50 protein-coding genes (2 of these 50 cut by a window edge) are annotated in these 57,671 nt (G+C 68.2%); 17 read left to right on the top strand and 33 right to left on the bottom strand.

All coding sequences use genetic code 11. From position 1 onward, the window contains the following. Positions 1-3,067 carry the 3' portion of a glycoside hydrolase family 9 protein gene (locus tag ACQPYM_RS15745; protein WP_433021263.1) on the top strand. 17 nt of this gene lie to the left of the window's left edge, so only the last 3,067 of its 3,084 coding nucleotides appear in the window; its start codon lies off the left edge, out of view; it ends in the stop codon at positions 3,065-3,067. Between the two features lie 9 nt (positions 3,068-3,076). Here ACQPYM_RS15745 and ACQPYM_RS15740 read toward each other — a convergent pair whose 3' ends face one another. From ACQPYM_RS15740 to ACQPYM_RS15730, 3 genes are all read right to left on the bottom strand, one after another. Beyond that, positions 3,077-4,030: a VWA domain-containing protein gene (locus tag ACQPYM_RS15740; RefSeq protein ID WP_433021261.1), complete on the bottom strand. Its 954-nt coding sequence runs from the start codon at positions 4,028-4,030 to the stop codon at positions 3,077-3,079. Next, on the bottom strand, positions 4,030-4,989 hold the full coding sequence (locus ACQPYM_RS15735) for a DUF58 domain-containing protein (RefSeq protein ID WP_433021259.1): 960 nt from the start codon (positions 4,987-4,989) through the stop codon (positions 4,030-4,032). The genes ACQPYM_RS15740 and ACQPYM_RS15735 overlap by 1 nt, the downstream gene beginning before the upstream one ends. A gap of 197 nt (positions 4,990-5,186) precedes the next feature. Next, positions 5,187-6,221 (bottom strand): AAA family ATPase, encoded by a 1,035-nt coding sequence (locus tag ACQPYM_RS15730; RefSeq protein WP_360282483.1) that lies wholly within the window; start codon positions 6,219-6,221, stop codon positions 5,187-5,189. A gap of 203 nt (positions 6,222-6,424) precedes the next feature. On the opposite strand from ACQPYM_RS15730, the gene ACQPYM_RS15725 reads away from it, so the two are divergent. Continuing rightward, positions 6,425-7,288, top strand: coding sequence for a hypothetical protein (locus ACQPYM_RS15725; protein WP_433021257.1), 864 nt, complete (start codon positions 6,425-6,427; stop codon positions 7,286-7,288). A gap of 40 nt (positions 7,289-7,328) precedes the next feature. Here the strand turns inward: ACQPYM_RS15725 and ACQPYM_RS15720 are convergent, their stop codons facing one another. The 5 genes from ACQPYM_RS15720 to ACQPYM_RS15700 all read right to left on the bottom strand — a co-directional run bounded on the left by ACQPYM_RS15720 (position 7,329) and on the right by ACQPYM_RS15700 (position 14,179). Continuing rightward, complete coding sequence (locus ACQPYM_RS15720; protein ID WP_433021255.1) at positions 7,329-9,608, bottom strand: right-handed parallel beta-helix repeat-containing protein; 2,280 nt, start codon at positions 9,606-9,608, stop codon at positions 7,329-7,331. Positions 9,609-9,673: 65 nt separating this feature from the next. Beyond that, positions 9,674-10,567, bottom strand: coding sequence for an aldo/keto reductase (locus ACQPYM_RS15715; RefSeq protein ID WP_433021253.1), 894 nt, complete (start codon positions 10,565-10,567; stop codon positions 9,674-9,676). Between the two features lie 76 nt (positions 10,568-10,643). Continuing rightward, positions 10,644-11,741: a lactonase family protein gene (locus tag ACQPYM_RS15710; RefSeq protein WP_433021251.1), complete on the bottom strand. Its 1,098-nt coding sequence runs from the start codon at positions 11,739-11,741 to the stop codon at positions 10,644-10,646. After that, positions 11,738-12,655 carry an oxidoreductase gene (locus ACQPYM_RS15705; protein ID WP_433021249.1) on the bottom strand — a complete coding sequence of 306 codons (918 nt, stop codon included), beginning with the start codon at positions 12,653-12,655 and terminating at the stop codon, positions 11,738-11,740. Before ACQPYM_RS15705 ends, ACQPYM_RS15710 begins: the two co-directional genes overlap by 4 nt. A gap of 39 nt (positions 12,656-12,694) precedes the next feature. Beyond that, a complete protein-coding gene (locus tag ACQPYM_RS15700; RefSeq protein ID WP_433021247.1) occupies positions 12,695-14,179 on the bottom strand; it encodes a M4 family metallopeptidase in 1,485 nt (494 codons plus the stop codon). 240 nt (positions 14,180-14,419) lie between these two features. On the opposite strand from ACQPYM_RS15700, the gene ACQPYM_RS15695 reads away from it, so the two are divergent. After that, positions 14,420-15,505: a winged helix DNA-binding domain-containing protein gene (locus ACQPYM_RS15695; RefSeq protein ID WP_433021245.1), complete on the top strand. Its 1,086-nt coding sequence runs from the start codon at positions 14,420-14,422 to the stop codon at positions 15,503-15,505. A gap of 18 nt (positions 15,506-15,523) precedes the next feature. Here the strand turns inward: ACQPYM_RS15695 and ACQPYM_RS15690 are convergent, their stop codons facing one another. The 8 genes from ACQPYM_RS15690 to ACQPYM_RS15655 form a co-directional block, all read right to left on the bottom strand. Beyond that, entirely contained in the window at positions 15,524-16,003 is a 480-nt protein-coding gene (locus tag ACQPYM_RS15690) for a hypothetical protein (protein ID WP_433021243.1), read from the bottom strand. A gap of 588 nt (positions 16,004-16,591) precedes the next feature. After that, positions 16,592-17,749, bottom strand: coding sequence for a hypothetical protein (locus ACQPYM_RS15685; RefSeq protein WP_433021241.1), 1,158 nt, complete (start codon positions 17,747-17,749; stop codon positions 16,592-16,594). Positions 17,750-17,762: 13 nt separating this feature from the next. Further along, entirely contained in the window at positions 17,763-18,155 is a 393-nt protein-coding gene (locus tag ACQPYM_RS15680) for a hypothetical protein (protein ID WP_433021239.1), read from the bottom strand. A gap of 510 nt (positions 18,156-18,665) precedes the next feature. After that, complete coding sequence (locus ACQPYM_RS15675; protein ID WP_433021237.1) at positions 18,666-20,474, bottom strand: hypothetical protein; 1,809 nt, start codon at positions 20,472-20,474, stop codon at positions 18,666-18,668. Positions 20,475-20,662: 188 nt separating this feature from the next. After that, a complete protein-coding gene (locus tag ACQPYM_RS15670; protein WP_433021235.1) occupies positions 20,663-23,569 on the bottom strand; it encodes an ATP-binding protein in 2,907 nt (968 codons plus the stop codon). After that, a complete protein-coding gene (locus ACQPYM_RS15665) occupies positions 23,566-24,147 on the bottom strand; it encodes a hypothetical protein (protein WP_433021233.1) in 582 nt (193 codons plus the stop codon). Before ACQPYM_RS15665 ends, ACQPYM_RS15670 begins: the two co-directional genes overlap by 4 nt. Then, the gene (locus ACQPYM_RS15660) at positions 24,147-24,431 is read right to left on the bottom strand and encodes a hypothetical protein (RefSeq protein WP_433021231.1); all 285 of its coding nucleotides are present in this window, start codon (positions 24,429-24,431) and stop codon (positions 24,147-24,149) included. Before ACQPYM_RS15660 ends, ACQPYM_RS15665 begins: the two co-directional genes overlap by 1 nt. Positions 24,432-24,483: 52 nt before the next feature. Beyond that, the gene (locus ACQPYM_RS15655) at positions 24,484-25,398 is read right to left on the bottom strand and encodes a conjugal transfer protein (protein ID WP_433021229.1); all 915 of its coding nucleotides are present in this window, start codon (positions 25,396-25,398) and stop codon (positions 24,484-24,486) included. A 791-nt stretch (positions 25,399-26,189) separates the two neighbouring features. On the opposite strand from ACQPYM_RS15655, the gene ACQPYM_RS15650 reads away from it, so the two are divergent. Together ACQPYM_RS15650 and trxA are read left to right on the top strand one after the other, a co-directional pair. After that, positions 26,190-27,065: an aldo/keto reductase gene (locus ACQPYM_RS15650; RefSeq protein WP_433021227.1), complete on the top strand. Its 876-nt coding sequence runs from the start codon at positions 26,190-26,192 to the stop codon at positions 27,063-27,065. Positions 27,066-27,154: 89 nt separating this feature from the next. Continuing rightward, positions 27,155-27,544 carry a thioredoxin gene (trxA, locus tag ACQPYM_RS15645; protein ID WP_360282449.1) on the top strand — a complete coding sequence of 130 codons (390 nt, stop codon included), beginning with the start codon at positions 27,155-27,157 and terminating at the stop codon, positions 27,542-27,544. Between the two features lie 992 nt (positions 27,545-28,536). Here the strand turns inward: trxA and ACQPYM_RS15640 are convergent. Then, the gene (locus ACQPYM_RS15640; RefSeq protein WP_433021225.1) at positions 28,537-29,805 is read right to left on the bottom strand and encodes an NAD(P)/FAD-dependent oxidoreductase; all 1,269 of its coding nucleotides are present in this window, start codon (positions 29,803-29,805) and stop codon (positions 28,537-28,539) included. Between the two features lie 90 nt (positions 29,806-29,895). On the opposite strand from ACQPYM_RS15640, the gene ACQPYM_RS15635 reads away from it, so the two are divergent. Further along, complete coding sequence (locus ACQPYM_RS15635; protein ID WP_433021223.1) at positions 29,896-31,449, top strand: PucR family transcriptional regulator; 1,554 nt, start codon at positions 29,896-29,898, stop codon at positions 31,447-31,449. A gap of 249 nt (positions 31,450-31,698) precedes the next feature. Here the strand turns inward: ACQPYM_RS15635 and ACQPYM_RS15630 are convergent, their stop codons facing one another. From ACQPYM_RS15630 to ACQPYM_RS15620, 3 genes are read right to left on the bottom strand one after another with little or no spacing between them, the layout of a single operon-like run. Further along, the gene (locus ACQPYM_RS15630) at positions 31,699-32,715 is read right to left on the bottom strand and encodes an NAD(P)/FAD-dependent oxidoreductase (protein ID WP_433021221.1); all 1,017 of its coding nucleotides are present in this window, start codon (positions 32,713-32,715) and stop codon (positions 31,699-31,701) included. After that, positions 32,712-33,239 carry an isoprenylcysteine carboxyl methyltransferase family protein gene (locus ACQPYM_RS15625; protein ID WP_433021219.1) on the bottom strand — a complete coding sequence of 176 codons (528 nt, stop codon included), beginning with the start codon at positions 33,237-33,239 and terminating at the stop codon, positions 32,712-32,714. The genes ACQPYM_RS15630 and ACQPYM_RS15625 overlap by 4 nt, the downstream gene beginning before the upstream one ends. Further along, the gene (locus tag ACQPYM_RS15620; protein ID WP_433021217.1) at positions 33,239-34,285 is read right to left on the bottom strand and encodes a type III polyketide synthase; all 1,047 of its coding nucleotides are present in this window, start codon (positions 34,283-34,285) and stop codon (positions 33,239-33,241) included. The genes ACQPYM_RS15625 and ACQPYM_RS15620 overlap by 1 nt, the downstream gene beginning before the upstream one ends. A gap of 18 nt (positions 34,286-34,303) precedes the next feature. On the opposite strand from ACQPYM_RS15620, the gene ACQPYM_RS15615 reads away from it, so the two are divergent. Beyond that, complete coding sequence (locus ACQPYM_RS15615) at positions 34,304-35,119, top strand: UbiA family prenyltransferase (protein WP_433021215.1); 816 nt, start codon at positions 34,304-34,306, stop codon at positions 35,117-35,119. Positions 35,120-35,123: 4 nt separating this feature from the next. On the opposite strand, the gene ACQPYM_RS15610 is transcribed toward ACQPYM_RS15615, so the two are convergent. Then, positions 35,124-35,996 (bottom strand): LysR substrate-binding domain-containing protein, encoded by an 873-nt coding sequence (locus ACQPYM_RS15610; RefSeq protein ID WP_433021213.1) that lies wholly within the window; start codon positions 35,994-35,996, stop codon positions 35,124-35,126. 136 nt (positions 35,997-36,132) lie between these two features. Between ACQPYM_RS15610 and ACQPYM_RS15605 the strand changes: the two genes are divergently transcribed. Further along, positions 36,133-37,650: an MFS transporter gene (locus ACQPYM_RS15605; protein WP_433021211.1), complete on the top strand. Its 1,518-nt coding sequence runs from the start codon at positions 36,133-36,135 to the stop codon at positions 37,648-37,650. On the opposite strand, the gene ACQPYM_RS15600 is transcribed toward ACQPYM_RS15605, so the two are convergent. Beyond that, entirely contained in the window at positions 37,644-38,345 is a 702-nt protein-coding gene (locus ACQPYM_RS15600; protein WP_433021209.1) for an SRPBCC family protein, read from the bottom strand. The genes ACQPYM_RS15605 and ACQPYM_RS15600 overlap by 7 nt on opposite strands. 70 nt (positions 38,346-38,415) lie before the next feature. Between ACQPYM_RS15600 and ACQPYM_RS15595 the strand changes: the two genes are divergently transcribed. Beyond that, the gene (locus tag ACQPYM_RS15595; protein ID WP_433021207.1) at positions 38,416-39,033 is read left to right on the top strand and encodes a GNAT family N-acetyltransferase; all 618 of its coding nucleotides are present in this window, start codon (positions 38,416-38,418) and stop codon (positions 39,031-39,033) included. Between the two features lie 69 nt (positions 39,034-39,102). Here the strand turns inward: ACQPYM_RS15595 and ACQPYM_RS15590 are convergent, their stop codons facing one another. Both ACQPYM_RS15590 and ACQPYM_RS15585 read right to left on the bottom strand, forming a co-directional pair. Continuing rightward, positions 39,103-39,564, bottom strand: coding sequence for a lysyl oxidase family protein (locus ACQPYM_RS15590; protein WP_433023290.1), 462 nt, complete (start codon positions 39,562-39,564; stop codon positions 39,103-39,105). Between the two features lie 79 nt (positions 39,565-39,643). Then, positions 39,644-40,417, bottom strand: coding sequence for an SDR family NAD(P)-dependent oxidoreductase (locus ACQPYM_RS15585; RefSeq protein WP_433021205.1), 774 nt, complete (start codon positions 40,415-40,417; stop codon positions 39,644-39,646). A gap of 149 nt (positions 40,418-40,566) precedes the next feature. On the opposite strand from ACQPYM_RS15585, the gene ACQPYM_RS15580 reads away from it, so the two are divergent. Then, positions 40,567-42,765 (top strand): bifunctional SulP family inorganic anion transporter/carbonic anhydrase, encoded by a 2,199-nt coding sequence (locus ACQPYM_RS15580; protein ID WP_433021203.1) that lies wholly within the window; start codon positions 40,567-40,569, stop codon positions 42,763-42,765. Here the strand turns inward: ACQPYM_RS15580 and ACQPYM_RS15575 are convergent. Then, positions 42,726-43,538 (bottom strand): phosphatase PAP2 family protein, encoded by an 813-nt coding sequence (locus ACQPYM_RS15575; RefSeq protein WP_433021201.1) that lies wholly within the window; start codon positions 43,536-43,538, stop codon positions 42,726-42,728. The two genes, ACQPYM_RS15580 and ACQPYM_RS15575, sit on opposite strands and share 40 nt — an antisense overlap. Before the next feature lie 135 nt (positions 43,539-43,673). Beyond that, complete coding sequence (locus ACQPYM_RS15570; RefSeq protein WP_433021199.1) at positions 43,674-45,617, bottom strand: S41 family peptidase; 1,944 nt, start codon at positions 45,615-45,617, stop codon at positions 43,674-43,676. A 126-nt stretch (positions 45,618-45,743) separates the two neighbouring features. Here ACQPYM_RS15570 and ACQPYM_RS15565 point away from each other — a divergent pair, with 126 nt between their 5' ends. Continuing rightward, positions 45,744-46,922 (top strand): hypothetical protein, encoded by a 1,179-nt coding sequence (locus ACQPYM_RS15565; RefSeq protein ID WP_433021197.1) that lies wholly within the window; start codon positions 45,744-45,746, stop codon positions 46,920-46,922. Here the strand turns inward: ACQPYM_RS15565 and ACQPYM_RS15560 are convergent. After that, entirely contained in the window at positions 46,919-47,674 is a 756-nt protein-coding gene (locus ACQPYM_RS15560; protein ID WP_433021195.1) for an SDR family oxidoreductase, read from the bottom strand. The genes ACQPYM_RS15565 and ACQPYM_RS15560 overlap by 4 nt on opposite strands. 64 nt (positions 47,675-47,738) lie before the next feature. Between ACQPYM_RS15560 and ACQPYM_RS15555 the strand changes: the two genes are divergently transcribed. Continuing rightward, complete coding sequence (locus ACQPYM_RS15555) at positions 47,739-48,347, top strand: TetR/AcrR family transcriptional regulator (RefSeq protein WP_433021193.1); 609 nt, start codon at positions 47,739-47,741, stop codon at positions 48,345-48,347. A gap of 24 nt (positions 48,348-48,371) precedes the next feature. Further along, entirely contained in the window at positions 48,372-49,076 is a 705-nt protein-coding gene (locus ACQPYM_RS15550; protein ID WP_433021191.1) for a M50 family metallopeptidase, read from the top strand. On the opposite strand, the gene ACQPYM_RS15545 is transcribed toward ACQPYM_RS15550, so the two are convergent. Then, positions 49,073-50,104 carry an aldo/keto reductase gene (locus tag ACQPYM_RS15545; protein WP_433021189.1) on the bottom strand — a complete coding sequence of 344 codons (1,032 nt, stop codon included), beginning with the start codon at positions 50,102-50,104 and terminating at the stop codon, positions 49,073-49,075. The genes ACQPYM_RS15550 and ACQPYM_RS15545 overlap by 4 nt on opposite strands. A 111-nt stretch (positions 50,105-50,215) precedes the next feature. Here ACQPYM_RS15545 and ACQPYM_RS15540 point away from each other — a divergent pair, with 111 nt between their 5' ends. Continuing rightward, positions 50,216-50,716, top strand: a complete 501-nt coding sequence (locus ACQPYM_RS15540; protein WP_433021187.1) for a mycothiol transferase — start codon at positions 50,216-50,218, stop codon at positions 50,714-50,716. Here ACQPYM_RS15540 and ACQPYM_RS15535 read toward each other — a convergent pair. Further along, a complete protein-coding gene (locus ACQPYM_RS15535) occupies positions 50,709-51,845 on the bottom strand; it encodes a hypothetical protein (protein ID WP_433021185.1) in 1,137 nt (378 codons plus the stop codon). The two genes, ACQPYM_RS15540 and ACQPYM_RS15535, sit on opposite strands and share 8 nt — an antisense overlap. Further along, positions 51,845-52,711, bottom strand: a complete 867-nt coding sequence (locus tag ACQPYM_RS15530) for an exodeoxyribonuclease III (RefSeq protein WP_433021184.1) — start codon at positions 52,709-52,711, stop codon at positions 51,845-51,847. The genes ACQPYM_RS15535 and ACQPYM_RS15530 overlap by 1 nt, the downstream gene beginning before the upstream one ends. Positions 52,712-52,757: 46 nt before the next feature. Here ACQPYM_RS15530 and ACQPYM_RS15525 point away from each other — a divergent pair, with 46 nt between their 5' ends. After that, positions 52,758-53,906: a winged helix DNA-binding domain-containing protein gene (locus ACQPYM_RS15525; protein ID WP_433021182.1), complete on the top strand. Its 1,149-nt coding sequence runs from the start codon at positions 52,758-52,760 to the stop codon at positions 53,904-53,906. On the opposite strand, the gene ACQPYM_RS15520 is transcribed toward ACQPYM_RS15525, so the two are convergent. Further along, complete coding sequence (locus ACQPYM_RS15520) at positions 53,903-54,256, bottom strand: VOC family protein (protein WP_433021180.1); 354 nt, start codon at positions 54,254-54,256, stop codon at positions 53,903-53,905. The two genes, ACQPYM_RS15525 and ACQPYM_RS15520, sit on opposite strands and share 4 nt — an antisense overlap. 206 nt (positions 54,257-54,462) lie before the next feature. Here ACQPYM_RS15520 and ACQPYM_RS15515 point away from each other — a divergent pair, with 206 nt between their 5' ends. Next, positions 54,463-54,945 carry a hypothetical protein gene (locus ACQPYM_RS15515; protein WP_433021178.1) on the top strand — a complete coding sequence of 161 codons (483 nt, stop codon included), beginning with the start codon at positions 54,463-54,465 and terminating at the stop codon, positions 54,943-54,945. 3 nt (positions 54,946-54,948) lie between these two features. Here the strand turns inward: ACQPYM_RS15515 and ACQPYM_RS15510 are convergent, their stop codons facing one another. Beyond that, entirely contained in the window at positions 54,949-55,317 is a 369-nt protein-coding gene (locus ACQPYM_RS15510) for an alpha/beta fold hydrolase (protein ID WP_433021176.1), read from the bottom strand. Between the two features lie 21 nt (positions 55,318-55,338). On the opposite strand from ACQPYM_RS15510, the gene ACQPYM_RS15505 reads away from it, so the two are divergent. Further along, the gene (locus ACQPYM_RS15505; protein ID WP_433021174.1) at positions 55,339-55,836 is read left to right on the top strand and encodes a pyridoxamine 5'-phosphate oxidase family protein; all 498 of its coding nucleotides are present in this window, start codon (positions 55,339-55,341) and stop codon (positions 55,834-55,836) included. A gap of 56 nt (positions 55,837-55,892) precedes the next feature. Here ACQPYM_RS15505 and ACQPYM_RS15500 read toward each other — a convergent pair whose 3' ends face one another. Further along, positions 55,893-57,671, bottom strand: the 3' portion of a protein-coding gene (locus ACQPYM_RS15500; RefSeq protein WP_433021172.1) for a glycoside hydrolase family 3 C-terminal domain-containing protein. It continues 1,173 nt past the right edge of the window; 1,779 of the gene's 2,952 nt are visible here — the last part of the coding sequence; its start codon lies off the right edge, out of view; the stop codon is at positions 55,893-55,895.

Here is a 57,671-nt window from a genome sequence, read left to right as displayed (position 1 = left end):
GCATCCGGCGATCGGCCTGATCGTCCTCCTCCTGATCCCCGCGACCGGCACTGTTCCAGCGGCGGCCGACGGCCCGCAGTACGAGCGGGTGCTGAACGGGACCTTCGACAGCGGCAGCAAGAGCCCGTGGTGGTCCAGTGGGAACACGCCCTCGACCGTTGTCGACGGCCGGCTGTGCGCGCAGATCCCGGGCGGCACGGTCAACGTCTGGGACGCGATGATCGGCCAGGACGACGTGCCGGTGGAGAACGGTCAGCCGTACACACTGCGGTTCGACGCTTCGGCCAGCCGGGCCGCCGATTTCCGGGCGGTCGTCCAGACGGCGTCGCTGCCACGAGCGACGGTCCTCAACAAGGGCGTCGCGGTCACCACGACCGCGCAGACCTTCGAGTTCACCGCCACCTCGCCGACGACCTCGGAGCACACCCAGATCACTTTCCAGGCCGGCGGCAGCGCGGAGCCGTTCACGCTCTGCCTGGACAACATCTCGTTCGTCGGCGGTGTCGTGCCACCTGGTGGGGTACGGGACTTCGGGTCGCCGGTGCGGGTGAACCAGCTCGGCTACCTGCAGGCCGGGCCGAAGCGGGCGACCTACGTCACCGACGAGACGACAGCGCAGCTCTGGCGCCTGCTCGACGCCCAGAACGAGGTTGTCGCTGAAGGCAACACAAAGCCGTTCGGCGCCGACGCGATCTCGGGTTCCAAGGTCCAGCTGGTCGACTTCGCGCAGTACCGCGGCGCGGGTGAGGGCTATCGGCTGGCGGTCGGTGCCCGGCTCAGCGAGCCCTTTGCCATCAGCAACGACCTGTACCAGTCGCTGCGTCAGGACGCGCTCGCCTACTTCTACCACAACCGCAGCGGCATCCCGATCGAGGCCGGGTACGTCGGCGCGGAGCGGGCGCGGGCCGCGGGACATCTCGGGGTCGCGCCGAACCAGGGTGACACGTCGGTCCCCTGCCTGCCTGGCACGTGCACGTACAGCCTCGACGTACGGGGTGGCTGGTACGACGCCGGCGACCACGGCAAGTACGTCGTCAACGGGGCACTGGCTGCCTGGCAGCTGCTCGACCTGTTCGAGCAGACCGGCGACCAGCCGTTGCGGATCCCGGAAGCGGGGAACAAGATTCCCGACGTCCTGGACGAGGCGAAGTGGCAGCTCGACTTCCTGCTCCGGATGCAGGCGCCGTCGGGGCTGGTCCATCACAAGATCCACGACCTGAGGTGGACCGGCCTGCCGCTCGAGCCTGCCGACGATCCGCAGCCGCGATACCTCCATCCCCCGTCGACCGCCGCCACCCTCAACGTCGCCGCGGTCGGTGCCCGGTGTGCGCGGGTCTATGCGCGCTGGGACAAGACGCTGGCCGGTCGTTGTCTCACGGCGGCGGACAGGGCCTGGAAGGCAGCGCTGCGAAACCCGGCGATCTTCGCACCCGACGGCGGCGAGGGCGGCGGCGCCTACGAGGACGGCAAGGTGACCGACGAGTTCTCCTGGGCGGCGGCCGAGCTTTTCGCGACCACCGGCAAGCACGCCTACAAGAAGGCCGTCACGACCCAGTTGAAGGCGGCTGACGGCTTCTCCTGGCAGGAGACCGGCGGCCTGGCGGACCTCGCGCTCGCCCGGGTTCCGCGACGCCTGCCGCTGCTCGAGCAGTGGAAGCTGACCCAGCGAATCAGCAAGGTCGCCGACCAGTACGTGGCCAACCAGCGATCGCAGGGCTACGCCAATCCGTATCTCCCGGCGGACGGCAAGTACGTCTGGGGATCCAACAGCGCCGTCGCGAACAACTCGATGATCATCGCAACGGCTTTCCACCTGACCCGCCACCGCAAGTACCGCGACGCGGCGCTGGAGTCGCTCGACTACCTGCTCGGCCGGAACGCGATCAACCAGTCCTACGTGACCGGTTACGGCGAGCGGGACAGCCATCATCAGCACCACCGCTTCTGGGCGAAGGCCCTCGACCCAGCCCTCCCCTCGCCCGCGCCCGGATCACTGGCGGGCGGACCGAACTCCGGCCTGCAGGACCCCGTTGCCCAACGCAAGCTCCAGGGTTGCGCACCGGCCACCTGCTACGTCGACGACATCGGCTCCTACTCCACCAACGAAGTCGCCGTGAACTGGAACTCAGCCCTCGCCTGGCTGACCGCCTTCGCGGATACGTCGGTTCCCAGGCAACCCAAGACCCTCGCCGGCCCGATCAACCTGACCACCGGCTTCTACGTCGATCCGAACTCCACCCCCAGGACGTGGGTGAACAGCCACAGCGGCGACTCCCGCGCGGCGACCATCAACGCCAATATCGCGACCAAACCGATGGCCCGCTGGTTCGGCAACCCCCCGGCCGGTACGACGATCGGCGCGCAGGTCGGCGCCTTCGTGGGAGCCGCCGACAACGCGGACAAACTGCCGGTCCTGGTCGCCTACAACCTGCCCGGCCGGGACGCGTGTGGCGGTCACTCGGGTGGCGGAGCCGGGTCGCCGGCGGCGTACCGGTCCTGGGTCGCGGCGTTCGCGGACTCGATCGGCACCCGCCCGGCCGTGGTGGTGATCGAGCCGGACGCGCTCGGTGACTTCGAGTGCATGACGTCGGCACAGATTGCCGAGCGCAACGGAATGCTGTCCTTCGCCACCCAGCAGTTCAAGGACCGGGCACCGAACACCTGGGCCTACCTCGACGCGGGCAACGCCGGCTGGGTGCCGGCGGCAACGATGGCGCAGCGTCTGCAGGGCGCGGGGATCGCCAACGCGCACGGCTTCGCGGTGAACGTCTCGAACTACTACACGACCAGCGCCTCGGTCACCTATGCCACCAACGTGCGCAGCGGTCTCGGCACGGCCAAACCGTTCGTGATCGACACCAGCCGCAACGGCAACGGGTCCAACGGCCAGTGGTGCAACCCGGCCGGCCGCAGGCTCGGCAGCACAGCGCAACAAGGCGGCGGGGCCGAGATGCTGCTCTGGATCAAGGTCCCCGGCAACTCCGACGGCCCGTGCGGAATCGCGCCGACCATCCCCGCGGGTCAGTTCAGCCCCGACCTCGCCGTACGGCTGATCAATGGCACCTGAGCCAGTGGGTTACGGGAAGCGGGAGGCCAGCGCGATGCAGGCGCCGGCCGTGGCGAGGGTCAGGAGCATCGCGATCCCGGCGAAGCGGGAGGTGACTTCCTTGTCGACCTGGTCGTAGCCGACCGAGGAACCGATGTCCTTGTAGACGCCTTCGAGCTCGCCGGCGGACTCGGCCGTGTAGGCCTCGCCGTCGGTGATCTCGGCGACGCTGCGCAGCTCGGCGCGGTCCGGGGGGACGCGCTGGCGGATGCCGTCCATCTCGATGAAGCCCGAGTCGGTACCGAAGGTGATCGTGTAGACGGGCGTGTTCTTCGCCTTGGCCGCCTGCGCGCCCTCCTGGGCGGTCCGGCCGACCGTGCGCTTACCGTCCGACAGCAGCACGATGCGCGCCGGGGCCGGGTCGTTCGGGTGATCCGGGTCCGGCGGGACCTGGGTCAGTGCCTGCAGGGAGGTGAAGATGCCCTCGCCGGTCGCGGTGGACTCGGCCAGCTCGAGGCCGTCGATCGACCGCTGCACGGTGGCCCGGTCAGTGGTCGGCGGCACGATGATGGAGGCCGTACCTGCGAAGTTGACCAGCGCCACGTTGAACTTGGCCGGCAGCTGGTTGACGAAGTTCTTCGCCGACTTCTTCGCCGCCTCCAGCCGGTTCGGGTCGACGTCGGTGGCCATCATCGACAGCGAGACGTCGATCGCGACCACGATGGTGGCCCGCTCCCGCGGCACCTTCACCTCGTCCTTGGGCTGCGCGAAGGCGATGATGCACGACGCCACGGCGAACAGCGCCAGCACGACGGCCAGGTGCCGGCGCCACTGCGGACGGCGCGGCGCGACCCGGTCGAGCAGCGCGATGTTGGTGAAGCGCAGCGCGTACTGCGCGCGCCGGTGCTGCAGGATCACGTAGGCGGCCACGACGACCGGGATGATCAGCAGGAACCACAGTCTGGCCGGAGACAGGAACTCCATCAGCGAGCCACTCCCTTCGGCGGTTGGTGCAGGCGGGGCGCCATCCGCCGGTAGGCGAGGACGAACCGGACGGTGTCGGCGACCCAGTCGCGGTCGGTCCGCAGGACCAGATGTCCGGCGCCTACCCTCCGCAGGGCGATCCTGGTGCGTTCCCGCTGCGCCAGCGCGGCCGCGGTGTACTGCTCACGGACCCGGCGCTTGCGGGTGTCGATCTCCCGGATCGCTCCGGTCTCCGGGTCGCCGATCATCACGACGCCGATGTTGGGCAGTTCCAGTTCGCGCGGGTCGATGATCTCGACCGCGAGCACCTGGTGCTGAGCGGTCAGCTTGCGCATCGCGCGCTCCCAGGACGGCTCCATCCGGCTGTCGGTCTCGCCGTCCTCGGGGGTCAGGAAGTCGGACACGATCACCCGCAGACCGCGCTTGCGCTGGGTCCTGGCCATCGAGTCCAGCGCACCGGCCAGGTCGCTGCGGGCCTGGTGCTCGCCGTGGTCGGTCTCGGCCAGCAACGCCCGGAGCAGACCGTAGAGCGCCAGCCGCCCGGACCTGGCCGGCCAGCGGCGCAGCGACGAGTCACGGAGCATCAGGCCGCCGAAGCGGTCACCGAGCCGGTGGGTCAGGAAGCCGACGGTGGCGACCGCCGCGACGGCCAGTTCGCGCTTCTCGAGCTGGGAGGTGCCGAAGTCCATCGAGGCGGACAGGTCGACCAGCGCCCACGTCTCCAGCTCCCGGTCCGCGATCAGGTCGCGGACGTGCGGGACCGTAGTACGGGCTGTGACGGCCCAGTCCATCCGGCGGACGTCGTCACCGACCTGGTACTCGCGGGCCTCGGCCAGCTCGGTGCCCGGGCCGGGCAGCAGGCCGAGGTGCTCCCCGTGCAGCATGCCCTCCAGCCGGCGGACGACCGTCAGCTCCAGCCGCCGCAGGGCACGCTCGGGAGCGAGCTGCGAGATCGTCATCGCAACTCGCGGGTCTGGTCGGTTGGCCATAGGTCAGTGTCCCCCGTCGGGGGATGCTTGAGTGATTGCGGCGTCCAGGTGCGTGCATCGCGGTGCTGGACGAGCGTCCTCGATGCGGAGCATCGTGGACGGTCGGCTAGTGCCGTGAGGTGCGTGCCTGGGCGTCGCAAGCGCCAAGCATCCTCCGACGGGGGGCACTAGACGAATTCCGGTCGGCCGGAGCCGTCGGTGCCGTCGCGCCAGACGGGCTGCGGCGGCGGGACGGTGGCCAGGATCCGCTCGACCACGGCGCGCGGGTCGATGTTGTCGGCAACGGCGTCGAAGGTCAGCCCGAGCCGGTGACCCATCACGTCGAGGGCGACCGTCTGGACGTCGCTCGGCAGCAGGTAGTCGCGGCCGTGGATCAGCGCCAGCGCGCGGCCGGCCGCCACCAGGCCGAGGGTGGCCCGCGGGCTGACCCCGAGCTCGATGATCGGCTCCAGGTCGGGCAGGTGGAAGTCGGACGGGGTCCGGGTCGCCATCACCAAGCGGACCGCGTACTCCGCGACGAGGTTGTGCACGAAGACCTGCTCGGCCGAGCGCTGCAGCTCCATGATCGTCTCGGGCTTCAGCACCTGGCGCGGCTGCGGCGGGTCGACGCTCATCCGGCGGAGGATCTCGAACTCCTCGTGACCGCGCGGATGCGGTACGTCGATCTTGACCAGGAACCGGTCCCGCTGGGCCTCGGGCAACGGGTAGACGCCCTCGGACTCGATCGGGTTCTGGGTGGCGATCACGATGAACGGCTTGGGCATCGGGAAGGTCTGGCCGCCGATCGACACCTGCCGCTCGGCCATCAGCTCCAGCATCGCCGACTGCACCTTGGCCGGCGCCCGGTTCACCTCGTCGGCCAGCACGAAGTTCACGAAGGTCGGCCCGAGCTCGATGTCGAACGCCTCGCGGGTCTGCCGGTAGATCCGGGTGCCGACGATGTCGGAGGGCACCAGGTCGGGGGTGAACTGGATCCGGGCGAACGAACCACCGACCACCGACGCGAAGGTCCGCACCGCCAGCGTCTTGGCGACGCCGGGCACCCCTTCGAGCAGGCAGTGTCCCTTGGCCAGCAGCGACACCATCAGCGTCTCGACCATGTGCTCCTGGCCGACGATCACCCGCTTGACCTCGCTGATCGCCTCGCTGACCAGATGGGACTGCTGGGCCACTGACCCTGCCGGCACAGTGGTTTCGGTCATGCCTGTCCTTCCGGGGTCCAGTTCGGACCTTGTCTGCGCTCGGGAACTGCCGCCATTCCATCAGATGGCCGGGCCCGCGCACGAGCGCGCCCCACCCGGTTCCCCTCCTATCCTCCCCACCCGCCCAAATCCGAACACTCCGGTACGGCGTACGGGGCGGGCTGGGCGACACTGCTACCAGGGATGTGGTGGGATTGGTACTGATGACCGCGACCGACTCCCACACCGAAACGGCGGCGCCGTCGGAGCCCAAGGCTCCGGCCGAGGCGCCCGCACCGGTGCTGCCGGACGCATTGCCGCTGCTGCCGGAGGACCCGCCGCGGGTCGGTGACTTCTGGCTGCGAGCCCGGCTCGGCGCGAATGCGGCCGGTTACCTGTACGCGGCCAGTGACGAGACCGGCCGCGACGCCGTGGTCGCGCTGATGACCGAGGGCGCGGCCGACGACGCGGCGGCCCGGGACCGGTTCGTCACCGCGGTCGACGAGCTGCCGTCCGGAGTCGTGCTGGCGCACAACGACGCGGACGACGACGACCTGGCGCTCTGGGTGGCGCTCGGGCCGATCCGGACCGATGACGGGTCGAGTGCCGCCGCCGACGAGCGGGAGATCGCCGAGCGGCGTGGCGAGGACGTGCTCTCGGCGGTCCTGATGGACCGGATCCCGCCGATGGGCGGCCGCGTCCGCGGGCCGGACTTCCGGCACTACTGGGAGCACCGTCGCCGCCCGGGCCTGTTCCGGATCTGGCCGTTGCCGTGGCCGTCGGCGCTGCGGCCGGCCTCCTGGTTCGCGATCACGATGTCGCTGATCGCGATGGCGATCATCATGGTGCTGGCGATCCTGATCGCCTGGCTGCTGTTCCGCAACGCCCCCGAGGTGGAGCCGGAACCGGTGATCCCGTCACCGAGCGACACCATCACGATCACCGTCACCCCGACGAGCCCGCCGCCCAGCAGCGAAGGCCCGGGAACGCCGCAGCCCTCACCAACCGTCACCACCGGCCCCCGCCCAACCGGCGGCACCCCAGGCACAGGCAGCCCCGGCACCCCGGACCCCAGCGACCGCTTCTAACCACGCGGCCGACCCTCCGAGGAGGGCCGGCCGGTGATGGTTACAGGGAGTTTCTGATCGCCGTTGCCTTCGCCACCAACTGAGTAGCGGCGGCGGCCGGGATCTTCTTGCCCGACTGCGACTTCACCTCGAGGATGAAGGCGTTCAGCAGCACCTTCGCGGCAGGCTTCTGGTTCGCCTTGAGCGCGACCCGGGCCAGTTCGAGCTTGAGCACCAGCGACTTCTCGAGCGGCTTGTACAGGTGCAGCGCCTTGAGCTCGGCGATCAGGGCCTTCAACGCCTGGTCCGGGTTGGCCGGCGCGACCGTCTCGACGAACTCGACCGACCCGGCGTCACAGTTCGCGCCGAGCGGCCGGGCCTGCAGCCGCTGGTCGTCCACCGCCGTGCAGTTCGCCACCGGTACCCGGCCACCGAGCGGACTGGTTGCTGCGGGCAACCGTCCGGACGGGTAGCCGTTCGTCAACGGACCGAGCTGCGGATCGGCAGCTGTCACCAGGTCCGAGGCGATCGTGCCGCAGGTGGCGTCCCGTAGTACGGAGAAACCACCCGAGACGGAGTTGAACGCGCCGCCCACGCCCGCGCACGCGGTACCGGTGATCGGCAGGACCAGGGCGCTGCGGTTGAGGTGGACCGTGGCCGCCGGGACCGCGGCGATGTGCGCGCCGGTGGTGGCGGTGTCATCGGCCATCGTCACGTGGGTCAGCGTGACGTGGATGGCCCCGGTGATGTTGAGGCCACCGCCGACCGCGGCGGTGTTGCCGTTGATGGTGGAGTTCAAGAAGCTGGCCCCGAGCCCCGAGATGCGCGCGCCGCCACCGGTACCAGTGGCCGGTACGACGGTGTTGGCGTTGATCGTCGACTTGTCGAAGGTGATCGATTCGGCCGCCAGGTCCAGCCCGGCGCCGTTGGCCGCCTTGTTGTCGTAGATCTTGGCACCCTCGAAGTCGGCTTGGTAAGCGAAGCCGACCTTGACGCCGCCACCGTTCCCGGTCGCGGTGTTGCCCGCGATGATCGGCTGGAAGCCGCTGAGCGCGCCCTGGCTGCTGCTGAAGATCCCACCACCGTCGGTGCCGGCGGTGTTGTTCAGGATCTCGGTCGTGTCCACCGCCACCGAGGTGGGCGGACCGGGCGTGACGTACGCCAGACCGCCGCCACGCTGGGCCGCCGTGTTGCCGATCAGGCTGCCCTTGTACATGGTGAGGTTGCCGACCCCGACCGAAACGCCACCGCCGTCACCGGCCGAGATGTTGTTGTCGATCGTGGTCCGGTCCAGGTACGTCGTCGCGGTGTTGCCGCCGTCCTCGACCAGGACCGGCGGGACGTTCAGGCCACCACCGGTCGTGGTGGTCTTGTTGCCGCTGATCGTGGACAGGCCGATGTTGATCGACGACGCCGGCGTCCCGTTGCGCTGCGACATCGAGAAGGAGATGCCCCCGAGCGCGTCGGCCGCGGTCAGTCCGTTGCCGTTGACGCCACTGGAGTACATGGTCAGCCCGCCGCAGTTGCCGCAGCGGATCCCGACCCGGCCGTTGTCCTGGATCTGGGTGAAGTTCACCGACATCTTGTTGGCCGGGAAGCCCTGGCCGGTGTTGCTGATCCCGGCGCGGGTGTTGCGCGAGATGGTCGAGTTGTCGATCTGCAGCGGGTAGCCGTCGACCAGCGAGATGCCGGAGCCGGTGTTGTCCGAGATCGTGGTGCCGTCCAGCTTCGCCGAGCAGTTGTCACAGCTGACGATGCTGCCGGTGTTGTGGTGCAGGTTGCTGCCGTTCAGCGTCAGCCGGTACGGCGTGGTGCCGTGGTCGAAGCTGGACCAGACGACCGAACCGCCCGGCGACAGCACGTTGCGGACCTCGACGTTTGCCATCAGCAACTCGCTGTCCGAGCGAACGGCGGCGCCTTCCAGCGCGGTCGCCGCGGTGTTCGGACCGCCGTCGATGATCAGGTCCTGCAGCTCCAGCCGGCCGGCGTGGTCGGTGCTGTCGATGATGCCGACCGCGTCGCAGCCCTGGTCGATCGTCGAACCGTTGCCCTGGACAACGAGTTCGTGGCCCTCGGCATGGGTGAGCGGACCGGTGCAGGTGGTCAGCGGGTAGATCTGTGCGGCGCCGAGCCCGATCACGTCGTCGACGCCGTTCGAGCCGGCGGCCGCGAACGCCTCCCGCAGCGAGGTCTGCCCATCGCCTCCATCGACTGTGTCGGCCGTCGTGGTGACGGTGATGGTGGCGGCTGAAGCGGCCGGCGCGACGACCGCGACCAGGCCGGAGCCGAGCAGCCCGGCCAGCGCGGCGGCGCGCAGGCAGGACGCAGTGATTCTGGACATGTATCCCCCCACAGGAATCGAAGGCCCCAGAATCGCGCAGCGCTGCGCCGGCTGACAAGAGGTGACTAGGCCAGAAGTCTGAGGAGTTCTTCATCACGCCACAGCTCGGCGGGAACCGATTGCCGGACCAGTGCCGCGTCGGCCCGGATCTCGGCCCGGCTGGCCGCGCCGATCAGCACCGATGCGACCGCGGAATGCCTGCCAGGAAAGGCCAATGCGGCCTGCGGCAGCGATACGCCGTACCGTTCGCAGACGGCCAAGAGTCGCCGGGCCAGGATCACGCCGGGGTCAGTCGTTTGTTTGGATCGATCGGTCCCCAGCACCTGTTTGGTCAGTACTCCGGACGCGATCGCGCGCACTCCCCTGGCCTGGCACCGATCGAGCAGTGGGGTCGCGGACCGGTCGAGCAGTGAGTACTGCCCGGCGAGCAGCACCGCATCGAGCTCGGTGTCACGAACCAGCCGATCAAGCAGTCGCCAGTCAGCGGCGGCCGCGCCGATCGCGGCCACGACTCGCTCCTCGCGCAGCTCATGGAGAGCGGGGTAAGCCTCCTCGATGACCTGTTGCCAATGCTCGTTTCCGGGGTCGTGCAGCATGACCAGATCCACTGTGAGCCCGAGGCGCTTGCGACTCTCGGCCAATGATCTGCGAATGCCGTCGGCGGAGAAGTCAGCGCTGCCGTCCACCGCTCGGCCGACCTTGGTTGACAGCAGGAACTCCTCCCGCGGCCAGCGCGCGAGCGCAGTACCGAAGCGTTGCTCGGACCGTCCGCCGCCGTAGCTGGGCGCCGTGTCGAAGTACCGAATGCCGGCCTGGTACGCCGCGTCGATGGTGGCCGTCGCGATCGCGGCGCCGTCCGCGTCGGGCAGTTCGCCGATCGGAGACCCGCCGAGCCCGAACCGGGGCAGCCGGAACCTGAGCGCGGTCAATGGACTGAGAACGTGGCTGGGAGCGGTCATCGCAGTGGTCCTCCCTGTCGGCACCACTACCAAGCATGGGTGCAATGTGGGCGCCTCGCACCTCGAAACGTCCAGGTCAGCCCGGCAGGACGCAGACCGGGCTCGGTGTGGAGAAGGAGGTTCTGGCCGTCAGCCCGCCGGTTTGCGGGTCGACCTGGAAGGTGGCGATGCTGTTCGATCGCTGGTTCGCCACGAACATCAGCCGGCCGGTGGGGTCCAGCGTCAGATGGCGAGGCCAGTCGCCGCCGCAGGACGGCGTACCGATCAGGCGCAGGGACGCTCCGCCCCCGTCGACGGCGAAGATCGCGATGCTGTTGTGCCCGCGATTGGTGACGTAGACGAACCGGCCGTCCGGCGACACGATCACCTCGGCGGGATAGTTGGCCGGCGAACCGGGCGGGACCGTGCTCTGGGTTGCGCCCGGCGTGACCTTGCCGGTCGTTGCGTCGTACCGGCAGACGGTGATCGTGCTGTCCAGTTCGCCGGCGACGTAGGCGTAGCGGCCGTTCGGGTGGAACGTGAGGTGGCGCGGGCCGGCGCCGGTCTTCAGCTTCGCCTGGCTTCTGAGCGTGAGCTTGCCTTGGGCAATCGTGTAGGTGTAGATCGAGTCTGTGCCCAGGTCAACGGCCAGGACGTAGTTCCCGGTGGGATCCTGCAGGACTTGGTGGGCATGCGGTTCTGTACCGGCATGCTTGACGAGGTCGGTTCGTTGCCCAAGGCTTCCATTGTGGTTGACCGGATGGACGGAGAGGTCGCCGGAGCTGTAGTTGGCGCTGACAAGGTACTTGCTGTTGGCAACCAGAGCCAGATGGCAGGGTGCGGATCCACCGTTGGGTTGACGATTGAGGATGCGCAGCTTGCCAGGTGAGTCCACGGCGATCGCGGTGACGCCGCCCGAGGACTGCTCGTTGACGGCGTACAGGTTGCGGCCCGAGGGCGACATGATCAGGAACGACGGGTCTTGCACTCCGGTGAGTACGCCGGTCGAGGTGAGCTTGCCGGCCGCGTCGTACGAGGCAATCCCGATGCCGGGGCCTCCGCTTGAGGTGTAGGTGCCGAGGTAGAGGGTTGAGCCGGCTGCTGCGCTTGCTGGGTTGGTGACTCCTACCGTGGCGCTGCCGAGGGCGGCTGCGGTGAGTCCGAGGAAACGGCGGCGGCTCGTACCCCTGGTCACAACGCGTCCACTGCGGTTGCCTCGGCCGACCAGGTCCAGAGGCGTTTGGCGAGCTCTGGGTCCTGGGCTGCCTTGCTCGGGTGGACCAGCTTGGGCTTTCCGCGGTACTCGAAGAACGACGGGCCGACGTACGAGCCGGGACGCACGTCGGGCAGCGTCGCGGCGTACAGGCTCGGCCAGGCGCCGGCGGCTGCGGACTGGGCGACGATTTTGGTGCCGAAGCCCATGATCCGTGCCTCGAGGCTGACACCGCCCAACTGCGGACCCGACGTCTGCAAGTGGGTGCGTGCGTAGCCGGGATGCGCGCCGACGCTCAGCAGCGACGTACCGGCTGCTCGGCCGCGGCGGTCCAGCTCGAGCATGAAGAGCAGATTGGCGAGTTTGGATTTGCCGTACGCGTCCCATTTCGCGTAGCCGTTCTCGGCGCGGAAGTCGCTCTGGTCGATGCTTTTGACCGTCTTGTGCATGAAGGAGGAGACGGTCACCACGCGCGGGCTGGCGGCGTTGAGGAGCAGCGGCAGAAGCCGGGCGGTGAGCGCGAAGTGGCCGAGGTGATTGGTGCCGACCTGCAGCTCGAACCCGTCGACGGTCTGCCGGTACGGCGTCGCCATCACGCCGGCGTTGTTGATCAGCAGGTCGAGGCTGTCGTGGGTCTTGGCGAACCGCTCGGCGGCGGCCGCGACACCGTTGAGGTCGGCCAGGTCGAGCTCGAGGATCTCGGGTTGGCGTCCTGCGCTCGCTTGCAGGCTGGCCGCGGCCTGCTCGGACTTCTCCGGGTTGCGCGCCGCGATGGTCACGTCCGCGCCATGCCGGAGGAGCTCGAGGGCGGTCTCGTAGCCGAGTCCGCTGGTCGCGCCGGTGACGAGGGCGGTGCTGCCGGTCAGGTCAGGGATGTCCTTGGTGCTCCAGCTCATGCGCCCACAGTAGTCGTGGGCGCACGAGCCGGCGGGTTGCTAGAGGATCTTGCGCGCCTTGAAAGCGGCAGTCACCTGCTCGGCGGCCGCCTTGCCGTAGAGCAGGCGTGCCGACTGCACGGTGACCCGGGCGGCGTCGGCGAACGAGGTGTCCGGCGCGTAGAAGAACGTGCCCTGCAGGATCACCTTGTTGGCCTTGTTCCGGCCGAGCGCTTTGTGAATGTCCCACAGCGCGTGCGACCAGATCTCACCATCGGCGTGCACCTGGCCGACCATGTCGTCGGTGGTCTTGCCCGTGTCGGTCCGCCGCAGGCAGTGCTTCGGGCCCGGCGTGTACGACACCGCGTCCCAGTCCATCACGCACGGCAGGTCGTAGTTCTTGCTGACCGGGACCGACATGGTGACGGCCCAGTAGTCGCCGAAGCCCTCACCCATTGCGCCGGCCTCGGCCGACTCGCCGTACCCGGGAACGATGTCGTCCTGGATCGCGTGACCGTACTCGTGCCAGATCACCTCGGCGTCCTCGGCGTCGTCGACCCCACCCTCGCCCATCGTGATCATGTCGATCGACGGGTCGTAGAACGAGTTGTCGCCCTCGAAGGTGTTGATCGAGAAGTCCTGCGACTCGTTGTTCACCTCGGTGAAGCCGAGCGAGTGGATGTACTCCTGGGTCTGGTTGACCTGGTAGTACGCCATCACCTGCTCGAACTTGTCGTTCGCCCGCTGGAACACGAAGCTGTTGTTCTTGTTGTAGGCGACGCCGCCCTTGGCTTCCTTGATGTTGACGTACGGGCCGCGCAGGTAGCCCGAACCGTCCAGGTTGCGCAGGATGACGTTCTTCTGGGCCAGGAACAACTCGTTGGAGTTCTTGTCGTTGTTGTCGAGCAGGTCCTCGTTCTTCAGCGTCACGACCGGGCTGGGGTCGAACACCGCACCGCGGCCGTCAGCGTGGTCGCTGAGCACCTCGGACTTGACCAGCTTGCCGTCCTTGGCGTCGACCAGCGAGCGGGTGACGCCCTCGTTCGAACGCGACGTGACGTTCCAGACCAGCCGCGCGTCCGGCCCGCCGACGACCACGAGCTGGGCCGCTCCCTGGGTCGCGGTCGGCGTCGGCACGACACCCTTCCCGCCGGTACTACGGCTCCGCGCGGCGCGGTTCGCGACCGCGGCGTTGGCCGACTTGGTGGCGGTTGCCGACGGCACCTTCGCACTCACGTCCAGGTTCGCCGGTACGGCGTCGCGGCCGTCGGAGACCTGGACGACCTTGCCCGACTTGTCGACGTGCTTCGCGTAGTACCCGTTGAGCACAGGCAAGCCCTTGAAGGTCTGCTGGTACCAGTAGTGCTTGCCGAGCAGTGAGGTCTTGGTCTTGATCAACTTCAGGTTGCCCGGCACCGCACTGGCGGCCGAAGCGTCCGTCGGCGCTGCCCCCGCGGCGCTGGTGAACGACAACCCGAGTGCCAGCACCGCACCTGCAGCGGTGACGGCGGCGATCGCCTTCCGGCGACGCACGTGCTTGGTCATACTTTCCCTCCCAGGTAGACGACCACAGTGGACGACCGTGGTGGTACGACTACGATCCGTCGCGACCCTAGTTCGCCCGGCACCACCGTGGGAAGCAAAACTTTGCGTGACCACGGTTCGGCAAGGGAAATCATCTGGTCGTTGGCTGGGGTTTGAGCTCCATCGAAGCTTCGTCGAAGCGGACAGGAACTGGCCTCTTCCGCTCGTAGGGTTTTTCCCGAACCCAGGAGAGGATCAGCCATGACGAAGTTGAGTCTGCAAGCCCAGAACCGCGCCACCCTCGAACGCCAGTGGCTGCTCGAACGCCGGCCCGCCACCGCCCTCGAAGCGATCGAGCACCTGGTCGGCATGCAGGCCCAGGTCCCCCTCGCGCCGTACGTCGGCCTGTGGGCCCGGCTCGTCGACTTCGACCCCCAGGAACTGGCCGGCCTGCTGGAGAACCGGCAGGCCGTCCGCGGTTCCTTGATGCGGGCAACGATCCACCTGATGTCGAGCCGCGACTTCCTCGCGATCCGCGGCCTGATCCAGCCCCGGCTCGAACGCGAGGTCTACTCCAACACGACGTACGGCGGCAAGCGCCTGCACGGCCTCGACATGGATGCCGTACTCCAAGCCGGCATCGACCGCTTCACCACCTCGCCGGCCACAGCGGTACAACTCCGCGAACACCTAGGCCCGATGTGGCCCGACCGCGACGCTCCATCCCTGGCCCACGCGGTCCGCTGCCTACTCCCCACCATCCAGATCCCACCCCGAGGCATCTGGGGCAAGGGCGGCAACCCCACCATGACCACCGCCGACCTCTGGCTAGGCTCCCCCATCAACCCCGACCCAGACATCGACCAACTAGTACTCCGCTACCTGGCGGCGTACGGCCCCGCCACCGTCGCCGACGCCCAATCCTGGTCCGGCTTGACCCGCCTCTCAGAGGTCTTCACCCGCCTAGACCTCCGCACCTACACAGACGCAGAAACCGGCAACACCCTCTACGACCTCCCCCACATCACCCTCCCTGACGAGGACACCCCAGCCCCCGTCCGCTTCCTCCCGGAATTCGACAACCTCCTCCTCTCCCACGCCAACCGCACCCGCTTCTACCCCCACCCCACCCCACCAGAAGCCCTAAGCCGAGGCGCAATCCTCCACAACGGCCACCTAACCGCCCTCTGGAAACGCCCCAAACCCCCCAAATCAACAGCAACCCTAGAAATCGAACCCCTAGGACCACTCTCGCCCACCACCCGCAAGGCCATAGAAGCCGAAGCCCAAGCCCTGCTGAGGTTCGCAGCGGACGCGCAAACGGCAGAGGTCACATTTGTCGAATGACCGATGCGTGGCGATGCATCAGCGCGACTGGAGGTAGACCTCGAGGCTGCGAATCCGCTCGGCTATCGAGGGCTGACCGGCGAGCCAATCCGGTTGGGCCAATCCCAGTCGGCGCGACGACTCTTGGTGCTGCGCTTGCCACCCATAGAAGACCTCCAGCAGTTTGCGACCATAGCCGAGGTCGGCCACAGCCCGGTCCGCCATTCGCTCAAGCAACTTTGCCTGCCCGATGAAGAGCAGAGGCGCGAACAGAGGGGCGAGGAAAAGCAGAGAGTCAAGGAGGCTGTCGTAGAAAATCAGCGACATGAGAATGAATCCGAAATATGACACCATCAGAAACCCGACGACCGTACATCCCACCGCCGGCACGGTGCGACTCAGCTTGAGGAGTTGACGGACCAACAGTGCAACGATGCGCGTCGGCACCGAATACCACAGGGCAAGCCGACTCACCCAGCCGTGTCCATGCAGATGAGTCGCCAGATCATGTGCCATCACCGCTTGAAGATGACTGGGCGGCAAGGTGTATATCGCCCAACCTGTGACGCTTACAGCGCACCCTCCCGCGGCCGCCCCCGTTGGGCCCTCCGCGCTCTGGATCCAAAGGGAGTAGCGGTTGGCTCCTACTCGCGCTCTGTCAGCTACGGCCATCCAATTGGGGGCAAGGCGCTGCGCCTCCACCATCGTCGGACGCCGAAGACCGAGGAGATAGCGGGCCACAAGTCCGTCTGATCCCGGCCATAGCACAATCAATCCGGAGAGAAGCCAGATGGCCACCAAAACCCACGTGCGCTCTTCGAGTTCGAACCCCTGGCATAGCCAGTAGATGATTATGAAACTGACGCCTGCCCAAAGTATGGCGTTGAGGATCTCCGCCAGCAGCAGGCCGCCGCCACCTGGCGCACCTCCACCAGGCGGACTTTTGGGCACATGAACAGGCTCGTCCGGTCGACGTGGCGGCAATGAGGACGGAGGGGGACTACCTGACTGCTGACCTTGCGAAGGACCGAGCGGTCCCGCTGCGGATGGATCCGTGTGCGGGCGATCGGCTGGTTCCTCTTGGTTGCTCATTCATCACCTCTGTGGTCAGTACATAGACACATGGAGATGATCGAAGTGACCACCTGTCGCATCGTTCGGATTGTAAACTCCGCCTCCGTTGTAGGGCTTCCAACTTCCGGTGCGCGAGGTCCAGATTTTGCCATACCAGATCACGTACCTGACGCCCGTCGTCCCGGCGGTCTCGATGGTCCAATTCGCCATCTGGTCACCCTTGGCCCGTAGCGGAGCGGATCTGCGCGCGTCGCCCCCGACCATCACATCGCAAGCCTTGCCCTTTGGGTGATCGCTGGTTGGATTCCATGCGTGGCGATCCCAGCAACTCATCGGCGGATTGGCCAGGGCGGCTCGTGCCTGACTGACCCAGAGAGCGGTCCGGGGCGTCACCATGCCGCCAGTGCCGGTGGGATCCGTCACTGTCTGCTGTTGGGGGGGCCACACACCATGGACCGGCTGCCCGGCGACTAGCCCCTGACCTTCATCACACTCATCTAGGGCGAGGTCGCTGCCACCGGGACCTGCCGGGGGTGTGGGCCCAGCACGACCGGCGTACGGATCACCAGCTCGGTCAAGATCGATGCCAACCTCCGCTGCGATGGCTCGCGCCGTCCGCTCATGACGTGCATACGCATTGGGGAACGCCGAAACTTGCACCGCCTGTGCGGCCTCCGTGTATGACATCGACGGCCATCCCTCGATATCCACCAGGCCCGGTGGACTCGGCGGATTGACGCCACCGAAGAACGCCTCAGCCGCATACGTAGGATCGAGGATTTCCTTCACCGTGCCCCAGCCGGCCGACGGCCTCTGCTGAAACAACCCGACAGAGTCGCGGTCACCGTAGTTGATGTTCTGCAACTGCGACTCTTGCAACGCAGTCATCAACGCCACGAGCGTGGCTCGCCCTGGCAGGCCGCGAGCGACAGCGACATTGTCGATGATCCGGGCGAAATCCTGCTGCCGCACCCGGAATGCCTCGTCCGCGCCCGGCGGATCGTTGGCCCGACCGTCATCTCCTGCAGGGCATCCGGCAACGAATCGATCGCCGCCGGCGCCGAAGGGCACCAGGACTGCCAGACCGAGCATTCCCGCGATCGCCATCAAGCCGACCGCCTTCATCACCATCGATTTGCCCAGCACCGCACCCAATACGCCGTCGGCCGCTGATCCCGTCAGCATGAGCAACCCACCCACTCCGTCACGGACCCGACCCGCCATTCACATCGCTCACGACCCAGACCAGACCTTCGGGCACCAACGTAATCACCAATGGCAAAACAATCCGGTCAGGAGACTTGCCAGTGATGTCAATTGTGAGGGTTATCAACCGACTTATCCGCGTTGGCGTGTCGACGGGTGCCGAGTCAGGCCGCGGGGCTGCCACAGCGACCGATACCACGGTCGACTTGCCGCCATCACGTTTGAGCGCGTCGTAGGTTGTATCCCCAGCAGCCATCAGGCTGTCCGCTACCTCGCCACTGATGAATGGACCGGTTCGTGTTACCAGGTCGCGATAACTCTCTCTGGCAGGGTCACGGGTGTAAAAAGTCCGAGCCCACCTGGTGGCCACATCCACCGCATCCTTGGCCACCAGTGCGGAAGGTCGCTCGGTGAGGATGGGCGGCGTGGAAACCGCGGAGCTCGGCGATAGCGGCGAAGGGGGTGTCGTCGGCGTCTGCTCTGGTTGGCTCGGTCGCTCGGGTGGCAAGGATGGCGTGAGCAGGCCGACCTCCTTGCCTGCAGGCTCATCGCGGCCGAGTAGTCGAGGTAGACCTCCACCAAGTCCGAGCACGACTACAGCCAAGATGAGGACAGCGACAATCACTGTGACGGGGCCGGTCGGCTCCGCTTGTCTCTGTTGCCGAAGCCATGCCATCCGTTCCGCGTGGTCATCGCGACGCCATGACCGTTTGGCTCGACGACGCTCTCTGCGACGAAGATCGTCGATCTCCTCGGGATAGGAATAATCCGGGCGCACAATGTCACGCCAGTTCTCTGGCGAGCCTGGTCGCGCTCGGTCGATGCCACCGGCTGCTTCATCGGCGTCAGTCGGGCGCCTGCGCCCGCGTTTCTGATCCCCTTCCCGTCTACTCACTCAGGCTCACCTGCGGGTCGGCACCATGACGGTCACCCCGTCCTTGGTCACCCTGGAGTACTCACGGAAGCGGCGTGCACTACCGGTGGCCGGGCGCCTTCTCTCCCGTGCCTTGGGAGGGCCGTCTCGCAGACTGGCTGAGTGGCCGTGCACGCGCGGTTCGAAGCGGCTGCCTCCCTGCGGTTGATTGGTGTCTCTGGCATGACGCGGGCGCTTCGACTCAGTCGAACCGCCACCAGATGTAGACGCCGAGGATGACGACGTCACACCGCTGCTGGAGCTATAGCCGACGGAGATCTTCTTCCGCCGCGACGCTCCACCGCTTTCGCCACTTGTAGCCACACCGGGAGCAGTCGTCTGAACATGCTTCCCTTGGTCCTTCGCCATGCTCGAACTACCGGTGAGCCGACCGAAAGAGCCGGCGCCTTGGGAACTACCGGACGCCTCGATGGCGCGTCGATCGCGGCCCGCTGCCAACGCATGCGCCGGCCGTTGCGGTACTCCGATCGTGCCTCTGGCTCCGCCAAGTACCGGTGCCTGCCTGAAAATTCGTACAGATGCCGCCCTCTCGACGCTGGCCTCCCGGGCGCCTCCCTTACCGGTCGGCCGTTCACCAACTGTCGGGCTCGCAGCGCGGCTGCCGACAGCACCCATGAGCCGACGGACGGCGGTCATCGCACCGCGTCGGGCCAACCCGCCCATCAGCAGACTGCCCGCACCCGGACGCATCATCGAACTCATGCTCTCGAACAGGCGGCGGAGCCTGAAGCCCGCAATGAGTACTGCGATCGCGAGACCGCTGACCGGCAACCAGCCGAGGGTGTCCGTCAGACCGAAGACCGCGGTCACCAGGGCCAAGGTTGTCGAGAAGACAAGCAGAGCGAGGATGGACTGCAGCACCAGTCCGAGGAGAGCCTCGAACCAGTTCATCCCCCATTGCCTGCTCCGGCCCGGTATTGCCCACAGGCAAGCGAAAAGCACGCCGACCACCAGCAACAGCATGCATCCGACGAATGCCATCAATGCGGTGAACGCGAGCGAGATCGTCAGGAATGCGAACAGGGTCGCTGCGATAGCGCCCAAAGTCAGAACGCCGACTCGGCCGAAGGGGTTCTCACCCTTCGCCCACTTGACGGTCGCGGCGTCTCCGCCACCTTCGGCTTTGCTCACCTCATTGTCGATGTAGTCCCTGCGGGCATCACCGTCAGTCCCTTTGTCCAGCAGAGCCTTGCCATAACGCTCACAGGCGGCAAGCGAGCCGAACTCCGCCACACACCATGGAGTTGCGGCGAACGCCCGCCAGGTCGCATCGCCTGACTTCCGAAGCAAAGTGTCGCGCGAGGAGCCGGAAAAACTGGGCTCCGGCATCGTGATCGGCACCTTGACGGTATCGCCGAGTACTTGTGACGAGGTACCGACAACTGCGTCTGAACCGATCTGACGCGCCCCATCGACACCAGTGAGCCAGGTCGATGGCGCCATTGCGAAACTGGTCGCCAACAGCCCTGCCGCGAATACCCACACGAGCTGCCCCAGCGCACTTCCGCTCGCCCGCTTCTGGGCATAGGCGGCGATGGCGCCGAAAGCCAGCGCCGACGGCAACAGCCAGCCGACGAACTCCGTGTTCACCGTGCCGATCGCCGCCGAGGCGGTCTCGGTCAGAGGCTTGATGTCGGTGAACGAGAAGAGCCACCACCCGACCGAGATCGCGGCGCGCGTGATCGCCACGATGTACATCATCACCATGTGCGCATAGCCGTTGAACACTGCCTGGATGGGGTCCCTGAAGCTGGTCTCGAAGTCGAGTCCGTACACGGTCGGGCTGTACTGCTCGAAGAGAGTCCGGGTGTCGCCGCCGGTGAGGTCCGGGGTGGGTAGCAGGTCACCGAAGCCCGTGGGATTGGTCGGGCCGGTGTCCGGGTCGGCGGCCAGGGCGGTTTGGCAGAAGATGACTGTAGTTATCGCCAGGGTGGTCAGCGCCGTGCGGAGACGGCGGGACCATCTCATGCGACGTGCTCCTTTTTGCCTGAGCCGTTGCCGTTTGTCGGCGTTGGGTCGGCGGGGTACATGGCTTCGTTGTAGGCGGCTTCGTCTGCTTCTTGGTCGTAGACCTCGTCAGGGCCGATGGGCTCGTCGTAGCGAGCCGGGTGGTGGTGATCCTGGCCGTTCGGCTGGGCCGCTGCGGGGGGTGGGGGCGCGGCGTGGGTCGGCTCGGGGTGGGTCGGCGCGGCGTGGGTCGGTGCAGGTGGGGGTGGTGGGGTGTGGTGGGTGGCGGTTTCTACTACTGGGACTGAGGGGAGGGGCTCGTCTTTGACGGGTTCCTGGGTGTGGGCCTCGGCTTGGGCGTGGGCTGCGGCGGCTGGTTCGAGGCGGTCGTCCAGGTCTTCTTCGTCGTCGGCGAACGGGTCCGGGTCCTCGTAGGGGGCGAGGATCGGCTGGGTGGGTTCGAGGTCGTGTTCGGACTCCGGGGTGGTGCGGAGGAGTTCGGCGACGCGTTGGCTGGGGATGTCGATCTGGACGGTGGCGACCTCGTCCCAGCGGTCTCGCATGATGCAGTGGCCGTGGCGGATGCTCTTGCCGTTGGCCGCGGTGTTGATGCCGCGGACGAGGGTCTGGTACGGCGCGGTCTGTGGCCGGCCCAGGAGCTCGAGCAGGGAGTCGACCTGTTCGCGCGACCGCAGGCTGAAGGCGAACAGGGTGGTGATCTGCTCGACCAGGCCGGGCAGCTTCAGGATGCTGGCCGGGTCCTGGGTATCCAGCACCAGGGAGGCGCCGAGAGCACGGCCGACCCGGGCGATGTAGTCGAGGAAGGAGGCGCCGTCGGGCGTCTTGGTGAGCAGGTGGACCTCGGGCACGATGACGACCTTGGAGCGGCCGCGGAACTCGCGCCGGCCCGTCGTACGGACCATCCACGCGAGGCAGCCGCGCAGGCAGGCCATGCCGACGCGTTCGATCGGGGACCACGATTCGGGCGCGGACTCCGGCGAAGGCAGGGTGAGGCCGGGCATCTGAACGACCCACAAGCCTGGGTTCGTCGTCAGCGACGACAGACCCGACGGCGGGCCGGCGACGACCGAGCCGAGGCCTGTCTCAACGAGGTCGCGCAGGGCGAAGCCGACCGTCCGAGTGGTCTCGGACTCAGCCGCGCAAAGCCGCTGGATCACGCCCCACGACGACGGGTCGGGCGACTGGATCTCCGCACGTGTCGCCGCCATCACAGGGGCTTCCGCGGCGCCACGCAGGTGGGGAGGAAGCAGCAACATCAGCTGTGACGGCGCTTGCAGCAACGCGTCATCCACAGGCAGGACGCGCAGCAGGTCGGCAGCACCCGAGAACTGGGCCGTGATCTCGATGACAGCCGTCGGTACGCCGTACTCCGCGGCTACCGCCGATACCCCCGCAGCGTCACCCTTCAAATCCAAAAGTGGAACCCAAGCACCGGCGAACGCCGAGTCAAGACCACCCAGCATCGCAGCGGTCGTCTTGCCTCGACCCGATCGGCCGAGGAAAAGCGTGGTCGTCGCGTCGCCCAGGGCCGAACCCGCGGCGGCGTCGAAGCGCACCAGGCCAGGTGTCGACCCGGTCAGATAGCCGATGGCGGGACCGGTCGCGTCACCGATCGACGCGCCACCCCAGAACCACGAGCCGAAGAACGCGGTCGACTCGCGGACGTGGCCGAGATCGGGCACCCGGAGCTGGTCACCCGGCAGCGATTCCAGCCAAAGGTCCCGCTGCTCGTCCGCACCCGCGGCCACGGTGATACCGCGGTCGGCGTAGTGCGCGATGACGGCGTCGACGTACGCCTCCAGGTCCTCGCGGCTGTCCGCGCTGACCAGCAGGCGTGGGTGGTCCTCGACCAGCGTGAGGCCGCTGCGGTTGATGTCCCGCTTGACCTCGCGCATGATCCGCTCGGTCTCGACGATCTCGTCGGCGGTCTCCTCGGCGGTGCCCTTCGCGGCGGAGCGGCGCTGTTCCTTGGCGCTCTTGCGGGTCTCGTCGACGAGGTGGCGGGCGGTCTTCTTGGTCAGCACCCGGAACCGCACCGACGCCTCGACGGTGACGTCGATCTCGTCACCGTCGTCGTCGATCGCCTTGATCTCGGACAGGGTCCGCAGCCACTCCCCCGCGCCCGGCGTCTCGAGCTCTTCGGGGAAGTCCGTCATCGCCAGCACCGACGTGTACGCCGCGATCTGGCCGCGGGTGTCGTAGATGCGCAGGTGGTCGGTGTACGGGACGACTCGACCGGCCGTGAGGCGGGCCAGCGAGGCGCCGGTGATCAGGCCGCGGCGGGGAGCCGCGACGGCACCGCGGTGCATCTCGCGGCTGATCAGCCAGGAGATCACCTCGGCGGGAGCGGTGTGCGCGCGCCAGACGGTCGAGCCGAGCTGACGGGCCAGTTTGCGAACCCGCTCGTCCAGGTGCGCCAGCTCGCGCGCGCTGACCCGCCAGGACGTCGTACCGAGTGCGTCGCTGATCGAGCCGCGGACTTGTGCCGTCGCGCGGGGATCGCGGTCGCTGAGGTGGACGCCGAGGGCGACGTAGCGCTCCGGCATCCGCATCTCGTCGATCCGGTCGGCGCGGGTCTGGGCCCAGGCCTCGTGATCGCCGAGCCGGTAGTGGCCGGCGACGCTGTCGATGTAGTCCTGGCCGGTCGAACGGCCCCAGACCACCTTCAGATGGCTGAGCCGGTCGCCGAGGATCGTCGCGGCCGCGCTGACCGCGGCGTCGAGTGCGGCGTCCTGCTCGCCCTCGGTCGCCAGGTCGGTGTTCGCCACCGAGATCAGGAACCACGCCTCGGCGCTGCGCTCGGTCACCAGCAGACCGTCGGCGATGGCGACCAGGCGGGGCGGCGGGAGACCGCGTTCGCGGCCGATACCGACCAGGTTCAGGAGCTTGTCAGCGATCTTCATTCGTGCCCCTTATTATCCAGTCGGCTGAGCCCTGACGACGTTCTGCGACTGACCTTCTGCACGTGGTCCGCGCCGAGCAGGCGGGCCCGTTGGTTCACGGTGATGTCCGCGCCGGCGCGGACCTGCGGGTCGAGCTCCACCACGTCCTCGCGGTCCCATTCCGGCGTCACCCGGGCGCGCGCCAGGTTGGCCATCTTCTGGGTCGCGACGCGCTCCCGCCAGGGCAGGTACTCCGTCTTGTCGGCGGCCCGGGCACCGAGTCCGATGATCGGGCGGTGCGACCGCAACGCGTAGCGGACGGCCAGCGCCCACTCGGTCACCCGGCGACGACGCTCGTGGTGCTTGCCTGCCCGCCAGCCGAACGCGGTGATCACGAACGGCGGTACGACGTACAGGCTGACGGTTGGCTTCTGGGGTACGCCGATGAACGGTACGAGCAGGGCGATCCAGACGAGGATGATCACCGCACCAAAGATGATCATCCGTCGGCGGGCGCCTTCTCCGAGGTCGATGCCGAGCAGGTCGTACTGCCGGGTCTCGATCTCGAAGTGGTGGGTCAGGGTCCGGCCGACGCGCATCAGCTACCCCCGGCCAGCAATCCCCAGAACCCCTTGAGCACGTTGATGGTCTGGTTGTTGGCATAGATCAGCCCACCGACCAGGATTCCGGCCGCGATGTGGCCGAACAGCTCGCCCCACTCGCGCTTGAAGTAGTGCCCGATCGCCCGGAGGACGAGGATCGCGATGAAGATGTTGCCCGCGATGACCAGGACCCAGTCCTTGAAATCCGCGCCGGTCGGGACATTGGGGCCGGCGAGCGGCGCGGTGAGCTCCACCACGCTCGCGACTAGTGGGTGCGTCATCATTGCGGTATCTCCCTTGGTGCTCTGGTTATCCGATGGCTGTCTGCTGTGGTCATCCGACGGCAGCTACTTGCCATCGCTGTGCTCCGTCCGCGGCGACAGTACGCCGCAGAGTGAGCGAATAGGTCTGGTCGAGAGTGGTATCCCCCGCACCGTCCCAGGTAACGGCGGCCGTGGCGCGGCGCTCGTTATCGTCTCCCGCGTAGACCTGCCAGGACTTCAGGTCGCCCAGTTTGACGACACCGTTGAGGCTGTGGATCGCGGCGCCTGGCGCCGCCACCGCCTCCACCTTGGCGTCGGACTCGGCGAAGGCACTGAAGAACGCCTCGGCGTCCTTCAGGGTCGCAGCGGTCAGGTCGTCGTCCGGCACCCGCGCTTCGGGCATGTTCTCGGGCAGCGCTGCCCGCTCGTCGGCGACGTAGGTGGGCGGGCCGCTGGCGACGACACGCGAAGCCGTCCGCGCCACCGGCACGGACACGCGTTGCCAGGTGTACGGACCGGGCACGAAGGTGCGGCCCGACCTGGTGAACGCCCGGACCTGCACCCGGACGTCGACGACCGCGACCACGCCACCGGAGTCGATCTTGACCTCACCCGGGTACGCCTTGTCGGCGGTCTGCTTGCCGCGACCGTTCCAGCCGGCGCGGGCATCCAGGCCGGCGGCCAGGTCGAGGCCGATCTGGGCCGGCCGCGCCTCGGGGTTGGTCTCGTCCCAGTTCAGGTAGGACACCGCGTACCGCGTCGCGACCGCGCGGGCCTCGTCGGTCGGGAAGCCCGTCTGCGCGGTCTGGCCGGCGGTCGTGCCCGCGTTGTTCGGCCGGATCCAGGACCGTACGCCGCTGATCGCGGCGAGCAGCAGGACGGCCACCACCAGGCCGCGGAAGAACCGCCGCGCCCAGGTGGAGAAGGAGGACTCGGGCTCGGTCGACCAGGGGGTCTGGCCGGGCTCGAGGATCGGTTCGCGCACCGGGCCGGGGGCGGCGTGGGCACCGTGCGGTGACCGTTGCCGGAGTCGCTCGGGCGGCCTCGTCCCGCCCGCCGGCGGCTGACCCTTAGTACGGGCTGCTGGGGGTTGGCCTGGAGGTGCTTGGCCGGGGGGCGGCTGGGTGCCGGGCGGCTGGGGGCGACGGGGCGGTGCCATCACGCCACCGGTCGGTGGCAATTGGGGTTGGCTGTACTGCGCCGCAACCCCCTGCGCCTGGCGAGGCGTGGGTGACACCGGTCCATCGGGGTGTGACCACCACTCCGGTGGGGTGCTCTGTGGACGTTGCCGCCCGGGCTTCTTCGTTCGCCGCTGGTCCGCCCAGTGCTCACCTTTTGGCGGCAGATTCAGCAACGTTCGCCACCAACTCATCGCTACCCGCCCCTCAGACAGCAGTTACGCGGACAGTAGCCGGGAGAATACGGCAAGCAATTGCCCACCGGGAGACCCCAGAGGGGAATCCGGCTGCATCATCGCTCCCCGCAGCCATACTGTTACCCGCTTCCGTGCTCCCTGCACATCCGCGGGTGAAGCGTGACACCTTCGGTACCGTCGCCATAACTCCTCTCCCATGCCCGACCACGTCGATCAGGCAGCGCACACCATGCCACACGGAACCGACGTTCGAATATCCGTGCGAAGACCATGGTAAGCAGAACGATCCAACTGATCACAGATAGTAACCGATCCCGCGGGACGCCCTGTGGAAAACTCTCCCGTGGCGCGGGGTCAAAGTACTAGGGTTTGTCCTACTCGCGGACTTTGAGAGGACAAGCATGGAGACTCGTCGGCTCGGACGGCTCGAGCACCGCAGTTCGGTCCTGATCTACGGCGCCGCATCGCTGGGTGCGGTCGACCAGGATCGGGCCGACGCCTCGATCCAGGAGGCCCTCGACGCCGGGATCAACCACTTCGACGTGGCGGCCGACTACGGTGACGCCGAGTTGCGGCTCGGCCCGCGGATGCCCGAGATCCGCGACCGGATCTTTCTCGCCACCAAGACCGGGCGACGGACATACGACGAGGCGTGGTCGGAGATCAATCGTTCGCTGGAGCGACTGCGGACCGATCGCCTCGACCTGATCCAGATGCACGCGGTCTGCGACTTGGAGAACCTCGACCTCGTCACCGGGAAGGGCGGCTCGCTCGAGGCCGCGATCCGGGCCAAGGAGGAGGGCATGGTGTCGGCGATCGGCATCACCGGGCACACCGACGAGGCGCCGTCGGTGCATCGCGAGGCGCTGCGGCGGTTCGACTTCGACAGCGTGCTGACGCCGCTGAACTACAAGCTGTCCTCCGATCCGAAGTACGCCGCCGACTACGCCGAGCTGGTCGAGGCGGTGCGGGCGAGCGACGCGGCGCTGATGACGATCAAGATGATCTCCCGGCGGAACTGGCGGGACGGCGAGAAGAAGACCTACGACACCTGGTACCGGCCGTTCGACGAGCAGCGCTACATCACGGCCGCCACCGCCTGGCTGCTGAACGGGCATCCGGAGATCACCGGGCTCGCCACGGCCGGCGAGACCAAACTGCTCCGGCAGATGGTCCAGGCCGAGAAGGAGCGGGCCGGGCTGAGCCCGGACGACGCGGCTGCCATCCTGGACGAGGTGCAGGACTATGAGTCGCCGTTCGTGGACATGCCCATCTGACCCCCGGTACTGCGCTGCGCGGGGCCGGGGAACACTGACGGCTCCCGCGCTGTTGTAAGGGGCGTATTCGTCTAACTTCGGAGGTCGTAGTGGCAACGGTCGAGCTGTCCCAGGAGAACTTCGACAAGGTCGTCGGTTCCGACGGGCTGGTCCTGGTGGACTTCTGGGCCGAGTGGTGTGGTCCGTGTAAGGCTTTCGGGCCGGTGTTCGAGAAGTCGTCCGAGACGCACGAGGACATCACGTTCGGCAAGGTGGACACCGAGGATCAGGTCGAGCTGGCCCAGGCCTTCCAGATCCGCTCCATCCCGACGCTGATGGCGGTCCGCGACGGAGTCGTCCTGTACTCGCAGCCGGGCGCCCTGCCGGCGGCGGCGCTGGAGGACCTGATCAGCCAGCTGCGCGCGGTCGACATGGAAGAGGTCCGCGCCCAGATCGCGGCCCACGAGGCCGAGCACGGCACCGAACCGCACACGCACTGAGCGCACGCCTATATATACAGAAAGCGGTCCAGACCTGAAGCCCAGGTCTGGACCGCTTCACGTTCCGCCGGTACTGCGCCGCTCGCCGGTGCTGGAGCGAGGAGCGAGCGCGGCTCCGGTCGGAGCCGCGCTCGCGGGGCGGCTCGGACGTCGTTGGCCGGGCCGGGTGGGGTTGCGGTCCTCCGCCGAGGGGACGCGGGGGCCGCTGGTTGTGGCCGGCTCCCGCGCGGCATCGCGGGAGCCGGGGTCTTGCGCCGGGTTCCGCGAGTGAGGCGTCGCGGATTCCGGGCCGTACACCGCGAGCTCCCAGCAGGGTGAGAGTCGCGGGTGGTACTACCGGCGCCCGCAGAGCAGGCGCAGTACGAACGCCGGGTCCAGACCGGTGGCTCCGTAGTTGCCGCGGAGGTTCACCGGGTGGTGCTGGTGGATCCGCTGGTTGCGGCAGATCCACCGGGTGGTGCTGGCGGTCCGTTTGGCACTGCGGGCCGCCGGTGGTGGCGGCGGCTCCCGACAGGGGGCGGGAGGTCGCCGGTGGTGCTGTGGCTCCCGGTCACGCTGGGAAGCCGGTGGTGCTGTGCTCCCGATGGGGCTGGGAGCTGGTGGTGCTGCGATCTCCCGGCAGGGCGGGAGATCGCTGGGTGGTGCTGCCGGGTCGAGCGACCGAACCCGGGTGGTGCTGCCGGTCTCTGGGGAGGCCGGGTGGTGCGGGGATCGGTGGTGAGGCGATCCCGTGGTGCGGCCGGGGTCCGTGGTGAGGCGGGTCCCGGAGTGGTACTGCTCCCGGGGGCCGTGGAGTCGCAGCCCGAGGGGTGGTGCTGCCGGAGCCCCGGGAGAGTTGCGGGGCCGGCCGGTGGTCTCCAGCAGGGTGGAGACCACCTGGTCCCGTCGCGGTGAGGCGGCTGTGGCACGACTCAGGCCGCGACGGGAGATCGGTGGATGGTCGGTGGGAGCCCAGCTGCAGCAGGGCCCTTGGTCCAGAAGGTCAGCGAGGGTCAGCGAAGTGGGTTGAAGGGGGCCAGTTCGGTGGGAGTGCGACCGGTGGTGATGGTCTCGGCCAGGAGCTGGCCGGTGATCGGGCCGAGGGTGATGCCCCACATGCCGTGACCGCCGGCGGCGAAGACGCGGGGTGACGCGGTCGCGCCGATCAGCGGCAGGCCGTCCGGAGTACAGGGACGTGCACCGACCCACTCGAAGGTGCGGGCGTCCAGGTCGGCGTCGCGCAGCAGCGGCCGGGCAGCCTCCACGATCGCGTCGATCCGGCGCGGGTCGAGCTTCGCGTCAGGCTTGCGGAACTCCATCATCCCGGCGACGCGCAGCCGGTCGCCCAGCGGCGTACAGGCGACCCGTTGCGCCGGGAAGTACACAGGCCCGGCCGGTACGTGGGCGATCGGCACACTGAAGCTGTAGCCACGGCCGGCCTGGACGACGGTCCGTACGCCGAACTGCCGCGCCAAATCGCCGAGCCATGCGCCAGTGGCCATCACCACCGCGTCGTACGGCGCGCTCTCGCCGTCGGCGGTGACGATCCGGACGCCGCGGATCTCGTCCACGATGTCCTTCACCGTGACCCCGGTGACGATGGAGCCGCCCCGGGCGCGGACCGAGTCGGCCAGCATGTTCACGTACTCGCCCGGGTTGATGAAGCGCTGCCCGTGCAGCCGGATGGCCGCGCCGATCTCGTCGGACAGCGACGGCTCGATCTCGCGGGCGTCGTCACCGGTGATGGCCTCGAACTCGATGCCCTGGCCGGCCGCGTGGATGTGCTCGATCTCCTCGAGCAGGACCGCGCGCTCGGCCTCCGTCCGGTACGCCGCCAGGAACGACTTGGCCTCGTACGTCTCGGCCTCGACACCCGCCTTGGCCAGCGCGTCGAACCCGTTCAGCGCCTGCCGGTTGATCGGCACCAGCGCCTCCATCGCCGTCTTCCAGCGACCCGCGGTGCTGTTGCGGGCGAAGCGGGTCATGAACGAGATGAGCCGCGGGTTCGCGGTCGGCGGCACGTAGACCGGCGACGACGGGCTGAGTACGGCGCGGACGCCGTACTTGAGGACGGCCGGCTCCGGCAGCGGAGTCGCCAGGCCGGGGGTCAACCAGCCCGCGTTGCCCCACGAGGCACCCGCGGCGACGCCTTCGCGATCCAGCACGGTGACCTCGATCCCGGCCTCCTGGAGGAACCAGGCGGTGGCGAGGCCGACCATGCCGGCGCCGACGACGGCGACCCGGTCGGGGACGATGTGAGTGCCTTGCACGGAAGCGACCATGTATCGATGGTGCGTCGCGCCGAAACCGCTGTCATGGTGCGATCACACCACAGCTGGGCCAAATGACAGTGGCAAGAGCACAATAACCTTATGATCACCGTGCCTGACCTGGTCGTTGCCGTCGGACCCGCCCTGTTCGAGATCGTCGTCGCGGGTCAGGGCGAGGGTGAGGTGCGGGACATCTTCCTGGCGGATCCCCAGGAGTCAGCGACCGGCCAGCCCGGTGACCTGGTGTTGGGCTTCGGTCTGGGTAGCCCAGAGGAAGCAGTGGAGCTACTAGGGCGCTGTGCCGTCGGCAACGCCTCGGGACTCATCCTGCGAACCACACTGGCCCAGGACCCGGTCGTAGTGGCTGAGGCCGAGAAGTGCCGCCTCACGCTGGTTGCACTCCAGCCGACTGTCACCTGGGCGCACGTGGTCTGGCTGCTGCGAGGCGTGATCGACAGGGCGGCCGCACCCGACTCCCCCGCGGCAGGCGACGCCGGAGTACACCAGGAGCTCTTCGCACTGGCCGATGCCGCCGCAGCCATCGTCGATGCGCCAGTGACCATCGAGGACAACCAGTCCCGAGTCCTGGCCTACTCGAGCCTCCACGACGTGAGTGATACCGACCCGACCCGGGTGTCGACGATTGTCGGCCGGCGGGTGCCTGCAGAGGTGATCGCGCACTTCCGGGCCCGTGGGATCTTCCGCCGCCTGGCCCGGTCGAGTGAACCGTTCCTGGTGCCCGACGGGCCTAACGGGATCCGCCCGCGTCTCGTAGTACCGGTGCGGGCTGGTGGTGAGTGGTTGGGGTCTATCTGGGCCGTAGTAGATGGTCCGGTGAGCGCAGAGGTGACTACTGAGCTCAGCAACGCGGCGTCGGTGCTTGCGCTGCACCTGCTGCGGCTGCGAGCCCAGGCGGACGTCGCTAGGCGCAGTGCCATCGACAGGCTGCGTACGGTGCTCCGGCAGTTCTCCCCCGACACTCCACTCGACGTACGGCTCCCACCGCCGCCGTGGCGGGTGGTGGCCCTCGGCTCGCCCGCCGGGTACGACGTACCGCAGGAACTCGACCTGTGGGAGTCCACTGGTCGCCGCCACGGCTGGAGCGAGCCGCAACTGGCCGACCTCGACGGCACTGTCCTGGCGGTCGTCTCGGACGGCGACGGCCCAGGCTCCTGGCGCTGGCTGCGCAAGCTCGTCACTGACCTGGCCAAAGACTTCCCCGGTACTACGGCCGCCGCCGGCGGGCCCGCACGTGGCGCAGCGGACCTCCCGAGCTCCCGTGCCGAGGCGGTCGAACTGCTGGGCCTGGTACGCCGTGGACTCGCGCCCGGCCCGGCGTTGCGGGTGGAGCAGGCCTGGCACGTCCTGACTGTTCACCGGGCGGTCACTTCGCTCGACACCACCAAGCTGGACGGGCCGCTGGCGATCTTGTTACGGCACGACATCGAGCACGACACCGCGTTCGTCGACACCCTGCAAGCCTGGCTGAACTATCCGGGGCAACCGCAGCAGGCGGCGAAACAGCTGCATCTGCACACGAATACCCTGCGGCACCGGATGAAAAGGATCGGCGAGATCGCCCGGCTGGACCTGTCCAGCCCGCGCGAACGGCTTGCGCTGCAATTGCAGATCGCGGCAGTGCGGACCGAGCACTGAGACATAGGCCACAGGCCCAGGTAACAAGGCTTCATATTCCGGCAACGGATGGGCAACATCCGGCTGGCAATCTTTACCTCAGAAACACCGAGAACTTGTCCCAGCCTTTCACCAGGAGGCTGGGGCCAGATCGTTCCAGCCTTTCACCAGGAGGCTGGAGCACCCGTTCCAGCCTTTCACCAGGAGGCTGGAGCGACCCGTGTTGGGCCCGGCGATTGTCTGAGCGATCGCCGGGCCCACGCGCGTTTTCTAGGTGAGTTGGTTGACGATGGCCCCGAAAACGCCGGGCAGCCGGGCGGCCGCCGGGACGATACGGGGAGCGAGCAACGATCTGTTGCGGGCCCAGAGCAACGAACCGGTGAGGAACCGGCACTCCCAGGAGACCCGGCGCCAGGCCGCCTCGTACTCCGCTGGGCGGTCGGCCTGTACGCAACTGACCAGCTCGGCCGAGGTGCGCAGCGCGACGGCGATGCCTTCACCGGTCAGCGCGTCGACGTAACCGGCGGCGTCGCCCACCAGCAGCACGCGCCCGGCCACGCGGCCGCGGACGCGCTGGCGGAGCGGGCCGGCGCCTAGTACGGAGGTAGCTGCGGTGGCTCCAGCGAGTCGGCGCTTGAGAGCGGGGAAGGCGTCGAGGTGGGAGTCGAAGGAGCCGCGCGCGGAGGTGAGGATCGCGACGCCGACGAGGTCGTCGGCTACTGGTGTCACGTAGGCCTCGCCCAAAGCTGACCAATAGACCTCGACCAAATCGCACCAAGGCCGCACAACAAAATGCCGCCGAAGTCCCCTCCGAGGCTCCTCCTCGCCAACTACTCCGAGAGATAGCTGGCGGCGGATTGGGGAGTGGAGGCCGTCGGCGGCGGCTAGGTAGCGGGCGGTGATGCCGGCTGCCGTCACCGAGTCGAGGGTCTGAGTGATTGCTTCGACGCGAGACGCGACGACTGGGACTTCCAGCTCGGCGAGGCGGGTCGCGAGGGCGCGCTGGAGCGTAGTACGGCGGACTCCTAGTCCTGGGCCGGCGCGGAAGCGGGCGTCGACCACGTGGTTGGCGTCGAGGTAGCGGATGCCGTAGAACGGCCGCCCCTCCAGCCGCACCCCGAGTCGCCCGAGATACTCCGTCGCACTCCACGCGATCCCCTCGCCACAGGCCTTGTCGATCGGCGACGAGCGCGGCTCGACGACCACCACCGACAGACCGGCCAGCGCGGCGCGAATGGCCGTGGCCGCGCCGGCCGGGCCCGCGCCGGCGACGAGGAGGTCGATCACTTGGTCAGCGCGGAGTCCAGCGCCGCTTCTTCGGTCCGGATCCGGACCGCCAGCAACGGAATGTTCAGCAGCAGGAACACAGCCGCCGTCACCCACGCCGTGTGGACCAGCGGCAACGCGATCCCCTCCGCGACGACGGCGACGTAGTTCGGGTGCCGGATCCACTTATAGGGGCCTGCAGCAACCAATTTCAGTCCCGGTACGACGATCACCCGGGTGTTCCACTGATGCCCGAGCACCCCGATGCACCACCAGCGCAACCCCTGCGCCAGCAGCACCACGGCGAACATCGACCAGCCGAGCGCCGGGATGAACGGCCGGTCCGCCACGATCGCCTCGACCAGGCACCCGGCCAGGAAACCGGTGTGCAGCAGCACCATGAACGGGTAGTGCCCCTTGCCGGACTCCACCCCGCCCCGCTCGAAACTCCACTTCGCGTTGCGCAGCGAGACGACGAGTTCGGCCACCCGTTCGAGCCCGACGACCAGCACGAGGACGACGTACCACCACAACGACGAGTCCATCACCACTCCAGAAGTACCAGCTCGGAACAGAAGCCTGGGCCCATCGCGAGCAACACGCCCATCCCCGAAGGATCCAGGCGGAGGGTGTCACCGAGCACGTGCAGCACCGAGGAGGACGACAGATTCCCGACCGCGTCGAGTGATTTCCAGGTCAGGTCGAGCGCTCCCGAACGCAGGTCGAGCGTCTCCGCGACCGCCTCGAGCACCTTCGGTCCGCCCGGATGACTCACCCAGGTCCCGATCTCCGGAACGGTCAGCCCGTAAGCCGCCAGGAACGCGGTCACGTCACCGCCCAGGTACTTCCGAACCACCTCCGGTACGTCGGCCCCGAGCACGATCCGGAACCCGCCCGACCCGACGTCCCACCCCATCACTCGCTCCGAGTCGGGATAGAGCCGCGACCGCGTCGCCACGACCGAAGGCCCGGCGGCAGCGGGATGGGACGAACCTGTCAGCACCACCGCGGCCGCTCCGTCGCCGAACAGCGCGCCGCCGACCAGATTCGGCAAAGTCGAGTCGTCGCGCTGAAGAGTCAGCGAACACAACTCGACCGACAGGAGCACGGCGACATGCCCAGGCCACGCCTTGAGATAGTCGTGCAACCGCGCGATCCCGGCCGCTCCCCCGACGCACCCCAGCCCGAACAGCGGCATCCGCTTGACGTCCTCGCGCAACCCCAGCCGGCCGGCGACCCGCGCGTCGATCGACGGCGCGGCCACGCCCGTCACGGTGGTGAACATCAGAACGTCGACGTCATCCACCGTCAGGCTGGCCGCCTGCAGCGCGCCGGACACCGCTTCCGCGCCCAGGTCGACCGCGACCGAGATCCACTCGTCGTTGGCCTCGCCGAAATCCTTCAGGACGGCGTACCGCTCCAGCGGCATCGCCAGGTGTCGGTGGGACACGCCGGCGTTCGCGTGCAGCCGGCGGAGCAGGGCGAGACCTTTGCCGTCGGGCAGGCAGATGTCGGCGAAGGCGTCGGTCAGGTCCTGCTGCGGATATCGGTGCGGCGGCAACGCCGTCTGGACCGCGGCGATCCGCGTCATCGTGGCATCGTTGGGTCGGTGACCCGGTTGAGAGTCGTCCGCGGACTCGCGATGGCGAGCCATCCTGGGCCGACCGTTGCCGTCACCACACTGGTGACGGTGGTCGCGTGGTCGGCGGGCCGTAGCCCCACCGGATGTCTGTTGGTCGCAGCAGCAATCCTCACCGGCCACCTCTCGATCGGCTGGAGCAATGACGCGATAGACGCCACCCGCGACACCAGTGTCCACCGAAACGACAAACCAATCGTCCTCGGACTGGTGAGTCGCAGGACGGTGTGGGTCGGCGCGAGCGTGATGGCGATCGCGTGTGTGCCGCTCTCACTGGCCAGCGGAGTGCTCGCCGGCCTGGCGCATCTGGTCGGTGTGGCGGCCGCGTGGGGCTACAACCTCGGCCTCAAGTCGACGCGAATTTCCTGGCTCCCGTACGCCGTTGCCTTCGGCCTGCTCCCGTCCTTCGTCACCCTCGGCACCTCCGGCGACTGGGCCCCTTGGTGGGCCTCAGCCGCCACCGCGTTATTGGGAGTCGGCGCCCACCTGGCGAACGTAGTACCGGATCTAGCAGACGACCTGGCAACCGGAGTAGAAGGCTGGCCCCAACGCCTCGGCCGGCTAGCCCGGTACGCCGCCCCACTCCCCCTCGCCGCCGCAACCACCCTCCTGGTAGCAGCCCCACCTGGCCCCATCGGAGCAGTCGGCTGGCTAGCCCTCGCCGTAGTCGCCGCCCTGCTGACAACAATCGTCCTCTGGAAAAGCGCCCCCTTCCTACTCACCATCGCAGTAGCCGCAGTAAGCATCACCACCCTCGTCCTCCGAGGCGACGCTCTAACCAGTTAGGTATCTAGTCGGCTGGTTTTAGTGGGGCTGTGGTGCCGAGGATGGCGGCTGTTAGGGCTTCGGCGGGTTCTTTGGCGGCTCGGGGGTTGGTGATGAGGACTAGGTCGATGGCGGGGAGTTCGGGGAGGCCGGCGCTGGGTGGGGGTTCTACCAGGTCGGCGGGCATCAGGGAGCGGGCGAAGATGGCGATGCCTAGGCCGGCTCGGACTGCGGCGAGGACTCCGTTGACGCCTCGGACTATGCAGGTGATGCGGCAGGAGCGGCCGGCTTGTTCGAGGGTTTGGACGCCGAGGGAGCGGCTGATGCTCGGGGCCTGGTAGGCGACCAGTGGGACGGGGCCGTCGGGGGCGATCCGAGTGCCCGCGATGCCGGCCCACACCAGCGGGTCGCGGCGTACGACGCGGCCGTTCGGTTCGTAGCCGCCGCCGAGGCTGTGTTTCACGTAGGCGAGGTCGAGGTGACCCGACTCGACCCGGCGGAGCAGATTGGGGCTCTGTGCAACGGTCAGTTCGAGGTCGATGCGCGGATACAGCTGCCGGAAGTCGCGCAGGATCCGCGGTAGTGGCGTCAGCGCAAGATCGTCGGTCACACCGAACCGGAGCCGACCGCGCAGCTCTGAACCAGTGAAGTACCCGGCCGCTTCCTCGTGCGCGGCAAGGATCGTTCGAGCGAAACCGGCCATCGCCTCACCGTCGGCGGTGAGCGTCACCGTCCGCGTGTCGCGCACGAACAGCGGGCGGCCGACCGCGGTCTCGAGTTTGCGGACATGTTGGCTGACCGTTGGTTGCCGGATGCCCAGACGTTCGGCCGCCTGGGTGAAACTGAGCGACTGCGCCACCGCCAGAAACGTGCGTAACTGGTCCGGGTCGTAGGCCACAGTCGCTCCTCCACTGACGTCATCATTGCGGGACGCAATAAGACTAATAGGAGTAATTCGCTGTCGGAATCCAGTGTCCAGCCCTGAGGATGGAAGGGACCTCCCCTGCCAAAGTCCACCTTCCTAGGGATGACTCTTGACCACCCGGGCCACCGGTTCTGTCCACCCCGTCCCCGACTTCCACACTCATCGCACCTCGACCACCCGTCCTGACGACAGCCGGCGGAGGCCTGGCTTCCGGGACACCTTCAGCGCCCTGCAGGTGCGCAACTTCCGCCTCCTGGTCAGCGGCCTTTTCGTCAGCTCGACCGGCGGCTGGGTCCAGCGCATCGCCCAGGATTGGCTGGTCCTGACGCTCACCGGTAGTGCCACCGCGGTCGGCATCACCACCGCCCTGCAGTTCCTGCCCACTCTCCTGCTCGGCCTGTACGGCGGTGTCATCGCCGACCGTTTCCCCAAGCGCAAGGTCCTGCTGGTCACCCAGTCCATGATGGGCGCGGCGGCCGCCGTCCTCGCCGTGCTCGCGTTCACCGGTTCGGTCCAGGTCTGGCAGGTCTACGCCCTGGCCTTGTTCCTCGGCATCGCGGTCGCCGTCGACAACCCCACCCGGCAGTCCTTCGTCAACGAACTCGTCGGCAAGGAGCGGCTGCGGAACGCGATCAGCATGGTCTCGTCGACCTTCCAGCTCGGCAGCCTGATCGGCCCGGCACTCGGCGGCGTACTACTCGGCACGGTCGGCGCCGGCTGGGCTTTCGCGCTCAACGCGATCACGTTCTTCGGGTCGATCTCCGCGCTGCTGATGATGCGCGAACACGAGATGCCCGGGCTGCAGGCCGCCCGCCGGGCCAGTGCGGGGATGCGGATGCGTGACGGTCTGCGCGACGGCGTGCGGTACGCGTTCGACGAGCCGGCCGTCCGCTGGGCGATCGCACTGGTCGGCATCTACGGCATGTTCACGATCAGCCTGCCGGTCACGCTCACCGCCTTCGCCGACCGGGTCTTCCACACCGGAGCCACCGGGTACGGCGTACTGAACTCCGTCGTTGCCGCCGGCGCATTGACCGGGGCGCTGCTGTCGGCGCGGCGGGTCCGGCCGACCAGGCTGCGCAACCTTGTCGGGATCGCCTCGATCCTCGCGGTGACCGAGATGGTGGCGGCGATCCAGCCGTCGCTGTGGACCTTTCTGCCGTTGCTCTGCGCACTCGGCATGGCCACGCTGATGTTCCTCACCGCGGCACAGTCGATGGTCCAGCTGATTACGCCCGACGGGCTCCGCGGCCGCGTCGCCGGAATCTACAGCCTCGTCTTCATCGGCGGTGGCGCGATCGGCGGCCCGACCGCCGGCTGGATCGCCGAGCACTGGGGTGCCCGGACCGCGCTGTTGCTGGCCGGACTGATCCCGGCCGTGGCAACGGTTGCCATCGGCATCAAGCTCGCCCGGGACGGTCGATTCCGGGTGGTCGTCGTCAAGCCGGCGAAGCGCTCACCGTGGTTGCAGCCGCCGCGGCTCGGGCTGGCGCAGACCGAAGTACGGGTGCAACGGCCGGCGGCGCCGCGGATCGAGCGGCCGATCACCATCGCACGACGGCAGCACCAACGCAGCGGCGATCACCCACGTCCCCGGCGTACCAGGAAGCGGCCGCTGCATCACTGAGCGGTGAGATAGAACTCGGTCAGCCACGACTGCCAGGCGTCCTCCAGGCGTCCGGCGTCGTGGCCGGGACCGTAGTAATGGTGGCCGAGGGCAACGGGCATGCCGAGCAGGCTGCGGTCGTGGAAGCGCAGCAACGCGTTCTCGGTCTGGATCCCGAGATGGCTCGGGCCGTCGTAGTCGACCTCGCCGAGGATCACGCCGAGCCCGTAGACGTCCAGCTCGACCTTGTCACCGACCGCTCCGCCGATCGCCTCGCGCAGTTTCTCCCAGGCCTCCGCGGTGCCCGACCACGCGGGCCCCTCGGCAACCACATAGGTGGCGGGCTGGGAGTCGAAGCCCGACATATAGAGCTGCAATGTGTGGAAGTAGAAGTCCCACCCACGCGCGGTCGCCTCGTACTCCGCTTCCCAGTCGTCGCCGGTGAACCCGGCCTGGGCGAACCGCAGTACCGTCGACCCGTCGTCCTGCGGCTCGATCAGGTACTCGAAGATGCCCGCCTCACCCCGTACTGCGAACCCGCTGCCCGGCTCCCAGCGCAACAGCTCACCGTCCGCGAGCAGTCCGTTCTCATCCGGCGACGGATCCATCGGCGCGAACCACGCGGTCAGGCCGGCCTCGGTCGCGATCGCGTCCCACACCTGCTCCGGACTCGCCTCCAACGGAACCTCGACCTCGATCCGGCGTTCCTCCGTCATCGTCCTTCTCCCGTCCAGCAGGCGGATGTTGTCCTGACCATCATCCGTCGCCGGTGAAATCATCGACCGCATGGGTTTCGAACTGCACGGACCGCCGCTCGAAGGATCGCTGGTCAGACTGGAGCCGCTGGGCCATCAGCACGCGGCCGACCTGGCCGTCGCCGCCGAGGCGAACCGCGACTCCTACACCTTCACCTGGGTGCCGAAGGCCGACGAGGTCGGTGACTACATCGAGGCCCAACTCGGCCGGGCCGCGGCGGGCAAGCTGGCGCCGTACGCGCAGATCTCTCAGGAGTCAGGGCGAGCGGTCGGCTCGACCTCGTACTGGGATCCCCGGCTGTGGCCAGGCGAGGACAAGCTGTCCGCGATCGAGATCGGGTTCACCTGGCTGGCCTCGTTTGCCCAGGGCACCGGCATCAACGCCGAAGCGAAGTACCTGCTGTTCCGGCATGCGTTCGAGACGTGGCAGGTGGCGCGCGTCGACCTGAAGACGGACGCGCGCAACAGCCGGAGCCGAGCCGCGATCGAGAAGACCGGGGCGAAGTTCGAGGGTGTACTGCGGAACTGGTCGGTCTCCTGGGCGCCCGGGGAGCAAGGCCGGTTGCGCGACTCGGCGATCTTCTCGATCATCGACACCGAGTGGCCGGCCGTCAGGGAACGACTGGAGACCCGGCTCACTCCCGCCTGACCAGCACCGGCGGCCCTCCCCCAGGAAGGGCCGCCGGCGAGCTGGGGCCAGAGCGTCAGGCTCAGGGCATCAGGGTGCGTCGATCAGGCCGACCGGCGGGACCTTGACGGTGCGCTTGTGCAGGGTGCCGCCCAGGATCACCTTGCGGAGGGCGACGTTGTTGCTGGTGCTGGCCTCGACCAACCGGTTGTCCGGGTTCGCCTTGACCTCGATGAAGTACGTGCCGTTCGGCAGGTCCGTGATGTCGAAGGACTGGCCCGGCCGGAACTGCGCGTAGGTGTCACCCGATCCGACGTCCAGCACCTCGCGCACCGAGAGCGAGGTCTGGCTGCCGCAGGCGGTGTGCAGGTCGGTGTTGGACGGCTTCCAGTTCGCGTTCTTGACCGTGTAGTCGATCGCGTCGGTGGCCGCCAGGCAGAACGCTTCCTTCTGGCTGCGGACGACCTCGGTCTGCTTGGCGTTCAGCAGGCTGTAGCGGGCGAAGTCGGTGAAGTGCCAATGGGTGTGGCCTTCCCGCGGGTCCCACTCCAGCGTGCCGGTGTTCTTGTGCCCGTCACCAAGGTTGATCTCAGTTGTATGGCATTTGTGTCACAGCCCTCACGCACGGTGATCAGATCGCGGAGGTGACGCCGCCGTCCATGGTGATGATGGCGCCGGTGACGTAGCTGGCCAGCGGTGAAGCCAGGAAGGTCGCGACGTTGGCAATCTCGGCCGGTTCGGCGGCGCGGCCGATCGGGATGCTGGCGACCATCTCGTTGAGCAACTCTTCCTTCGGCCGGCCGGAGGCCCGGACCGCGGCTTCGAGTCCCTCGTCGACGCGGCCGGTGCGGGTCAGCCCAGGGTTGATCACGTTCACCCGGACGCCGCGATCGGCGTACGCCTTCGCATAGCCGACGGAGGCGAGCATGAGGGCCGCGTTGGCCGCGCCACCGCCGATGTGCAACGCGTTCGCCGCCCGGCCGCCCTGCCCGACGACGTTGACGATCGCGCCACTGCCGCGCTCGGCCATCCCGCGGACAACCGCCTCGGTCGCGTGCATGTAGGTGAAGTACTTCGCTTCCATCGCCGCGTGCAACGCCTTGCTGTCCAACTCGTCCGCCGGCGTACGCCGGGCCGCGCCCGCGCAGTTGATCAGCACCTCCGGTACGCCGATGCGCTCGAACGCGGCAGCCGTCGCCTCGGGGTCGGTCAGGTCGATCGCCTCGACCTCGAAGCTCAATCCTTTGGCCGCCAACTGTTGCTGGGCCGCGGCGAGATTGCCGGAATCGCGGGAAATCCCGGTCACCTTGGCGCCCTCCCACAGCAACGCCTCGACACAGGCCAGCCCGATCCCCTTGCTGGCTCCGGTCACCACCGCGGTCTTGCCCGACAGTCGCAGATCCACCTGTACCTCCTGCAGTCCTTGGTCGCCGTTGGCAACGAATTGGAATTACTGGTCGTCCGGGCTTGATCCGGCCGGTACTATCAGTAACCAGATCGACACTCTTTGTTTCGACGTTCTGTTGCTGTCAGCACCCAACGCCGGAGGGACCCGTGCCGAGCATCTCACCCAACCATTCACCGCCTTCGTCCGAGGCCGCGCATACCCGCAGCTCGTGGAGGTCGGTCCTTCGCCATGACGTACCGGCTTCGCTGGTCGTCTTCCTGATCGCAATCCCTTTGTCACTGGGGATTGCCGCCGCATCCGGAGCCCCGCTGATCGCCGGGCTCGTCGCCGCGGTCGTCGGCGGCATCGTCGCCGGCGCGCTCGGCGGCTCCTCCTTGCAGGTCAGCGGTCCCGCCGCCGGCCTCACGGTCGTCGTGGCCGGTCTGGCCACGCAGTACGGCTGGGCCGCCACCGCGGGCATCACCTGCGCCGCCGGTCTTCTGCAGATCCTGCTCGGCGTCACCCGCATCGGCAGGCTCGCGCTGTCTCTCTCCCCCGCCGTGGTGCACGGCATGCTGGCCGGTATCGGCGTCACCATCGCCGTCCAGCAGTTGCACGTGGTGCTCGGCGGGAGTGCGCAGAGCTCCCTGATCGCCAACCTGGCCGAGCTTCCCGCGCAGTTGATGGCCCATCATCCGGGCTCGGTCCTGGTCGGCATCCTGACCGTGGTGATCCTGCTCGTCTGGCCCCGGTTGCCCAAGCTCCGCATGGTTCCGGCGCCCCTGGTCGCCGTGGTGAGCGTCACCGCGATCGCCGCCACGTTCATGACCGACGTCACCCGCGTCGACCTGCCGTCGGAGCCGTTGAAAGAGCTCATCCCGCCCACCCTGCCGGCCGGCGGCCCACTCGAGCTCGCGACCGCGGTGCTCACCGTCGCCCTCGTCGCCAGCGTGGAGTCGTTGCTCTCGGCCGTTGCCGTGGACAAGCTTCATCGCGGCAGACGCGCCAATCTCGATCGCGAACTGGTCGGCCAGGGCGCGGCCAACGCGATCTCCGGTGCACTCGGCGGGATGCCCGTCACCGGGGTGATCGTGCGCAGTTCCACCAACGTCGCGGCCGGTGCCCGGAGCCGGGCGTCGGCGATCCTGCACGGTGTCTGGATCGCGGTCTTCGTGCTCGCCGCGGGCGCGATGCTCGAACTGATCCCGATGTCCGCGCTGGCCGGCGTCCTGCTGGTCACCGGTCTGCGCCTTGTCCAACTAGCCCACATCCGCACCCTCAAACGCCATGACGAACTTCTCGTGTACGTCGTCACCGGGGCGGGCGTCGCGGTCCTCGGCCTGGCCGAGGGGGTTCTGGCCGGGCTGGCCCTGGCCCTCGCCAGGGTGCTGTATCGGTTGTCCAGGGCAACGGTCACCGCGACCGAGGAGGACGGCACCTGGATCGTCAGGATCCGCGGCACGCTGGTCTTCCTCGGCGTGGCGTCGCTGGTCCGGACCCTGCGCACGATCCCGGCCGGCGCCCCGGTCCGGGTGGATCTCCAGGTCAACCACCTCGACCACGCGGCGTACGAGGCGATCGAGGACTGGCGGCGTGGGCACATCGCGCGGGGCGGTTCGGTCGAGCTGAGCCGCGCGGCGTTCAGGGCTGCCCTGCAAGGCGGTCCGGGCCGCCGGATCATTCCCTGGCAGCACCACCGGGTGGTGCCGGAGGTCGACCAGCGGGCCGCGATGCTCGACGGCATCCGCGAGTTCGAGGCGTCGGCCGATCCGATCCGGCCGATGATGGCGGAGCTGGCCGCGAACGGGCAGAAACCGACGCAGTTGTTCATCACCTGCGCCGATTCGCGGATCGTGCCGAACATGATCACCACCACCGGACCGGGCGACCAGTTCTGCGTGCGCAACGTGGGCAACCTGGTTCCGCCGTACGGGTCGAACAGCAGCTCGGTGGACGCGGCGGTCGAGTACGCCGTCGAGGTACTGGGCGTCGCCTCGATCGTGGTCTGCGGTCACTCGCACTGTGGTGCGGCCGCCGCCGCGCTGGAGCCGTCCGCCCAGAACGGCACAGCACTCCAGACCTGGCTGAAGCACCTGGAGCTGTCGGTACGCCGGGCCGACGCGCTGCCCGACATCATCGATCCGGTGACCGGCATCAAACTGTCGGCGGCCGACAAGTTGTCCGTCACCAACGTGGCCGTCCAACTGGAGAACCTGCGCAGTTTCGCCTGCGTCCGCAAGGCCGAGGAGGCCGGCCGGCTCGAACTGGTCGGCCTGTACTTCGACATCGGCGCGGCCGCGGCCCGGCTGGTCCTCGAGCGCGAGCCCTACCTCGTTCGCGCGGACGAAGAGCTCGCCATCACCTGATCGGCACCGGCGGGTGTGCTGTCCCGGCGCACCCGCCGGCTGTCGAACACCAGCACCAACGGGATCGCCAGCCCGATCGCGATCAGCCCGTCGAGCCAGTAGTGGTTGGCCGTCACGACCACCACTGCGAACGTCAGGACCGGATGGGCGATCCACAACCACCGCCATCGGGAGCTGGTGGTGCGGATCAGGAACACCGCGACCATGAACGCCCAGCCGACATGCAGACTCGGCATCGCCGCGAACTGATTCGCGAGCCCAGTCCCCGCATCGGCGCTGTACACCGACTGCCCGAGCAGCTGACCGGTATCGATCCACCCGTACTGCGGGAACATCCGCGGCGGCGCGAGCGGGAAGACCAGATGCCCGATCAACGCCAGCCCGGTCAGCGACGCCAGCGCCCAGCGCGCCTTCGGGTACTCCGCCGGGCGGCGGACCAGCAGCCACCCGAGGACGATCGCAGTGAGCGGGAAGTGCACACTCGCGTAGTACCGGTTGGCGGCCTCGGCGAGACCCGGGATCTGCAAGGCGAGGTGCTGGACCTGAGCCTCGCTCGGCAGACCGAGCAGCAGCTGGAGATGTCTCAGCGCATCGGCGTTCTCGAAGGCGGCGCCGGCATGATGCGCCGAGATCAGCCGGCCGAGGTTGTAGAGGCCGAAGAGCACGGCGAGCAGGACGAGTTCGCGCAGGATCCGTTTCCGGCGCGCCCGTTGGTCGGGCGGCGACAGCGCAGGCAGGTGCTCCAGTGGTCGGCTGAGAGTTACCTGCGCCATTCGCCCTCCCCAGAAACCGAATGCTCGTTCTTCGAGATTTCAGCCTGCTCCTGGAACCGGGCAGAAATCAAGAACGGTCATTCGTTTTCCGCTGTGATCCCGGCCGCATCGGTGGCCGGGAGCGGCGAGGAGGTGTCAGACAGTCACCCTTCGGGAGGCGACCAGGTCACCCGCGTCGTAGCCGTCCGCCCGCAGCAGCTGGCCGGCGGTCACGTCGAGGATGTCGATGCTGAGCGGCGTCCCGGTCAGGTCTTCGGAGCTGATCGGCCGGTCGTCGAGGTACAGGTCGACCCGGTCGAGGCCGGCCGTGTCCAGGACGACCGTGAGCGTCGTACCGGTCAGTGACGCCGAGACGTCGAGTCGCCGGTTCGGCATCGCCGCGAGCAGGGCGCCGGCCGCGTCGAGGAGATCGGCGTTGCCTCCGAGCAGGTCCCGGCGGGTCAGTTGATGCGTCACATCGGGTCGGACGCCGAGGTCTTCGACCGGCGTACCGGACAGCTCGCCGACGCGCAGGGTCCGGCGGATCGAGACGCGCAGGTTCGCGCCGTTCGGCAACGCCTCGTACGGCGAAGTCGGGTCCGGCGGCTGCGGCTCGTTGAGCAGGGTGGCGAGCAGGCCATGGGTCCAGACGTTCGCGCCACCGGCTCCGGTGTTGTCGTCGACGCCGAGGATCTTGCCGATCTGGTGGTCGGCGAAGCCGGCGGCGAAGATGTCCGTGGCCGAGTAGACCCGGGCATCGGTGATCAGCACGACCGGGCCGTAGTACGTCTGGCCGATCGCGTTCGCGCCGTCCTCGGGGGTGATCGGCTTCGCCGCGGAGTACGCCGCGCCCGTCTCGGTGGCCAGGTCGAGCGATTCGAACCAGGGCCCGAGGTCGATCCCGGCCGGGTTGTCCTTGTGCCGGCGGCAGATCCGCAGGTTGAGCGGCGTACTGATGAACTGCACCGGCTCCGGGGCGATGCGGCGCGGCGTCAGCGTCTGCAGGGTGAACTCACTGGCGTAGATGTGTCCGCCGCCGTTGTCGCGGACGTCGATGATCAGGCCGTTCTGCGGCAACGCCGCGGCGAGCCGGACGAACTCGTCGCGGAAGGCGACCGGGTCGGTCACGCTGAACGTGAACATCCGCAGATGCCCGAAGGTGCCGTGCGCCGTGGTCACCTCCCGAGCGCGGAAGACACCCGGCATCGTGGTCGGGAGATCGGCGCCACCGACGGCCTGCGGTTCGGCAAGCTGGGCAGAGCTCTGGCCCTGTTCGAGGGCGACGACCTCGCGGACATAGAGCGCCTTCTTGGCCCGGTTCTTCTCGTCGGAGTCCAGGTCGAGACCCATCAGCGCCGAGGCCGGGGTGAGTGCGTCGAGATCCGTCATCGGCGGCAGGTTCGTCGTCACCTTCCACTGCTCGCGCAGCTCCTGGGCGGAACCGTCGAGGCCGAGGTAGCTCAAGGTCACCCAGTCCTCGTCCGGTGGCGACTGGATCACCAGCGGGCGCAGGGTCAGCGACTCCAGTCCGCGCGCCAGGTTCGCCGCTTCGTTGCTGCCGGCGAACTGGGCTCCGTTGAGCGCGACGGCGCGGGCGATCGGCGTACCGTTCCAGTGCGTCACCTCGGCGCCGGGCCCGAACTGCGGAGCGGTGTAGCCGGCGACGGTCCGGGTGACCAGGTAGTGCTCACCGGTCTGGTCGAAGCACTTCTCGATCATGAACGGCAGGAACGCGATCTTGCCGGCGAACGGCGCGGGCAGCAGGTAGTTGGTGTGCAGATCCCGGACCGAGTGGAAGATGCTCGACATCCGCCGGTGGAAGATCCACTCCGCCTCCATCGTCTCGGCGGTCTGGCGTTCCATCCTGGCACGCATCACCCGCAAGCGCTGCAAGGGATTCACCGCATGCATCGCCATCTTGAGTTGCAGGTGGACATAGTTCTGCTCGAGCAGTAACAGAGCCTGGTCGACGAGCAACTTGCGTTGGCCCAGCGTCAGCGAACCCGCCGTCTGCAGGAACTGTGGCAACGGGACGACAGCGGCCTTGTGGGTAGTGGACTTCCGGGCTTTCCTGGTAGCGGTCTTGCGAGTTGGCACCATGACTTCCCCCAAAGAGGCAGCCCCTCCCCTGGGCCGCGATTCCCCCACCGTCCTGCGCGGCCTGGGTGATGTCAACGCCTCGTTGTCCTCGTGGCCAACAGCATGCTGGTGCACAACCATCGAGAGATGAGGATCAGACGCTGGTTGTTGACCATCGCGGTGGTGACCGGCGCCTGCACCGCGCCGGCCCAGGCTGAGGCCGCCGCTTCATTTCCGCGCATCGACGCGACCGGGATGCAACTCGTCGCGGGCGACACGTTCGCGACATACGGCGCCCGGATCGCGGCGCTCGAACAGAAACCTGGTCTCGCGCCGGTCGGCGTCACCGAAGTACTGGCGGCTGCCAACCGGACCGGCCGCAACCTGTGCCATCCGACGTACCTGACGGCAGCGCTCAACCCGAAGGGGTTCTGCTGGCAGGACGGTGAGGACGACGACCTGAACGTGTGGATCCCGCAGGGCGTCACCGGTTCGGGCGACGCCCAGCCCGCCGGTGGGGCTCGACGAGTCGTGGCCGCGACCTGGCACAACGCCGATGACAGCGCGATCCGGGTGTCGTTCGTGGACCTGAGCACGAACAAGTACCGGCAAGTCCTGCTGGTGGAGCCGACCGGAACCGGCAACTTCGCCGCCATCGCCGGCCACGGACACGGCCTGTACTGGTCGGGCAACACCCTCGTCGTCGCCACCGGAGGGTCGGTACTGCGAACCTTCGACCTGCGGCACATCTGGCGGACCGACACCAGCACCGGCGAGGTCGGATTAGGGGCCGATGGCAAATATCACGCCCGGTGGCACGCGTTCGCCCTGCCCCAGACCGGCGCCTACTGGTACGCGGGTGGCGGTTGCGGCAACACCACTGGCGTCAAACCCTGCTTCGCGAGCCTCGCCCTCGACCACGCCGGTACCGGGTCCTTCGTCGCCGCCGAGCACACCACCCGTGGCGGCGGCCGCATCGTCCGCTGGCCGGTCGACAAAGCGACCGGCCTCCCGCCCTTGAACGCGAGCGGGGTGGTGCCGGCGATCGAGGCCTTCAACTCACCGGTGTGGGGAATGCAGGGCGCTGTGTCGTACGGCGGAAAGTTCGTGGTGGCCGGCGTCTGCCCGGAGTACGCGGACAACATCGGCGACGGCGTCGACTACCCGAGCTGCCTGCATCGCGGTACCGGCGGTATCTCGACCTCGGTCTGGACGAAAGCTCCGAAGAACACCGAGAACCTGTCGTACTGGCCGGCCACCAACGAACTCTGGCTGCTGAGCGAACAACTCCGGGAACGGGTGACCGTCCACATCCCTTGGAGTTAGCGGGGCCCTAGAAACAGGCCTCCGCTGGCGTCGATGACCTGACCGGTGATCCACCTCGCCTCCTCGGAGGCGAGGAAGGCGACGACGTCGGCGACATCGCCTGGCTCGCCCAGCCGGTCGAGCGCTGTCCCGGCCGCGATCTGGGCGACCAGGCCCGGTACCTCGAAGGCTGCGCCGTTGGTGGCCGAGCGAGTGGCACCGGGCGCGACCGCGTTCACCGTGATCCCGCGTACTCCGAGCTGGTTCGCCAGGGTCAGGGTCATCGTTTCGATCGCTCCCTTGGTCATCGCGAACGAGGTCTGGGCGGGGTTCGCCATCCGGGTCGCCACCGACGAGAGCGTGACGATCCGGCCGCCGTCAGGCAGCAGCGGGAGGGCGCGCTGGATGATGAAGTACGGCGCTCGCACGTTGACCGCGAAGAGGTGGTCGAATTCCGCCCGCGTCGTGGTCCCGATCGGACCGGCCGGCGCGGCCGCCGCATTGTTGACGAGGATGTCGAGCGGCCGTCCGGCCAGGATCGCCTCGACTCCGCCGAAGAGCGTCTCCACGTCATCGTCCTGGCCAAGCTCTGCCCGTACTGCGTGCGCGGTCCCGCCGGCCGCCTCGATCTGCCCGACCGTCGCCGCGGCGCCGTCCTTGTCCGTCCCGCAGTGGACGACGACCTCGGCTCCTCGCGCCGCCAGCCGGATCGCGATCGCCCGGCCGATTCCCTTCGACGCCCCGGTCACCAGCGCCACTTTGCCCTGACTCATCTTGCGCTCCTCTATTAGTTACTACCATGTTGTTAGTGACTACCACGATGGTAGTGTCTATCACATGGCCCTTCGAGAACAGCGGCGGCTCGAGACCCAGCGCGCGATCCAGACGCACGCGGTCCGGCTTTTCGCCGAGCGCGGCTACGACGCCACGACCGTGGCCGACGTTGCCGACGCCGCCGGGGTCTCCGCGATGACCGTCTACCGGCACTTCCCCACCAAGGAGGATCTGGTCCTCGCCGACCAGCACGCCGCGGACATCGCCGAGCGGATCGCGGCCTCCCCGCCCGAACTACCGCTCGTACGCCGGATCGGTGGCGCGCTCATCGACGGGACCGCGGCCTTAACCCGGGACGGCCGTGACAAGGGGCTGACGCCGACCGGCCAGTTCCTGCTGGCCCGGCTCAAGCTGATGATCTCGACGCCGGCTCTGCGGGCCAAGCACTTGGACAACAACTACGTCCTGCAGCAGGCCATCGTGGGCGCCCTCGGGTACGACGCGAGCGAACCCGACAAGCTCTTCCAGGCTGAAGCCGCAGCCAGCGCCTGTCTGGCCGCGCTGCACACGGCCTTGGTGCGCTGGGCCGAGGAGGACGGCCGGCCCGACCTACCCGGCCTGATCGGAATGGCGCTGGCCGCGGCCTTCGGGGAGACCGTCACCGGCGCCTGACCACCTGCCTGCAAGGATGTGCTGATGGGTGAGGTTTGGGACAACATCACGAGCGCGCAGCCGGCCGCCTCGACAACCGTCGTCATCGGTACCGGGGTGCTCGCGTTGCTGCTGATCGCCTGGCGGCCGGTCTGGCGTCAGACCCGGCAGGTGGTCACGATCGCCCATGAGGGCGCGCACGGCCTCATCGCGCTGCTCGTCGGTCGCCAGCTCGCCGGCATCCGGCTGCACTCGGACACGTCGGGCGTGACGGTCTCGCGTGGCAAGCCGGACGGCGCAGGCATGATCGCCGTCCTCCTGGTCGGCTACCCCGGACCTGCGCTCTTCGGGATCGGCGCAGCCTTCGTCCTGGGCCAGGGGTACGCCGTTGCGCTGCTCTGGGGGCTCCTGCTCGCGCTGCTCCTGCTGCTGCTCCAGATCCGCAACCTGTTCGGCCTGTGGTCGGTGGTTGCCTTCGGCGCCTTGGTGTTCGCTGTGTCCTGGTGGGGCTCGGAGCAGGTGCAGTCGGGCTTCGCGCATCTGCTCACCTGGTTCCTGCTGCTGGCCGCACCGCGCGCAGTACTGGAGCTGCAGCACTCCCGCCGGCATGGGGGCGGCCGCAGCTCCGATGCCGATCAGCTCCGGCGGCTGACCGGCGTACCGGCGATCCTCTGGGTAGGCTTCTTCGGCATCCTCACCCTGGCCTGCCTCGCCCTCGGCATCCTTTGGTCCGGCGTACTGCCTGACTAGCTACGGCCGCCTTCGAGCGGGCGGTCGCGCTGGGCGGTGCCTGGGCCGCCGTACGGGTAGTCGGCTGCGCCCGGGTCGCTCGCCCGGTCGAGCTGCTCGGTTTCTTCGGCCGTGAGGTGCAGGCCTGCCGCGGCGAGATTGTCGTCGAGTTGCGCGGTGGTGCGAGCGCCCAGGATCACCGACGTGACCGCCGGGCGGTCGACGAGCCAGGCGAGCGCCACCTGGGCCATCGAGATGCCGCGCACCTCAGCGATCGCACGGACCGCCTCGACGACGTCGCGGACGCGCTGGTTCCGGCTGCGGCGATGCCAGGACTCGACACCGCGGTTCGGGTCCTCGCCCAGCCGGGTCGCGCCGGTCGGCTCCTCGTCGAAGGAGTACTTGCCGGTCAGCCAGCCACCACCCAGCGGCGACCACGGCAGCAGACCAAGCCCGTTCTCCTGCGCGGCCGGGATGATCTCCCACTCGATCTCCCGCACCAGCAGGTTGTACTGCGGCTGCAGCGTGACCAGTGGCGACCAGTCGCGCCGGTCGATCAGGTCACACGCCTTCTGCAGTTGCCATCCGGTGAAGTTGGAGACACCGCCGTACAGGATCTTCCCGGCCCGTACTGCGTCCTCCAGGAAGCTCAGGCTCTCCTGCAGCGGGGTGATCGGATCCCAGGCGTGCAACTGGTACAGGTCGACGTGATCGACCCCGAGCCGGGTCAGTGACGCATCGAGCGCCTTGCGCAGATGCCGCCGCGACGTACCGACATCGTTGGGCAGCTCTCCCATCGGGAACCGCCCCTTGGTCGCCAGTACGACGCTGGCGCGTGCGCCCGACTTGGCCAGCCAGCTGCCGATGATGTTCTCCGAGGCACCGGTCGTGTAGACGTCAGCCGTGTCGACGAGGTTGCCGCCGGCCTCGACGTACCGGTAGAGCTGCTCGTGCGAGCCGGTCTCGTCGGTCTCGTTGCCGAACGTCATCGTGCCCAGCGCATAGGTCGATACGACGGTGCCGCTGCTGCCAAGAGTGCGGTATTCCACGACTGCTCCTCGCTCGAGACGAATGTCCTGACAACACTAGACCGCAGCACGCTGGAACTGTCCGAGGTGCGCAGTAGCCTGGCGGGGTCCGCAGGATGAAGGGAAAAATCGATGAACACCAGCGAACTGCTGCTCGATGCTTTCGGCCGGATCGAGGAGGTCGTGCGGGAAGCCGTCGACGGGCTCGACGACAAGACGCTCGCGACCAGACCCGACGGAGCCGGCAACTCGATCGCCTGGCTGGTCTGGCATCTGACCCGCATCCAGGACGATCACCTCGCCAACGCGGGCAGCTACGAACAGGTCTACACGTCCGACGGCTGGCACGAGCGACTAGGCCTGCCGTTCGACGCGGGCGACACGGGGTACGGGCACAGCGCCGACGACGTCGCCGCGGTGCAACTCTCCGCCGAACAACTCCTCGGGTACTACGACACCGTGCACGCCCGCAGCCTCGAGTACCTGAACGGCCTGACCGACAACGAGCTGGACCGCATCGTCGACAGGAACTGGAACCCACCGGTGACGCTCGGGGTCCGGCTCATCAGCGTGCTGTCGGACGACCTCCAGCACGCCGGGCAGGCGGCCTACGTCCGGGGGTTGCTCAGCTGAGCGTCGTCTTCCAGAGCGTCGCGGGCTGGTCGGTGGGACCGGCAACCAGATAGAGCGTCTTGCCGACCAGCTTGGCGTCCTTCACGACGCCTTCCGGGCCGGTCGACTCGCGGACCGTCCAGTTGCCGTCCGTGCCGCTGACCACCTTGACCTTGTTGCCTTCCGCAACGACCTGGTAGAGCTGGCCGTTGTCCTCGACGGGCGGCGGCAGCTCGTCCTTGTCGCTGACCGCGATCGCCGGGACGTTCCGCAGCCGCTTGCCCTGCGTGCCGTCGACCTGCCAGAGCGCCAGCTTGTTCTCGACGAAACCGGCGATCGTGCAGGCTGTCGCGCTGCGACAGGTCGCGGAGTTGCCCTGGCTGCGAGCGCCCAGGTCGGGCAGCTCGATCCTGCTCCAGCCCTGGTTGACGTCGGTCGACCGCCACACGGCGGTCTCCTGCTGGACGACGTTCGGGGCTAGGCGGACCTGTGAGCCGACCAGCAAGATCCCGTTGCCGGCGGCCGTGGCGAAGTTCGGGCTGAGCATCAGCGACGGAGTGCTCTCCAGCGGCGTCTTCGCCGACGGCTGCCGCACCCACTGGTCGGTCCCGCGCGGCAACCAGATCGCCCCGTCCAGGCCGGTCTGCGCACTCCCCCAGGAGCCGGCCAACGCCTGACCTGTCGGCGTGATGATCGCGGCGTACAGGGCTCCCGCAGTCTGCCCACCGAACGTGTTGAACTCCTGCGGGTACTCCGTCAGCGCATTGGCCGAGCCGGTCCACACGGTCCAGCGGGTGTTGGCGTGGGCTCCGCCGGGTGCACCACCCAACGCGAGCAGCCGTTGGCCGTCGGACGCGATCGAGTGCCAAGTCGCCTCGAACGCGTACGGACTGTTGGCGTGGACCTTGATCTCCTGCCGGCTGCCGTCCGCCTGCTGGAGCAGCAACCTGGGCGCGACCTTCGCACTGCGGTCACGCAACCCGATCAGCAACTGCTCGCCATGCGCGGTCAGTACTACGGGCTCGGCGGGCAGCTCGACTTTCGTCCACACCACCGCTGCGACGGCCTGCGGTGCGGCCTTGTCCTCGGTACAGCCCGCGATGACGAGGATGAGCGCGCCGACGAGCGCGGCCGGGCGGAGGCCTCTCATCAGCGGTTCTGCGGAAGCTTGGTGGTCTTCTTCCTCGCGCCGCGTGGTGCCGACGGTGGCGGCACCATCGGCCCGATGTCGCCGTCCGGAGCGGTGTCCAGGTCGACGATCACCGGAGCGTGGTCGCTCGGGCCGGTCCCCTTGCGCGCCTTGCGATCGATCCAGGCCGCCTTCACCCGTTCGGCGACCGGCGTGGTCGCGAGCATCAGGTCGATCCGCATCCCGAGGTCCTGGTGGAACATGCCCGCGCGGTAGTCCCAGTAGCTGAACACGCGGTCGGTCGGCCAGCGGTCCCGGACAACGTCGTGCAGCCCGGTCGCCATCAGGTCGGCCAATGCCTGCCGCTCGGGCGCGGTGACGTGCGTCGATCCGACGTACGCCGCGGGGTCGAAGACATCGGCGTCGGTCGGCGCGATGTTCATGTCACCACAGACGATCTGGTCGGCGGGTCCGGCCGCGACGACGTCCTTCAGCGCGGCGAGCCAGGCCAGCTTGTACTGGTAGTGATCCGAGTCGGGCACCCGCCCGTTCGGCACGTAGAGGGAGTAGACCCGCACGCCGCCGCACGTCGCGGCGATCGCCCGCGCCTCCGGATCGGGGAAGCCCGGCGCCCCGGCGACTCCGGTGACGACGTCTTCCAGTCCGACCTTGGACAGCAGCGCCACGCCGTTCCACTGCGCCTGGCCGTAGGTGACGGTCTCGTAGCCGCGCCCGGACAACTCGTCACCGAGCAGCTTCGTGAAAGCGTCGTCCGCCAGCTTGGTCTCCTGCAGGCACACGACATCGGGCTGCCGTTCGTCCAGCCAGCCCAGTAGCCGCGGCATCCGCTGCTTCACCGAATTCACATTCCAGGTAGCTACTCGCACCAGACCTACGGTAGCTCCCGAACAGCTCTGGTCCTGCCTTGCGCCGATGTGGTCGGATGTCCTGGTGAAGATCAGCGCCGCGGAGCTCAATCGGGCGACGCTTGCCCGGCAGTTGTTGCTGGCCCGCGAACCGCTCGGCGTGCTCGAGGGCACCCGCCGGATCGTGGCGATCCAGGGCCAGCACCCGGCCTCGCCGTACCTCGCGCTCTGGAACCGGCTGGTCGATTTCGATCCGGCGGACCTGGACGCCGCGTTCGCCGAAGGCCACGTGGTGAAGTCGACGCTGCTGCGCGGCACCTTGCATGTCGTACACGTCGACGATCACCTGCCGTTCCACCTGGCCATGCAGCCGATGTTGCGGTCACACCTCGGTCAGGCGCGTTCCGGTGGGCTGGCACCCGAGGCGGTCTACGAATTGATCCCGGGGCTGGTGGAGTTCGCCGCGGAGCCTCGGGGCACCGCGGCGATCGAGCAATGGATCAGCGAACGCTGCAGCGCACCCGGCAAGGCCGTCTGGTGGGGCATCCGCAACTTCGCACCACTCCTGCATTCCCCGACCGGAGGCCCCTGGTCGTTCGGCCAACGCCCCTCGTACGTCGCGGCCGCGCGCCAACCCGACCCGTACTCCGTGGAACTCGCCGGCAGCATGCTCGAGTCGCTCGTGTGGCGTTACCTCGAAGGGTTCGGCCCGGCCTCGATCGCCGACATCGCCCAGTTCGCGTCGATCACCCGGACCAGGGTCCGCCGCGCCGTCGAGACACTCCGCGAAAAGCTCGTCGAGCTGCAAGGAGCTGACGGCACCGACCTGTACGACGTACCGGATGGGCCCCGGCCGGCCGGAGACACGCCGGCTCCCCCACGGTTGATGCCGATGTGGGACAGCACTCTGCTGGGTTATGCGGATCGCTCGCGCATCGTGCCGACGGAGTACAAGGCGGTCGTCACCCGCACCAACGGCGACGTCCTCCCCACTCTCCTGGTCGACGGCCGCGTCGCCGGCGTCTGGCGCACAACCCCCGACGGCATCGAGGCGACCGCCTTCAGCCCACTACCGGCCAAAACCTGGAAGGCCCTGGCCGCGGAGGCCGAGGCCCTCAGCACCTTCCTCGAACCCCGCGACCCCACGGTCTACTCCCGCTACAACAACTGGTGGCCAACCCTCCCACCCGGCGACACCCGCCTGTTGGCGTCTTAGTCCACGCAGAGGCAGAAGGGGTGGCCGGCCGGGTCCAAGAAGACCCGAAAGCTGGTCCCCGGTTGGTGAGAGTGCTTGATAGCGCCCAGCTCGAGCACTGCCTGCTCGCCCGTGTCGAGGTCCTCAACCATGATGTCGAGATGCATCTGCTGCGGCACCTCCTGCTCCGGCCACTCGGGCGCCCGGTAACCCTCAACAGGCTGAAAGCAGATGCACTGGTTATCCGCCCGAACCTCGGCCCAGTCATCAGAAACCTGCACCTTCCAGTCCAACACCGCACCATAGAAGTTGGCCAGCTCAGCATGATCAGCACAGTCGAGAACAACGCTCGGAAATCGTCCAATAGCCATGCCACCGACGCTATCGACCTATCCGGACGGTGTGCGTCCTGGTTCCTCCCGCGGCGCACGCGAGTCGTCGGGCAACTGGAGGTACGTACTCGGCATCCGGATTCGTCCGGGATTGGCGACAGCGCCAGGCGGTTCCGAGACGATCGGCCCGACCGCGGACGAGAATTCGCGCGCCACGAAGTCACTCCACCATCGAGAGGCAAACTGTGACAGTTCGACGTCGTTTCACCGTGATGCTGGCCGCTGTAGGTCTGGCCGCCGGCCTGCTCAGCACCGCGACGCCGGCCACCGCCGGCACTGCGGCCGTTCCCACCGACACCTGTGGCGGATCGGTGTACGTCAGCCCGGACCGGGAGGTCAGAACCCTCGGTAGCAACATTCCGGTCGCCAAGATCCAGCTCCGCCGCGACTCGAACTACTACTACTGGTCGTGCATCACCTTCTACTCGGCGGTGCCGACCGGCTACTGGGCGACCGCTCGCCTCACCCGCTATCTCGATGGCTCCTTCACCGACGAGTTCGCCTGCGGCCGCGGCGGCGGCACACCCCACGTCAGCGCGGGAATGAGGTTCTGCCGGAGCCCGAAGATCCTTGCCCCCAGCTCCAGAGTCACCTTCTACGCCGAGGGGTTCGAGTACAAGGGCTCCACCGAGGTAGTTGCTTGGGGCGACACCATCGAAGGGCGCTGAAGCTCAGGTTGGAGCACCATCGCGCTCGTCCGGCCGGCTCGCGACCTGGGTAAGCCAGGCGCGGAGGTGGTCGGCGAGGGCGATCGGGGCGTCGTACTGGATCAGGTGTCCCGCGCCCTCGACGAGGTGCAGTGAGGCGCCGGGGATGAGGGCGGCCAGTTTGTGGGCCAGGTTGGTGGGGATCCACGCATCGTCGGTGCCCCACAGGATTCTGACCGGCGTACTGATGCGGTCGAGGCGTTCTTCGTTCTCCCGCAGGAAGCGTTCGTCGTACTGGGCGATCTGGCGGTAGAAGGCCGGCCGGCCCGCTCCCCCGCCGGCCCCACGCGATCTTCCGCCCTTCCCCGCAGTAGCCTCAAACCGATGGCTCAAACCAACGCTAGGGTTTGGCCTGTGGATGATTCAGAGCTGGCGACCTGGCTGGAGCAGCTGCAGGAGGAGTCTTTCCGGCAAGGCGGGAAGGCGGTCCGTACGTCGTACCCGCCGGAACGCCGGATGACGGGCACACAGCTGGCGGGGTACCTCCAGCGCCGTTCCTACGCGCTCGCGTCCTCCACCCGGCCCGACGGCCGGGCCCATGCCGCGCCGACCCTGTTCACGATCCACGCGGAAGCCTTCTGGCTCCCCACGGTCGGTGGCGCGGTCCGGCTCCGCAACGTCGAGGCCAACCCGTGGCTCGCGCTGTCCGTGCTCGAGGGCGAACACGACACCCACGCCGCCGTACTGACCGAAGGCCCGGCCGAGGTGCTGACCACGGTCCCGGCCGACGTCGTACAGGCCACCGAACGCCGCAACACCGGTGGCACCCTCGACTGGGCAACCGCCTGGCTGCGCATGACCCCGCAACGCCTCTTCAGCTTCGCCGAGCACGCCTGGCAAGAAACCAAGTAGCAACGGCGGCCGTTCCCGGGTCGGGCGGAGGGGTTGGCCCGACCCGGGAAGGTGACCTACTTGATGGTCAGGTCGCGGATGTTCGTACCTGCAGCGGTGAAGACCAGGTAGACATCGCGGACGCCGCGAGCCACCTGTGGGTTGAGCTGGGCCGTCGTCGTGGCCCAGGTGTAGCGGTCGCCGGTGGCAGGAGCCGTGAGCGTTCCAGCAAGCGGACCGGTCGGGCTGCCAAGGCGGATTTCCACCTTTGCGGTGTCGGCCGAAGCTCGCGAAACGGCGGCCTCCAGCCGGGTGGCGCCACGGCCTAGCCGGACATCCTCGAAGGAGATCCAGTCACCGGCTGCCGTCTTGCCGACCGCATCGCCGCGCACCTTGGACGCATCGATGAGCTCGATCCCCGAGTAGTCGTCGAAGTCCGTGGCCGCGGTTCGCTTGCTAAGGTCGCGAGCCGGGATCTGCTCGCCCCGGACCGCCACCGTAGTACGGGCCCTGATGTCGCTTGAGGAGCTGCCCACCTGGATGTCCTGCAGCGCCGACTCCACCACCCACTTGTTCCGGGTGACGTCCCAGAACGCCAGGTCGCTCGCCTTCACGTCGAAGGAGACCGTACGACGTTGTCCGGGTGCGAACGCCAGCCGCTGGAACCCACGGAGCGTCTTGACCGGCTGGGCCACCCGCGAGGTGCGCTGCGAGGTGTAGAGCTGGACGACCTCTTCGCTGGCAGTCCGGCTGGTGTTGGTGACGTCGACGCTGACCTTGAGCCGTCCGTTCGCCGCGACGACGGGCGAGCCGACCCGCAGTCCGGAGTACCGGAAGGAGCCGTAGGTCAGGCCGTGGCCGAACGGGTAGAGCGGACGGCCCTGGTGGTACTGATACGTCCAGCCGGCCTTGATCACGTCGAAATCGAGCGGATCCGGCAGTTCCTTGTCCGTGCGGTACCAGGTCTGCGGGAGCCGGCCCGACGGCGAGTAGTCACCGAACAGGACATCGGCGAGGGCCCGGCCGGTCTCCTGGCCCGCGTGCGACGTCCACAGGACCGCCTTCGCCTGACCCCAGTCGCCGGTCAGCGGGTAGCTGCTCTCCAGCACCACGATGGTCTTGGGGTTGGCAGCAGTGACGGCCTTCACGATCGCCTGCTGGCCGGCCGCGAGAGCAGTGCCCTGACGATCGTCGTCCTCGCGCCCGTTGACGAACGGAGTACTGCCGACGACCACGATCGCCGTGTCCGCCTTCTTCGCGGCCGCGACCGCCGCGGCCGTCCCGCTGACCAGAACCTCCTTGGTGAACTGAGCCGCCGCGTCTTGCGTGGCCGCGCCGATCTCCAGCTTTCCGTCGGCGCCCAGGGTGATGTACTGGTTGGGGCCGTTCCACGGCTCCTTCACCTCATTGCCGCGGTACCGCAGTACATAGTTGCCATTGGCAAGCTGCTCGAAGCTGAACTTCTGCTGCACGAACCAGCCGTTGGGCTGGTCCTGGTCGTTGACCAGCCCGCCGCCGCCCCGTCCGACGAGCTTGCCGTTGGAGGCCGCGCGGAACGTGAGGGTGCCGCCGCCCCAGTCGAAGACGTCGAGCGACTGAGCCACGCCCGCCGTCGCCGCGTCGGCGACCAGGGCACCACCGGTGGCACCGGCCGGCGCGGTCACGTACTTGCCAGTGGCAACGGCCTTGAGCGCGATGCGGTCCACGCCTTCGGTAGCTGTGACCGCGCTCGCGGTGCCGAGCCGCTCGGCGATTCCGGCCTTCGGGGTGATCCGGTAGGGCATCGTGCCCGAGTACCAGTCCTCGTAGATGGCGTCCGCCAGCTGACCGATCACCGCAACGTTCTTGGTCTTGGC

Origin of the sequence: Kribbella sp. CA-294648 (assembly GCF_050943845.1) — a bacterium.
Taxonomy (GTDB): domain Bacteria; phylum Actinomycetota; class Actinomycetes; order Propionibacteriales; family Kribbellaceae; genus Kribbella.
Note: the sequence above shows the minus strand (reverse complement) of the source record. Positions and strands in the feature narration are given on the sequence as shown.

Coding starts and splice junctions, on each gene's coding strand:
- ACQPYM_RS15740 (WP_433021261.1), bottom strand. CDS start 4,030: ATGGAGTTCCTGTCTCCGGCCAGACTGTGGTTCCTGCTGATCATCCCG.
- ACQPYM_RS15735 (WP_433021259.1), bottom strand. CDS start 4,989: ATGACGATCTCGCAGCTCGCTCCCGAGCGTGCCCTGCGGCGGCTGGAG.
- ACQPYM_RS15730 (WP_360282483.1), bottom strand. CDS start 6,221: ATGACCGAAACCACTGTGCCGGCAGGGTCAGTGGCCCAGCAGTCCCAT.
- ACQPYM_RS15725 (WP_433021257.1), top strand. CDS start 6,425: ATGACCGCGACCGACTCCCACACCGAAACGGCGGCGCCGTCGGAGCCC.
- ACQPYM_RS15720 (WP_433021255.1), bottom strand. CDS start 9,608: ATGTCCAGAATCACTGCGTCCTGCCTGCGCGCCGCCGCGCTGGCCGGG.
- ACQPYM_RS15715 (WP_433021253.1), bottom strand. CDS start 10,567: ATGACCGCTCCCAGCCACGTTCTCAGTCCATTGACCGCGCTCAGGTTC.
- ACQPYM_RS15705 (WP_433021249.1), bottom strand. CDS start 12,655: ATGAGCTGGAGCACCAAGGACATCCCTGACCTGACCGGCAGCACCGCC.
- ACQPYM_RS15700 (WP_433021247.1), bottom strand. CDS start 14,179: ATGACCAAGCACGTGCGTCGCCGGAAGGCGATCGCCGCCGTCACCGCT.
- ACQPYM_RS15695 (WP_433021245.1), top strand. CDS start 14,420: ATGACGAAGTTGAGTCTGCAAGCCCAGAACCGCGCCACCCTCGAACGC.
- ACQPYM_RS15670 (WP_433021235.1), bottom strand. CDS start 23,569: ATGAAGATCGCTGACAAGCTCCTGAACCTGGTCGGTATCGGCCGCGAA.
- ACQPYM_RS15665 (WP_433021233.1), bottom strand. CDS start 24,147: ATGCGCGTCGGCCGGACCCTGACCCACCACTTCGAGATCGAGACCCGG.
- ACQPYM_RS15660 (WP_433021231.1), bottom strand. CDS start 24,431: ATGACGCACCCACTAGTCGCGAGCGTGGTGGAGCTCACCGCGCCGCTC.
- ACQPYM_RS15650 (WP_433021227.1), top strand. CDS start 26,190: ATGGAGACTCGTCGGCTCGGACGGCTCGAGCACCGCAGTTCGGTCCTG.
- ACQPYM_RS15640 (WP_433021225.1), bottom strand. CDS start 29,805: ATGGTCGCTTCCGTGCAAGGCACTCACATCGTCCCCGACCGGGTCGCC.
- ACQPYM_RS15635 (WP_433021223.1), top strand. CDS start 29,896: ATGATCACCGTGCCTGACCTGGTCGTTGCCGTCGGACCCGCCCTGTTC.
- ACQPYM_RS15625 (WP_433021219.1), bottom strand. CDS start 33,239: ATGGACTCGTCGTTGTGGTGGTACGTCGTCCTCGTGCTGGTCGTCGGG.
- ACQPYM_RS15620 (WP_433021217.1), bottom strand. CDS start 34,285: ATGACGCGGATCGCCGCGGTCCAGACGGCGTTGCCGCCGCACCGATAT.
- ACQPYM_RS15600 (WP_433021209.1), bottom strand. CDS start 38,345: ATGACGGAGGAACGCCGGATCGAGGTCGAGGTTCCGTTGGAGGCGAGT.
- ACQPYM_RS15595 (WP_433021207.1), top strand. CDS start 38,416: ATGGGTTTCGAACTGCACGGACCGCCGCTCGAAGGATCGCTGGTCAGA.
- ACQPYM_RS15575 (WP_433021201.1), bottom strand. CDS start 43,538: ATGGCGCAGGTAACTCTCAGCCGACCACTGGAGCACCTGCCTGCGCTG.
- ACQPYM_RS15570 (WP_433021199.1), bottom strand. CDS start 45,617: ATGGTGCCAACTCGCAAGACCGCTACCAGGAAAGCCCGGAAGTCCACT.
- ACQPYM_RS15565 (WP_433021197.1), top strand. CDS start 45,744: ATGAGGATCAGACGCTGGTTGTTGACCATCGCGGTGGTGACCGGCGCC.
- ACQPYM_RS15560 (WP_433021195.1), bottom strand. CDS start 47,674: ATGAGTCAGGGCAAAGTGGCGCTGGTGACCGGGGCGTCGAAGGGAATC.
- ACQPYM_RS15555 (WP_433021193.1), top strand. CDS start 47,739: ATGGCCCTTCGAGAACAGCGGCGGCTCGAGACCCAGCGCGCGATCCAG.
- ACQPYM_RS15550 (WP_433021191.1), top strand. CDS start 48,372: ATGGGTGAGGTTTGGGACAACATCACGAGCGCGCAGCCGGCCGCCTCG.
- ACQPYM_RS15540 (WP_433021187.1), top strand. CDS start 50,216: ATGAACACCAGCGAACTGCTGCTCGATGCTTTCGGCCGGATCGAGGAG.
- ACQPYM_RS15535 (WP_433021185.1), bottom strand. CDS start 51,845: ATGAGAGGCCTCCGCCCGGCCGCGCTCGTCGGCGCGCTCATCCTCGTC.
- ACQPYM_RS15525 (WP_433021182.1), top strand. CDS start 52,758: ATGTGGTCGGATGTCCTGGTGAAGATCAGCGCCGCGGAGCTCAATCGG.
- ACQPYM_RS15520 (WP_433021180.1), bottom strand. CDS start 54,256: ATGGCTATTGGACGATTTCCGAGCGTTGTTCTCGACTGTGCTGATCAT.